General features: G+C 60.4%; 51 protein-coding genes, 1 tRNA gene and 4 pseudogenes (2 of these 56 only partly in view). 32 read left to right on the forward strand and 24 right to left on the reverse strand.

Annotated elements, in window-relative coordinates; all coding sequences use genetic code 11:
* Positions 1–565: the 3' portion of a YbaY family lipoprotein gene (locus O3W47_RS14120; protein WP_080815906.1), read on the forward strand. Its footprint begins 212 nt before the window's first position; only the last 565 of its 777 coding nucleotides appear in the window; its start codon lies beyond the left edge, outside the window; its stop codon occupies positions 563–565.
* A gap of 206 nt (positions 566–771) precedes the next feature.
* The gene (purU, locus tag O3W47_RS14125) at positions 772–1,656 is read left to right on the forward strand and encodes a formyltetrahydrofolate deformylase (RefSeq protein ID WP_035259300.1); all 885 of its coding nucleotides are present in this window, start codon (positions 772–774) and stop codon (positions 1,654–1,656) included.
* Here the strand turns inward: purU and O3W47_RS14130 are convergent.
* Positions 1,632–3,073: pseudogene (locus O3W47_RS14130) on the reverse strand (sensor histidine kinase). The gene purU and the pseudogene O3W47_RS14130 overlap by 25 nt on opposite strands.
* Entirely contained in the window at positions 3,070–3,750 is a 681-nt protein-coding gene (locus tag O3W47_RS14135) for a response regulator (protein WP_127757669.1), read from the reverse strand. The pseudogene O3W47_RS14130 and the gene O3W47_RS14135 overlap by 4 nt, the downstream one beginning before the upstream one ends.
* Positions 3,751–3,802: 52 nt before the next feature.
* Between O3W47_RS14135 and O3W47_RS14140 the strand changes: the two genes are divergently transcribed.
* A complete protein-coding gene (locus O3W47_RS14140; protein ID WP_400156337.1) occupies positions 3,803–4,900 on the forward strand; it encodes an ABC transporter substrate-binding protein in 1,098 nt (365 codons plus the stop codon).
* Positions 4,901–4,915: 15 nt separating this feature from the next.
* Here O3W47_RS14140 and O3W47_RS14145 read toward each other — a convergent pair whose 3' ends face one another.
* On the reverse strand, positions 4,916–5,746 hold the full coding sequence (locus O3W47_RS14145; protein ID WP_269313990.1) for a hypothetical protein: 831 nt from the start codon (positions 5,744–5,746) through the stop codon (positions 4,916–4,918).
* A gap of 366 nt (positions 5,747–6,112) precedes the next feature.
* Here O3W47_RS14145 and O3W47_RS14150 point away from each other — a divergent pair, with 366 nt between their 5' ends.
* The 9 genes and pseudogenes from O3W47_RS14150 to dps all read left to right on the forward strand — a co-directional run bounded on the left by O3W47_RS14150 (position 6,113) and on the right by dps (position 14,286).
* Positions 6,113–7,057: a Bug family tripartite tricarboxylate transporter substrate binding protein gene (locus O3W47_RS14150; protein WP_078051664.1), complete on the forward strand. Its 945-nt coding sequence runs from the start codon at positions 6,113–6,115 to the stop codon at positions 7,055–7,057.
* The gene (locus O3W47_RS14155) at positions 7,054–7,548 is read left to right on the forward strand and encodes a tripartite tricarboxylate transporter TctB family protein (RefSeq protein WP_137003957.1); all 495 of its coding nucleotides are present in this window, start codon (positions 7,054–7,056) and stop codon (positions 7,546–7,548) included. The genes O3W47_RS14150 and O3W47_RS14155 overlap by 4 nt, the downstream gene beginning before the upstream one ends.
* A gap of 107 nt (positions 7,549–7,655) precedes the next feature.
* Entirely contained in the window at positions 7,656–9,173 is a 1,518-nt protein-coding gene (locus O3W47_RS14160; protein WP_020809148.1) for a tripartite tricarboxylate transporter permease, read from the forward strand.
* A gap of 127 nt (positions 9,174–9,300) precedes the next feature.
* A complete protein-coding gene (locus O3W47_RS14165) occupies positions 9,301–9,558 on the forward strand; it encodes a hypothetical protein (protein ID WP_003522606.1) in 258 nt (85 codons plus the stop codon).
* 295 nt (positions 9,559–9,853) lie between these two features.
* Positions 9,854–10,792, forward strand: coding sequence for a siderophore ABC transporter substrate-binding protein (locus O3W47_RS14170; RefSeq protein ID WP_269313991.1), 939 nt, complete (start codon positions 9,854–9,856; stop codon positions 10,790–10,792).
* A gap of 202 nt (positions 10,793–10,994) precedes the next feature.
* Positions 10,995–11,959, forward strand: a pseudogene (locus O3W47_RS14175) (ABC transporter permease).
* Positions 11,952–12,920 (forward strand): iron chelate uptake ABC transporter family permease subunit, encoded by a 969-nt coding sequence (locus tag O3W47_RS14180; RefSeq protein WP_269313992.1) that lies wholly within the window; start codon positions 11,952–11,954, stop codon positions 12,918–12,920. Before O3W47_RS14175 ends, O3W47_RS14180 begins: the two are co-directional and overlap by 8 nt.
* The gene (locus O3W47_RS14185) at positions 12,917–13,675 is read left to right on the forward strand and encodes an iron ABC transporter ATP-binding protein (protein WP_269313993.1); all 759 of its coding nucleotides are present in this window, start codon (positions 12,917–12,919) and stop codon (positions 13,673–13,675) included. Before O3W47_RS14180 ends, O3W47_RS14185 begins: the two co-directional genes overlap by 4 nt.
* Before the next feature lie 122 nt (positions 13,676–13,797).
* The gene (dps, locus tag O3W47_RS14190) at positions 13,798–14,286 is read left to right on the forward strand and encodes a DNA starvation/stationary phase protection protein Dps (protein WP_003522611.1); all 489 of its coding nucleotides are present in this window, start codon (positions 13,798–13,800) and stop codon (positions 14,284–14,286) included.
* 78 nt (positions 14,287–14,364) lie between these two features.
* Here the strand turns inward: dps and O3W47_RS14195 are convergent, their stop codons facing one another.
* On the reverse strand, positions 14,365–14,586 hold the full coding sequence (locus tag O3W47_RS14195) for a hypothetical protein (RefSeq protein WP_003522612.1): 222 nt from the start codon (positions 14,584–14,586) through the stop codon (positions 14,365–14,367).
* Positions 14,587–14,970: 384 nt separating this feature from the next.
* Between O3W47_RS14195 and O3W47_RS14200 the strand changes: the two genes are divergently transcribed.
* Positions 14,971–15,045 (forward strand) — tRNA-Gly (locus O3W47_RS14200).
* A gap of 140 nt (positions 15,046–15,185) precedes the next feature.
* Here O3W47_RS14200 and O3W47_RS14205 read toward each other — a convergent pair.
* Both O3W47_RS14205 and O3W47_RS14210 read right to left on the reverse strand, forming a co-directional pair.
* Positions 15,186–16,019, reverse strand: coding sequence for an aldo/keto reductase (locus O3W47_RS14205; RefSeq protein ID WP_269313994.1), 834 nt, complete (start codon positions 16,017–16,019; stop codon positions 15,186–15,188).
* Positions 16,020–16,080: 61 nt separating this feature from the next.
* Complete coding sequence (locus O3W47_RS14210) at positions 16,081–17,262, reverse strand: MFS transporter (RefSeq protein WP_269313995.1); 1,182 nt, start codon at positions 17,260–17,262, stop codon at positions 16,081–16,083.
* Between the two features lie 161 nt (positions 17,263–17,423).
* Here O3W47_RS14210 and O3W47_RS14215 point away from each other — a divergent pair, with 161 nt between their 5' ends.
* The gene (locus O3W47_RS14215) at positions 17,424–18,323 is read left to right on the forward strand and encodes a LysR family transcriptional regulator (protein ID WP_127757675.1); all 900 of its coding nucleotides are present in this window, start codon (positions 17,424–17,426) and stop codon (positions 18,321–18,323) included.
* Between the two features lie 9 nt (positions 18,324–18,332).
* On the opposite strand, the gene O3W47_RS14220 is transcribed toward O3W47_RS14215, so the two are convergent.
* On the reverse strand, positions 18,333–19,232 hold the full coding sequence (locus O3W47_RS14220) for a LysR family transcriptional regulator (RefSeq protein ID WP_003522616.1): 900 nt from the start codon (positions 19,230–19,232) through the stop codon (positions 18,333–18,335).
* Between the two features lie 247 nt (positions 19,233–19,479).
* Here O3W47_RS14220 and O3W47_RS14225 point away from each other — a divergent pair, with 247 nt between their 5' ends.
* The 4 genes from O3W47_RS14225 to O3W47_RS14240 all read left to right on the forward strand — a co-directional run bounded on the left by O3W47_RS14225 (position 19,480) and on the right by O3W47_RS14240 (position 25,343).
* Complete coding sequence (locus tag O3W47_RS14225; protein ID WP_080815883.1) at positions 19,480–20,286, forward strand: alpha/beta hydrolase fold domain-containing protein; 807 nt, start codon at positions 19,480–19,482, stop codon at positions 20,284–20,286.
* 56 nt (positions 20,287–20,342) lie between these two features.
* Positions 20,343–21,533, forward strand: a complete 1,191-nt coding sequence (locus O3W47_RS14230; RefSeq protein ID WP_080850934.1) for an efflux RND transporter periplasmic adaptor subunit — start codon at positions 20,343–20,345, stop codon at positions 21,531–21,533.
* A 130-nt stretch (positions 21,534–21,663) separates the two neighbouring features.
* On the forward strand, positions 21,664–24,858 hold the full coding sequence (locus O3W47_RS14235) for an efflux RND transporter permease subunit (protein WP_269313996.1): 3,195 nt from the start codon (positions 21,664–21,666) through the stop codon (positions 24,856–24,858).
* A gap of 290 nt (positions 24,859–25,148) precedes the next feature.
* Entirely contained in the window at positions 25,149–25,343 is a 195-nt protein-coding gene (locus tag O3W47_RS14240; RefSeq protein ID WP_269313997.1) for a hypothetical protein, read from the forward strand.
* Between the two features lie 58 nt (positions 25,344–25,401).
* Here the strand turns inward: O3W47_RS14240 and O3W47_RS14245 are convergent, their stop codons facing one another.
* Complete coding sequence (locus O3W47_RS14245) at positions 25,402–26,247, reverse strand: endonuclease/exonuclease/phosphatase family protein (RefSeq protein ID WP_080815877.1); 846 nt, start codon at positions 26,245–26,247, stop codon at positions 25,402–25,404.
* Between the two features lie 49 nt (positions 26,248–26,296).
* Positions 26,297–27,757 carry a phospholipase D-like domain-containing protein gene (locus O3W47_RS14250; RefSeq protein WP_127757747.1) on the reverse strand — a complete coding sequence of 487 codons (1,461 nt, stop codon included), beginning with the start codon at positions 27,755–27,757 and terminating at the stop codon, positions 26,297–26,299.
* 225 nt (positions 27,758–27,982) lie between these two features.
* Here O3W47_RS14250 and pdxY point away from each other — a divergent pair, with 225 nt between their 5' ends.
* Entirely contained in the window at positions 27,983–28,858 is an 876-nt protein-coding gene (gene pdxY, locus O3W47_RS14255; RefSeq protein WP_080815873.1) for a pyridoxal kinase PdxY, read from the forward strand.
* 175 nt (positions 28,859–29,033) lie between these two features.
* A complete protein-coding gene (locus tag O3W47_RS14260) occupies positions 29,034–29,675 on the forward strand; it encodes a carbonic anhydrase (protein WP_006312112.1) in 642 nt (213 codons plus the stop codon).
* A gap of 157 nt (positions 29,676–29,832) precedes the next feature.
* On the opposite strand, the gene O3W47_RS14265 is transcribed toward O3W47_RS14260, so the two are convergent.
* Both O3W47_RS14265 and O3W47_RS14270 read right to left on the reverse strand, forming a co-directional pair.
* Positions 29,833–30,648 (reverse strand): lytic murein transglycosylase, encoded by an 816-nt coding sequence (locus O3W47_RS14265; protein ID WP_080815871.1) that lies wholly within the window; start codon positions 30,646–30,648, stop codon positions 29,833–29,835.
* Positions 30,649–30,863: 215 nt separating this feature from the next.
* Entirely contained in the window at positions 30,864–31,898 is a 1,035-nt protein-coding gene (locus O3W47_RS14270) for an aspartate-semialdehyde dehydrogenase (RefSeq protein WP_003522626.1), read from the reverse strand.
* A gap of 508 nt (positions 31,899–32,406) precedes the next feature.
* Between O3W47_RS14270 and O3W47_RS14275 the strand changes: the two genes are divergently transcribed.
* The 3 genes from O3W47_RS14275 to O3W47_RS14285 all read left to right on the forward strand — a co-directional run bounded on the left by O3W47_RS14275 (position 32,407) and on the right by O3W47_RS14285 (position 37,527).
* Positions 32,407–34,290 carry an MFS transporter gene (locus O3W47_RS14275; RefSeq protein ID WP_269313998.1) on the forward strand — a complete coding sequence of 628 codons (1,884 nt, stop codon included), beginning with the start codon at positions 32,407–32,409 and terminating at the stop codon, positions 34,288–34,290.
* A 197-nt stretch (positions 34,291–34,487) separates the two neighbouring features.
* On the forward strand, positions 34,488–36,062 hold the full coding sequence (locus tag O3W47_RS14280) for a Re/Si-specific NAD(P)(+) transhydrogenase subunit alpha (protein WP_080821154.1): 1,575 nt from the start codon (positions 34,488–34,490) through the stop codon (positions 36,060–36,062).
* Between the two features lie 19 nt (positions 36,063–36,081).
* Positions 36,082–37,527, forward strand: coding sequence for an NAD(P)(+) transhydrogenase (Re/Si-specific) subunit beta (locus O3W47_RS14285; RefSeq protein ID WP_003522629.1), 1,446 nt, complete (start codon positions 36,082–36,084; stop codon positions 37,525–37,527).
* A 168-nt stretch (positions 37,528–37,695) separates the two neighbouring features.
* On the opposite strand, the gene rutF is transcribed toward O3W47_RS14285, so the two are convergent.
* The 7 genes from rutF to O3W47_RS14320 form a co-directional block, all read right to left on the reverse strand.
* Complete coding sequence (gene rutF / locus O3W47_RS14290; RefSeq protein ID WP_269313999.1) at positions 37,696–38,220, reverse strand: NADH-dependent FMN reductase RutF; 525 nt, start codon at positions 38,218–38,220, stop codon at positions 37,696–37,698.
* Positions 38,221–38,246: 26 nt separating this feature from the next.
* Positions 38,247–38,837 (reverse strand): malonic semialdehyde reductase, encoded by a 591-nt coding sequence (locus tag O3W47_RS14295; protein ID WP_020810327.1) that lies wholly within the window; start codon positions 38,835–38,837, stop codon positions 38,247–38,249.
* 25 nt (positions 38,838–38,862) lie between these two features.
* Complete coding sequence (rutD, locus tag O3W47_RS14300) at positions 38,863–39,645, reverse strand: pyrimidine utilization protein D (protein ID WP_170985824.1); 783 nt, start codon at positions 39,643–39,645, stop codon at positions 38,863–38,865.
* Positions 39,646–39,658: 13 nt separating this feature from the next.
* Positions 39,659–40,045 (reverse strand): pyrimidine utilization protein C, encoded by a 387-nt coding sequence (gene rutC / locus O3W47_RS14305; protein ID WP_003492069.1) that lies wholly within the window; start codon positions 40,043–40,045, stop codon positions 39,659–39,661.
* Between the two features lie 25 nt (positions 40,046–40,070).
* A complete protein-coding gene (gene rutB, locus O3W47_RS14310) occupies positions 40,071–40,811 on the reverse strand; it encodes a pyrimidine utilization protein B (protein WP_269314000.1) in 741 nt (246 codons plus the stop codon).
* Complete coding sequence (rutA, locus tag O3W47_RS14315) at positions 40,808–41,899, reverse strand: pyrimidine utilization protein A (protein WP_137452721.1); 1,092 nt, start codon at positions 41,897–41,899, stop codon at positions 40,808–40,810. The genes rutB and rutA overlap by 4 nt, the downstream gene beginning before the upstream one ends.
* 461 nt (positions 41,900–42,360) lie before the next feature.
* Positions 42,361–42,972 carry a biliverdin-producing heme oxygenase gene (locus O3W47_RS14320; protein ID WP_080815865.1) on the reverse strand — a complete coding sequence of 204 codons (612 nt, stop codon included), beginning with the start codon at positions 42,970–42,972 and terminating at the stop codon, positions 42,361–42,363.
* A gap of 307 nt (positions 42,973–43,279) precedes the next feature.
* Here O3W47_RS14320 and O3W47_RS14325 point away from each other — a divergent pair, with 307 nt between their 5' ends.
* From O3W47_RS14325 to O3W47_RS14365, 9 genes and pseudogenes are all read left to right on the forward strand, one after another.
* Positions 43,280–44,164 carry a dihydrodipicolinate synthase family protein gene (locus tag O3W47_RS14325; RefSeq protein ID WP_080815864.1) on the forward strand — a complete coding sequence of 295 codons (885 nt, stop codon included), beginning with the start codon at positions 43,280–43,282 and terminating at the stop codon, positions 44,162–44,164.
* A 21-nt stretch (positions 44,165–44,185) separates the two neighbouring features.
* Positions 44,186–44,842 (forward strand): GntR family transcriptional regulator, encoded by a 657-nt coding sequence (locus tag O3W47_RS14330; RefSeq protein WP_137452718.1) that lies wholly within the window; start codon positions 44,186–44,188, stop codon positions 44,840–44,842.
* Positions 44,843–44,946: 104 nt separating this feature from the next.
* Complete coding sequence (locus O3W47_RS14335) at positions 44,947–46,278, forward strand: ABC transporter substrate-binding protein (protein ID WP_269314001.1); 1,332 nt, start codon at positions 44,947–44,949, stop codon at positions 46,276–46,278.
* A pseudogene (locus O3W47_RS14340) lies at positions 46,278–47,217 on the forward strand (carbohydrate ABC transporter permease). The gene O3W47_RS14335 and the pseudogene O3W47_RS14340 overlap by 1 nt, the downstream one beginning before the upstream one ends.
* Positions 47,218–47,231: 14 nt before the next feature.
* Entirely contained in the window at positions 47,232–48,053 is an 822-nt protein-coding gene (locus O3W47_RS14345) for a carbohydrate ABC transporter permease (protein ID WP_170985890.1), read from the forward strand.
* 101 nt (positions 48,054–48,154) lie between these two features.
* A complete protein-coding gene (locus O3W47_RS14350) occupies positions 48,155–49,213 on the forward strand; it encodes an ABC transporter ATP-binding protein (RefSeq protein WP_269314002.1) in 1,059 nt (352 codons plus the stop codon).
* A gap of 20 nt (positions 49,214–49,233) precedes the next feature.
* Positions 49,234–50,192 (forward strand): annotated as a pseudogene (locus O3W47_RS14355) (sugar kinase).
* A 143-nt stretch (positions 50,193–50,335) separates the two neighbouring features.
* Positions 50,336–51,394 carry a P1 family peptidase gene (locus O3W47_RS14360; RefSeq protein WP_269314003.1) on the forward strand — a complete coding sequence of 353 codons (1,059 nt, stop codon included), beginning with the start codon at positions 50,336–50,338 and terminating at the stop codon, positions 51,392–51,394.
* 20 nt (positions 51,395–51,414) lie between these two features.
* Positions 51,415–52,281, forward strand: coding sequence for a D-amino-acid transaminase (locus tag O3W47_RS14365; protein ID WP_269314004.1), 867 nt, complete (start codon positions 51,415–51,417; stop codon positions 52,279–52,281).
* A 65-nt stretch (positions 52,282–52,346) separates the two neighbouring features.
* Here O3W47_RS14365 and O3W47_RS14370 read toward each other — a convergent pair whose 3' ends face one another.
* From O3W47_RS14370 to O3W47_RS14395, 6 genes are all read right to left on the reverse strand, one after another.
* Positions 52,347–53,243 carry a LysR substrate-binding domain-containing protein gene (locus O3W47_RS14370; RefSeq protein WP_269314005.1) on the reverse strand — a complete coding sequence of 299 codons (897 nt, stop codon included), beginning with the start codon at positions 53,241–53,243 and terminating at the stop codon, positions 52,347–52,349.
* A gap of 87 nt (positions 53,244–53,330) precedes the next feature.
* Positions 53,331–54,842 (reverse strand): serine hydrolase domain-containing protein, encoded by a 1,512-nt coding sequence (locus tag O3W47_RS14375; RefSeq protein ID WP_269314006.1) that lies wholly within the window; start codon positions 54,840–54,842, stop codon positions 53,331–53,333.
* 240 nt (positions 54,843–55,082) lie between these two features.
* Positions 55,083–55,823: an ABC transporter ATP-binding protein gene (locus tag O3W47_RS14380; protein WP_269314007.1), complete on the reverse strand. Its 741-nt coding sequence runs from the start codon at positions 55,821–55,823 to the stop codon at positions 55,083–55,085.
* Positions 55,820–56,650 carry an ABC transporter ATP-binding protein gene (locus tag O3W47_RS14385; protein WP_004433197.1) on the reverse strand — a complete coding sequence of 277 codons (831 nt, stop codon included), beginning with the start codon at positions 56,648–56,650 and terminating at the stop codon, positions 55,820–55,822. Before O3W47_RS14385 ends, O3W47_RS14380 begins: the two co-directional genes overlap by 4 nt.
* Before the next feature lie 3 nt (positions 56,651–56,653).
* The gene (gene nikC, locus O3W47_RS14390) at positions 56,654–57,556 is read right to left on the reverse strand and encodes a nickel transporter permease (protein WP_004433196.1); all 903 of its coding nucleotides are present in this window, start codon (positions 57,554–57,556) and stop codon (positions 56,654–56,656) included.
* Positions 57,553–57,671, reverse strand: partial view of an ABC transporter permease gene (locus O3W47_RS14395; RefSeq protein ID WP_065114132.1) — the 3' end only. The gene runs 895 nt beyond the window's last position; the window shows 119 of its 1,014 coding nt (coding positions 896–1,014); its start codon lies off the right edge, out of view — the gene reads right to left on this strand; the stop codon is at positions 57,553–57,555. Before O3W47_RS14395 ends, nikC begins: the two co-directional genes overlap by 4 nt.

Genomic DNA, 57,671 nt, shown 5'->3' on the forward strand with positions numbered 1-57,671 from the left:
CGAAACCACCATCCGCCCGCGTGGCCAGGTGCCCGTGCCCTTCGTGCTGCGTTATGATGACCGCGACATCCGTGGCCGCCGCTCCTATGCGCTGAGCGCCGAAATACGCGACCGCGACCGGCTGCTTTTCACCACCACCCGCCGTTATTCGGTGCTGACCGGCGGTCGCGACGATACCGACCTCGTGCTTGAGCGCGTCGGCGCGGGTCCGGGCCGGCCGGAGCCGGAAGCCGGCATCGACGGGCGCTGGCTGGTGCAGGACATCCGTGGCGAGCGGGTTCGCGGCCGCCGACAGGCGACGCTGGAAATTACCCGCGAGGGCCGCGTTTCGGGCAATGCCGGCTGCAACGGCATCGGCGGCGAGGTGAAGATCAACCGCAACCGCGTCGATTTCGGCCGGATGATTTCCACCCAGATGGCCTGCGCGCCTGACATCATGCGCCAGGAACGGCAGTTCATCGAAGCGCTGGAAGGCGCCCGCTCCTTCAGGCTTGAGCCGCGCCGCGGCACGCTGGAACTGCTCGACGGCCGCGGCCGCACGGCGATGCGCCTGCGCCGCGCCTGAGGCCGGCAACGGCACTGCTGAAACAGCCGACGCCGCTGTGCTGGCCATGGAACATTCCATGTCGCTTCCGGCACGGCGCGTGCCCGTTTCCCGCCCTATGACTTTGGCTACATCGCCTTGGCGCTTTGCTCCGCTGCCAAGCTGCGCTATGGAACGCGCCGAACTGCGCCGGCTGATGCTGGCGCGACGTCTTTGAGGGAAAACGAATGACATCCTATGTTCTGACCGTAGCCTGCAAATCGACCCGTGGCATTGTGGCCGCGATTTCCGGTTATCTGGCGGAAAAAGGCTGCAACATCGTCGACAGTTCGCAGTTCGACGACCTCGAGACCGGCAAGTTCTTCATGCGCGTCTCCTTCATCTCCGAAGAAGGCGCCACCCTTGAGGCCATCACCGACGGCTTCAAGCCGGTGGCGGAAAAATTCGGCATGGAGGCGGATATCTATCCGGACGGCCAGCGCATGAAGACGCTTTTGATGGTCTCCCGTTTCGGCCATTGCCTCAACGACCTGCTCTATCGCTGGAAGATCGGCGCATTGCCGATCGACATCGTCGGTGTCGTCTCCAACCATTTCGATTACCAGAAGGTCGTCGTCAACCACGACATTCCCTTCCACCACATCAGGGTGACGAAGGAGAATAAACCCAAAGCCGAAGCCCAGCTGATGGACCTGATCGAGACCAGCGGCACGGAGCTCGTGGTACTGGCGCGCTACATGCAGGTTCTGTCCGACGACATGTGCCGGAAGATGTCTGGCAAAATCATCAATATCCACCATTCCTTCCTGCCCTCCTTCAAGGGCGCCAACCCTTACAAGCAGGCCTATGAGCGCGGTGTGAAGCTGATTGGCGCAACGGCCCATTACGTCACCGCCGACCTCGACGAAGGCCCGATCATCGAGCAGGACACGGTGCGCATCACCCACGCCCAGAGCGCCGACGATTATGTCTCGCTTGGCCGCGATGTGGAAAGCCAGGTGCTGGCCCGCGCCATCCACGCCCATATCCACCACCGCACCTTCATCAACGGCAACCGCACCGTCGTCTTCCCGCCAAGCCCGGGAAGTTATGCTTCCGAGCGGATGGGGTAAGCACCGGCAGTCTGGGCGACATTATCCTTAAGCGTCCCCCGCCCACCAAACACCACCCGCGCCCTCAGCCCACGCCCTTCCACGCCATCCTCCAGCGTCAGCCGCCCGCCGAACAGCCCGGCTATCTCTTCGATGATGGCAAGGCCGAGGCCGGCGCCGGGGGCGGCGTTGGCTTCGCCGCGGGCAAAGCGCTGGCGCACCATGGCACGTTTTTCCGGGGAATGCCGGGGCCGTTATCCTCCACTTCCAGCCAGACATCGCCCGCCTGCCTGCCGACACGGACGGTGACTTCCGCGCCGCGACCGGCATAATTGATGGCATTGGAAACGAGATTGCCTATCAGTTCGCCGATCAGGAGCGGCTCGGCGGCAATGGCAACCTCGCCCTCGCCTTCGAAACCGAGATCGATGCCCGCCTCCGCCGCCCGCGGCACGAAATCGGCCGTCACATTCTGCGCAACGGCCACAAGATCGATCGCGGAAAAATCATGTTTTTCGCTGGAGCCGGCGGCATCGATATTGGCCATGCGCAGCAGCTGGGCGAGGATATGTTCGGCATGGGCCACGGACGCCCCACCCTTCAGCGCCGCCGCCTGCGCTTCCTCAAGGCTCGCGGCGCGGGCGGAAAGCGCAAGCTGGGTGCTGATGATGGCGAGCGGCGTGCGCAGCTGGTGGCTGGCATTGCCGGTGAAATGCCGGAGCGCGTCGAGCGCCGATTGCAGCCGTACCATGAAGGAATTGACCGTCTCCACCAGGTTCTCCACCTCCACCGGCACGGATTGGCGGATGGGGTGCAGATCGTTCGGGCTGCGCTCGGCAATGGCTTCGCTGAGCCGGTAAAGCGGTCTGAGCGAAATCGTCACCGCGATCCAGACGATGATCGCCGCCCCCACGATCATCAACAGCAGGCGCAGCGCAGAGCGCAGGATGATCGCCTGCGCCAGCTGGCTGCGGGCAATGGTGGTTTCGGCGACCGTTACGGAAAAGGGCACGGAATTGATGCCGGTGGAAGCGAAACGGCGGATGGCGGCGATGCGGATCGGTTCATCGCGGAACACGGCATCGCGATAGGCGGGAGTGTCGCCCTTCGGGTTCTCCACCGTCGGCAGGTTCTGGTAACCGGTGAGGAATTGCCCGTTCGGCCCGTCGACACGGTAAAACACCCGGTCCTGTGCGGCCGATGTCAGCATTTCCAGCGCCACATAGGGAATGTCGACTTCCAGCGAGCCGTCCTCGGCCACCACCACCCGCTCGGCAATGGCGAGCGCGGAACCTGATAGTACCCGGTCCGAAACGACATTGGCGGTATTGACCGCCTCGCGCCATGTGTCGGTCAGCGCAACGCAGCCGATAATGGCGGTGGAGATGAGAAGCCAGCCTAAAAGTCGCCGCCTGAGCGAATAGGCGGCCTGTCTCATTCAGCCATCTCCGGCAGCTTTTCGAGATAATAACCGATGCCGCGCGCAGTCTTCACCGTCAGCCCGTGGGGCGCGAGCCGCTTGCGCAGGCGGCTGACATATTGCTCGATGGCATTGGCGGAAATATCGTCGTCGAAGCCGGTCAGCGACTGCACGATGGCTTCCTTGGCAACGACCTTGCCGGCACGCATGAACAGCACTTCCAGCAGCGCCACCTCGCGCGCCGGAATATCGAGCGGACGCCCATCCGCCGAAAAGGTGCGGGAATTGAGATCGAACAGCACCTTGCCGAAACTCAGCGCCGAGGAGCGCAGCCCGGCATTGCGGCGCAGCAGCACCCTCACCCTCGCCTCGAATTCGGTGATGTCGAAAGGCTTGATCATGTAGTCGTCGGCGCCGAGATCGAGCCCCTTGACCTTTTCCTCCGGCGTGCCGCGCGCCGTCAGGATGAGCACCGCCGCCTTGTCCTGGCGCGATCGCATGGAGCGCAACACCTCGATGCCGTCCATTTCCGGCAGGTTGAGATCGAGAATGACCAGATCGAAACTTTCCGCCGCAATCGCCGCATCGGCGGAAGCGCCATCGGACACCACATCCACCGCATAACCGGTGCCGCGCAGCAGCGCCGACAATCCCTCCGACAGCACCTGATTGTCCTCGACCAGCAAAATACGCAAATCGTCCCTCCCACAGCATTGCCGAGTTTAACCAGACCCTTACCGCTTGTGAATGGCCCGCGCCTGCTGCATGATCTTTTCCATGCGTATCTGCCTTCTTCTCTGTCTCTGTCTTTGCATGGCCTCGCCGGCGCTTGCGCAAGTCGCCATCTTTCCGGCCCCCTCCGGCAAGGCGGATGCCGAAACACTGGTGGTCTATTCCTCGCTGGATGAACCGCTGGCGACGCCGATGATCGAGGGTTTCCAGAAGGCCAACCCCGATATCGCCGTCCATTATGAGGATATGCTGACCGGCGAAATCTACGACCGTATCGTGAAGGAAACCGACGCCGGCAAAAAAACCGCCGATTTCGCCTTTTCCTCTGCCATGGATCTGCAGGTGAAGCTGAGCAATGACGGTTATGCCCAGCGCTCGGATCTCGCCATGAGCGCCCGCTGGCCCGCCTGGGCCAACTGGCGCAACACCGCTTACGCGTTGACCTTCGAGCCGGCGGTTTTCGTTTATCACAAGCCGAGCTTCACCACCGAAGAACCGCCAGCCAGCCGCGCCGAATTCGTCGATTATCTCGAACGCCACGCCAGGCAAGTGCATGGCCGCATCGCAACTTACGACATCGAACGCTCCGGCGTCGGCTTCCTGTTCATGTCGCGCGATCAGGAGCAGTTCGGCGATATATGGAACGTCATCAAGGCGATGGGCGCGGCGGGCGTGAAGGTCTACTCCACCTCCTCGGCCATTCTGGAGCGCGTTTCCGACGGACGTTTCGTGCTCGGTTACAATATTCTCGGCTCCTATGCGGCCGACTGGGCCTCGCGCCACCCCGATGTCGGCATCGTGCTGCCGAAAGACTATACCGTCGTCATGTCGCGTATCGGACTAGTGCCGGAAGCCGCCGCCAACCCGGCGCTCGGCCGCCGTTATCTGGAATTCTTCATGTCGAAGGAGGGCCAGACGATTATGGCCCGGCAGTTGCAGATACCCGCCGTCAGCCCGGAAGTGGCGGGCGAAAACACCGCCAACACCATGCAGGCAATCCACGGCGCGCAATTGCGCCCCGTGCCCGTCAGCCCCGGCCTGATGGTCTATCTGGATCAGGTGAAACGCAGCCGCCTGATCGAGCGCTGGAATGAGGCGTTGCGCTCGCAGTAGGTTCCCCGATAGTCTTCAGCCCATCGCAGTTGGGTTGAGTTCGACGATCCTCCTCTGCACACGTTGTGCAATATCGGAAAAAACCTGCAAGAGCCTAGATATGTGAGGCAGCGGATCCTCAATTGGCTGCCCTTCTTGAGTTAACCCATTTCGGTGCACACAGTCGTGACGGGCACCCAACATTTGAAAAAGGAAATCTTTATCGCTTCGATCAGTTGGCAAGATGTCTATCCCCATAGCGTGAAAGAAAAGTGATTTAACACGGCCAAAATTATGAAAAGACAGGGATTTAAAGTATTCCTGCAAAGTTTCCAAAACGAGATGCGGAGACTTCTCTATTTGAGAAAGCGAAAATTTCTTTTCTTTTAGTGCATCTATATTCTCGACCAGCGCCAGTCTCGCAGGAGGGTAGCGGGTCACAAAATCGTCTAGGCTGTCATACAAAAAAGCTTCAAAATTTGAGAATGCCTGCATCAAGAACATTCGATGCAATATAGGAATAGAGACATGGGAAAGCGACTTTATCACCTCCTCAAGACTTTCCAGCGCATGGTAGTATGATTCCAAGCCGCGATTAGCGGGATTGAAGCCGCTGAGGTACTTCACATCGTGTGGAACCGGTTGAAGCGTACCATTCGGGAGTATTCGCATTTGAAAACCACCGATGCTGCCAGTAATTTCAATGTCTGTTATGCTTCCACAATTTCCGCATTTCTCATGTAGCGTTGCAGTTGCCTCAATCTCGTTGACATATTGCGAGCCAGGAGTTTTCGGAGCCGGGCGTTCAAAACGAACGATCCCACGGCAATCCGGACAATTGATTGTTCCAATAACTACAGTCTCCATTTGTCCCACTCCATAAGTTTATGACGCTGACCAGCAAACCCGATCCGCCTCTCCCCGTAACAAGCACAGGAAAGAGAGCGGCCCTACGCGGTAAATCACCACACACGCCACAGTAGACGTTCGATACAAATTAATAGAGAGTAAATGCGCAAGGACTTGCGTAGCGTCAGTTAGATGACAGCTTTTTGTGATGCTCTGCAATCCTTCTTCATTCCGTGGAGGCGGAAGAAGATGCGGGAGGAAATCTTGAGGATTGCCAAGGCCCCACGCTGAGTTCTCAGCGTCGGCACAGATGCGCCCTGAAGCCCCCTTCCGCATAAACGAAAAACGACGCCCAAAAAGGGCATCCTGAGGAGGGTTTTCCAAGTGAAGCATTTTCTTATCGGCACATTCCTGGCAGGCGTGATCGCGCTTCCGGCGGTTGCAGCGGATTACACCATCATCGCCCCGGCCAATCCCGGCGGCGGCTGGGACCAGACCGCGCGTTCCCTGCAGACCGTGCTGCAGGAAGAAGGCATTTCCAAGAGCGTTCAGGTGCAGAACGTACCGGGCGCCGGCGGCACCATCGGTCTTGCGCAGTTCGCCAGCCAGCAGAAGGGCAACCCGAACGCCCTCATCGTCGGCGGTTACGTCATGGTCGGCGCGATCCTCACCAACAACGCGCCCGTCACGCTCAAGGAAGTAACGCCGATCGCCCGTCTGACCGGCGAATATGAAGCCATCGTCGTTCCCGCATCTTCGCCGCTGAAGACCATTGGCGACCTCATCGACCAGCTCAAGAAGGATCCGGGCAGCGTTTCCTGGGGCGGCGGCTCCGCCGGCGGCACCGACCATATCGCCGTTGGCCTGATCGCCAAGGCGGCCGGCGTCGATCCGACCAAGATCAACTACATCGCTTACTCCGGCGGCGGCGAAGCGCTTGCCTCGATCCTCGGTTCGCAGGTAACCGCCGGTATTTCGAGCTACGGCGAATTCGAAAGCCAGGTAAAGGCCGGCACGCTGCGCCTGCTCGCGGTTTCCAGCGAAGAGAAGCTGGAAGGCGTCGATGCGCCGACGCTGAAAGAAAGCGGCCTTGATGTCGTCGTCCAGAACTGGCGCATGGTCGCCGCTCCTCCCGGCCTGACGCCGGAACAGGAAAAGGCCGTCAATGCCGACATCGAAAAGCTGGTGAAGTCCGCCAAGTGGCAGGAAACCCTGAAGACCAAGAGCTGGATGGACACCTATCTCGCCGGTGACGAATTCAAGGCGCAGCTCGCCAAGGATACCGACGCCACCGCCGCCATCCTCAAAGACATCGGACTGGTAAAATGAGCCAGGGTTCCAACCCTTCGCAGCATCAAAAGCGCCGCCCTGACTGGGCGGCGCTGGCGATCGCCATCTTCCTCGTCATCATCGCCTGCGTGATCTTCTGGGACAGCGCTCGTCTCGCCAGCGTCACCGGTTATTCGCCGGTCGGCCCGGCAACCGTGCCTTACGCCATCGGCTTCTGTCTTGTCGGCCTGGCGCTGTGGACGGCCGTTGAGGCCTGGCGCGGGGATTTTCCCGACCGCGACAAACAGGAAATCGCCCCGGTTATCTGGGTCGTCGCCGGCCTTGCCGCGCAGATGCTGTTGCTCAACGTCGCGGGTTTTTCCATTGCCACCGGCCTGCTTTTCGCCTTTACGGCGCGTGCCTTCGGCAAACGCAAGCTCTGGTATTCGATCCCCATCGGCATCGCCCTGAGCTTCTTCATCTGGTTCATCTTCGCGCGGCTGCTGCAGCTTTCGCTGCCCGCCGGGCCTCTGGAACGGCTGTTGTTCTAACAGCCATTCCGACCAAAATTTGAGATCACAGGAAACCGCAGGCGCGCAATGACGCATATGCCAGCCGTTCCGCCCGCCCATCGGGTCCACTTGGGGGACATCTGTCCATGAGTACCTTTGAATTCCTGCTGCACGGTCTTGAGGTTGCCGCCCAACCCATGAACCTGCTCTATGCGCTGATCGGCGTCACGCTCGGCACCGCCGTCGGCGTTCTGCCCGGCATCGGGCCGGCGCTGACCGTGGCGCTGCTTCTGCCCGTCACCTACAGGCTCGATCCCGCCGGTTCGCTCATCATGTTCGCCGGCATCTATTATGGCGGCATGTATGGCGGCTCGACCACCTCGATCCTGCTCAACACGCCGGGCGAAAGCGCCTCGATCGTGACCGCGCTCGAAGGCAACAAGATGGCCCGCAAGGGCAGAGGCGGCCCGGCGCTGGCCACCGCCGCCATCGGCTCCTTCGTCGCAGGCCTCATCGCCACCATCGCGCTCGCCTTCATCGCGCCCTATATCGTCAAGCTGGCGCTGGTTTTCGGCCCGCGTGAATATTTCGCGCTGATGGTGCTCGCCTTCGTCACCGTCTCCTCCGCTTTCGGGGATTCGGCACTGCGCGGCCTCACCTCGCTATTCATCGGCTTTGCGCTTGCCATCGTCGGCATCGACCAGCTGACCGGCCAGACCCGCATGAGCTTCGGCATTCCCGACCTGCTCGACGGTGTGGAAGTGACCACGCTTGCGGTCGCCATGTTCGCCATCGGCGAAACGCTGTTCATCGTCGCTCAGGGCAGCACCGGCCCCGACAAGGTCGAAGCCGTCAAGGGCTCCGTCTGGATGAGCGCGCAGGACTGGGCACGCTCCTGGAAAGCCTGGCTGCGCGGCACGCTGATCGGCTTCCCCATCGGCGCCATGCCGGCGGGTGGTGCTGAAATCGGCACCTTCCTGTCCTACGCCACCGAAAAGAAGCTGACCAAATATCCGGAAGAATTCGGCCACGGCGCCATCGAAGGCGTGGCCGGTCCGGAAGCCGCCAACAATGCGTCCGCCGCCGGCACGCTGGTTCCGCTGCTCACACTCGGCCTGCCGACGACGGCGACCGCCGCCATCATGCTCGCCGGCTTCCAGCAATATGGCCTTCAGCCCGGCCCGCTGCTGTTCGCCACCAATCCGCAGCTCGTCTGGGGCCTGATTGCCAGCCTGTTCATCGCCAACCTGATGCTGCTGGTGCTCAACCTGCCGCTCGTCGGCCTGTGGGTGAAACTGCTGACCATTCCGAAGCCCTGGCTTTATGCCGGCATCCTGCTGTTTGCGACGCTCGGCACCATCGGCGCCAACCCGTCGGTCTTCGAACTCGGCATGCTGCTCGCCTTCGGTATCCTCGGCTATATCATGCGCATCTTCGGTTATCCGATTGCGCCTGCGGTCGTCGGCCTCATCCTCGGCCCGCTCGCCGAGCAGCAGCTGCGCCGCGCGCTCGCCATCGGTCAGGGCGATCCGACGGTGCTGTTCACCTCGCCGATTGCCGTTGGCCTCTTCATCGTGGCAGCCGCCGCCTTCATCATCCCGCTCATCATGCGTATCCGCGGCCGTGGCGAAGTGCTGACGCAGCTTGCCGCCAACGAGGACTGAGAAACAAAGAACCTCCCAAGGCAACTGGCCCCGTATCTCCGGATGCGGGGCCTTTTTTATTCACGCCAACGGGATGTGTGATGCACGCACGCCCATGATAGAATTGCGCCAACCGCAGGAGAAAGACATGCGCACGATTGCGATCATGATGGTTCTGGCGCTTGCCGGCTGCACCACCGCCCCCGATGTCGAGCCCATTCCCGGCAGCATCACCTATGGCGGACAGCCTCGCACCAAACTCACCAAATCCCCCATCGGCAGCACGCTCAGCAATGAATTCGTGATGGGCGACGGGCGGCTGGCGATCGAGACCTACCGCGTGCAACCGGACCGGTCGCTGAAACTGGAGAGACGCGAAATCGTCGGCGACTGGCCGCCGGATTGATGGAAGATATGGGCCTTGATGTGGTTCCCGCTTCTACTACGACTGACCAATCTTGCCGTCATGCCGGACTTGATCCGGCATGACGGATGTCGTGGCTAGGCTGCGTCCTGGGTCCGGCGATCACAACGAGTCTTGCTATGCGCGGCTCCCCCTTTCCCGCTCACGGCAATTCAGAACCGTTCTAAAACATAATTTTGATTTCCGCCGACCTTGCCAATAAAGCTGATCGCCAACATCAAGTTAACCCGGTGGGATCGTTTCCACCGGCCCGGAACATAGTGCAAGGGACATATAAGTGGCCATCAACTTCACCTTCCCCCTTCGGCTGCTGGCGGCAGCGGCCTTCAGCCTTGGCGCAATGACGGCAAGTGCCGAAGAAATGACGATCAAGCATGCGCAGGGCGAGACCGTGCTGAAGGCGGCGCCGAAGAAGGTTCTGGTTCTCGATATTCCCTCGCTCGACAATCTCGATGCGCTCGGCGTCGAGCCCGCCGGTGTCGTCGGCTCCAACCTGCCCACCTATCTGCAGAAATATGCCGACGGCAAATATCTGAAGGTCGGCACGCTGTTTGAGCCCGATTATGAGGCTATCAATGCGGCCGAGGCCGATCTCGTCATCGTCGGCGGCCGTTCGCGGGCGAAATATCCGGACGTTGCGAAGATCACGCCCGCCATCGACATGTCGGTGGATTCCAAGGAATTCATCGGCAGCGTCAAAGCCAATATCACCAAGCTCGGCGATATCTTCGGCAAGCAGGAAGAAGCCAGGAAGCTCGATGCCGCCATTGATGAAAAAGTGGCCAAGCTGAAGGAAATCGCACCCAACTCCGGCACGGCGATGATCCTCGTCACCAATGCCGGCAAGGTCGGCGTTTATGGCCCAAGCTCGCGCACCGGCTGGCTGCACACCGAAATCGGCTTCAAGCCGGTCGCAGCCGACATCGACGACCGCTTCGACCGCGGCGATGTCGTCTCCTTCGAATATCTGGCCGAGGTCAACCCCGAATGGCTGTTCGTGATCGACCGCGACGCCGGCATCGGCCGCGCCACCGATCCCGGCAAGGCGGCAGCCCAGGTGCTGGACAACGAGCTGGTGCACCAGACCAATGCCTGGAAGAAAAAGCAGATCGTCTATCTCGACCCGCAGGCGGCCTATATCGTCAGCAGCGGCTATACGGCGCTCTCCACCCTGCTCGATCAGGTCTACAAGGCCGTCTCCGAGAAGAAATCGTAAAAGCCTCTAGGCATCCGCTTCTGAAGGTTGCTCCATACTCGACGTCATCCTCGGGCTTGACCCGAGGATCTACCAAGGTATCGTAAAATCAATAGGTTCCAGATCCTCGGGACAAGCCCGAGGATGACGGAGAGAAGCTTGTAGCCTCTCCGTAACCTGCTGGGTCGCCGGGAGCTTTCATCATTTTCGAAAAATCGCCGAAGTGAAATCTCTGTCCCTCATCCTTGCCCTTCTTCTGGCTCTGGTGCTCGCCATCACCAGCCTGTTCGTCGGCGTCAGCAATGTCTCGCTCGCCACGCTCTTTTCGCCTGATACCAGCGCGGACGCGCTGCGCGTGCTGCTCGTCAGCCGCATTCCGCGCACGCTGGCGCTGATATTGGCCGGAAGCTCGATGGCGATTGCCGGGCTCATCATGCAGATGCTGGTGCGTAATCGCTTCGTGGAACCTTCGACGGCGGGCACCACCGAATCCGCCGGCCTTGGCCTGCTCACCATCACCCTGCTGGCGCCGGATACGCCGATCTTCGGCAAGATGCTGGTGGCCGCCGTTTTCGCGCTCGCCGGCACCGCGCTGTTCCTGCGTATCCTGAGGCAGGTGCCGTTGCGCGACGTGCTGCTGGTGCCGCTGATCGGCATCATGCTGGGCGGCGTCATCTCCGCCGTCACCACCTTCTTCGCTTATCGTTTCGACCTTCTACAATCGCTCGGCGCATGGATGACGGGAGATTTTTCCGGGTGCTGCGCGGCCGTTATGAATTGCTGTGGGTCGGCTTCCTTTTCGCCATCGCCGCCTATCTCGCCGCAGACCGCTTCACCGTGGCGGGCATGGGCCGCGACTTCACCACCAATCTCGGTCTGAACTATCGCCGGGTCATGGCGCTCGGCCTCACCATCGTTTCGCTGGTGAGCGCGGTCGTCGTCGTCACCGTCGGCATGATCCCCTTTCTCGGGCTGATCGTGCCGAATGTCGTCAGCCTGATGATCGGCGACAATATGCGCCGCTCGGTACCATGGGTGGCGACGCTCGGCGCGGTCTTCGTGCTTTCCTGCGACATCATCGGCCGGACCGTGCGTGCGCCTTACGAAATACCCATCGGAACCGTGGTCGGCGTCATTGGCAGCGCGCTGTTCCTCTATCTTCTGCTGCGGAAACGCCACCATGCGTGAGAGACATCCCGACCGGCGTGCAAAAACCGTTCTGCTCGTGCTTGCGGCATTCGCACTCATCTCCATGGCCGCCTTCATGACGCTCGGCGCAAAGGGGAGCTGGAGCTTCGTACTGCCGTTTCGCGGCATCAAGCTTCTGTCGCTGCTGCTGGTGGCCTATGCCATCGCGGTCTCCACCGTGCTGTTCCAGACGGTCACCAACAACCGCATCCTCACCCCTTCGGTGATGGGTTTCGATTCGCTTTACGTGTTGATGCAGACCGGGCTGATCTTCGTCTTCGGCTCGGCAACCGTCGTCCTGATCGATCCGCAGCTGAAATTTCTCACGGAGACCGCGCTGCTCGTCGCCTTTTCCGCCCTGCTCTATCGCTGGCTTTTCGTCGGAGCGGAACGCAGCCTGCATCTTCTGGTGCTGGTGGGCATCGTCTTCGGCGTCTTCTTCCGCAGCCTCTCGGGCTTCATGCAGCGCGTGCTCGACCCCAATGAATATACGGTGCTGCAGGATGTGCTGTTCGCCAGCTTCAATTCCATCGATCCGACGCTTCTTGCCGTCTCCGCCGCCATCATCGGCGTGGTGACCATCATCGGGCTCAGGCTCATGCACACGCTCGACGTCCTCTCGCTCGGCCGCGCAACGGCCATCAGCCTCGGGGTCGAGTATAAGCGCACGGTCACCATCATCCTCGTGCTGGTCTCCGTGCTGGTCGCCGTCTCCACCGCACTCGTCGGCCCGGTCATGTTCTTCGGGCTGCTGGTCGCAGCCCTTGCCCATTATCTCACCGGCAACGGCAAACACGCCTATGTGTTGCCGGCGGCGATCCTCATCGCCGTGATCTGCCTCGTCGGCGGTCAGGTGGTGCTGGAGCGGGTCTTCGCCTTCGATACGGCGCTCTCGATCATCATCGAATTTCTGGGCGGTATCGTCTTTATCGGTCTTATTCTGAAGCGGGGTGCGCGATGATCATCGCCAGTCAGATCAGCAAATCCTATGGCGACAGCCTCGTCGTTGACGGCGTCTCCGTCTCCATTCCGGCAGGCGGCGTCACCTCCATCATCGGGCCGAACGGTGCTGGAAAATCGACGCTGCTTTCCATCGTCGCAAGGCTGATGTCGATGGATGCCGGAACCGTGACGGTGGGCGGTCTGGATGTCACGAAAACCCCTTCCGACACGCTGGCCAAGCGGCTCTCCATATTGCGGCAGGACAACCACATCTCCTCGCGCCTGACGGTGCGCGATCTCGTCGGTTTCGGCCGTTACCCCTATTCCAAGGGCCGCCCCACCATCGAGGACAAGGTCCATATCGACCGGGCGCTGGAATATCTCAATCTCGAAACCCTTGCCGGCCGGTTTCTGGACGAGCTTTCCGGCGGCCAGCGCCAGCGCGCCTTCGTGGCCATGGTGCTGTGCCAGGATACCGATTACGTGCTGCTCGACGAGCCGCTCAACAATCTCGACATGAAACACGCTTCCAGCATGATGAAGATCATGCGCAAGGCAGCTGACGAGCTGAAGAAGACCGTGGTTCTGGTGCTGCACGACATCAACTTCGCCTCCTGGTATTCCGACACCATCATCGCCATGCGCGAGGGCCGCATCTGCCATCAGGGGCCGGCGGAAGAGATCATCCGGCCGGACGTCCTCAAGGACATCTATGACATGCCGATCCGCGTCAATGAGATAGACGGCCGGCGCATCTGCCTGTTTTACGAATGACATGATGATTGTGCAGGATTTTCGCTGTCATGTTGCCTAACATGGAACAGGGCCTCAGGCCCGGACGTTAAACGACGGACTTTTCCAAAGCGGCATTCCGTCCGCAACTTCAGGAGACATCGATGAAGACGCACAAGACGAAGAACGACCTGCCTTCCAACGCCAAGTCGACCGTAATCGGCATTCTCAACGAATCGCTGGCCTCGGTGATCGACCTTGCGCTCATCACCAAGCAGGCGCACTGGAACCTCAAGGGCCCGCAATTCATCGCCGTGCACGAACTTCTCGACACTTTCCGCACCCAGCTCGACAATCACGGCGACACGATTGCCGAACGTGTGGTCCAGCTTGGCGGCACGGCGCTCGGCAGCCTGCAATCGGTCTCTTCGACGACGAAGCTCAAGGCCTATCCGACCGATATCTACAAGATCCACGACCATCTCGACGAACTGATCGAGCGTTATGGCGAGGTCGCGAACATGATCCGCAAGGCGATCGACGATTCCGACGAGGCGGGCGATCCGACGACGGCCGATATCTTCACCGCCGCCTCGCGCGATCTCGACAAGTCGCTCTGGTTCCTTGAAGCGCATGTGCAGGAAAAGAGCTGAGCCGGAAGCGGCTCCTGCTACAACACACGCGAAAGCGCCCGAGATGCTCGGGCGCTTTTTTATTGTCATATGGCGCAATCAGTGCCGACGTAAAACCGCAAGACCGATATCGCGCAACATCTCATGGTCGAGAATGCCGCGCTGGGCGCTACGGATCAAAACCGCTGCGCACTCATTGGCAACATGGCTGCTGCGGTCTTGAAAGCATTCGAAACATACGCCATCGAAAATAGTCTGCAAATCGGTGATCTGCTCCGGCGACAATTGTGCGCCAACCCGTTCAAAAGCTGCGTACGACAAGGCTCATCCTCCCGATGATGATATGCCAAGTATCGTTCCCAATATCGTTTCGATTTTTCTTGTGGACAGGGAATTTGTACACCCGAACGAATCACTTGTCGAATCAGATTTTAACCAAATGTAAATAGGTTATTTTCTGGCCTTCCCGCCGGCCGCCACCCCAGGACAGGGAGATAAAAACCAGTTGAAACAATATCTTCAGCGGAAATTCCCTGCGCTTCAGCCCGCGATGGCCGTCAGATTTCGGATAAATCCACACACAGGCGGATTTCCACCGAAACCGCAAAAGAAACTGTTGCATTCCAAAAACGATTGAGCGATATAGCACCCGTCGCCGCTTGGTGGCCCACGGTTCAGCGAACTACCCCGGACCGGTGGATTTGAGCGGGTGTAGCTCAGGGGTAGAGCACAACCTTGCCAAGGTTGGGGTCGAGGGTTCAAATCCCTTCGCCCGCTCCAAATTTCCAGAACAGGCAGATAAATCTTCACTGCACCCGATGTGAGACGCGTCGTTTCCATGGGCTGTGCCGCGCGAAATGCGCGAGGATTTCCCACGCATGGGGAAACCGGGAAGAGCGTTCCCTTCCCGGTCCTCATTCTCAGGCGGCCTGATCCCAGACGGGTGCAAGCCCTTCGGGTGAAACGATGCGGCCATCCGGCCTGGCAAGCGCGCGGATCGCCGCCATTTCATCGGCGGAAAGCTCGAAATCGAAGATGGCGAGATTTTCATCGACGCGCGCTTCGCTGACCGTCTTCGACAGTGCGATGACACCCTGCTGCTGCACGAGCCAGCGCAGCACCACCTGCGCCACCGACTTGCCACGGCCTGCGGCGATTTCCTTCAGCACCGGATCGGTGAAGACCTTGCCATCGGCCATGCCGTAATACCCCGTCACAGACATGCCGGCGGCCTTTGCCGCGGCGATAACCACGTCCTGATCGATATAGGGGTGGTATTCGATCTGGTTGGTCACGACCGGGGCCCTGGACAGCTTCACCGCCTCGGCCATCAGCGCCGTGCTGAAATTGGAAACGCCGATATGGCGCACCTTGCCGGCTTGCCTAACCGCGTTCAGCGCGCCGATCTGTTCGGCAAGCGAAACCGCCTCATTCGGCCAATGCAGCAGCAGCAGGTCGACATAATCGGTCTTCAGCTTTTTCAGGCTCTCATCCACGGAGGCGAGGAAGGCATCGTGCCTGTAGTTCTCGACCCAGACCTTGGTGGTGAGAAACACGTCGCCGCGCGCCATACCGGAGGCAGCAATAGCTTCGCCGACTTCCGCTTCGTTGCCGTAGATCTGGGCGGTATCGATATGGCGGAAGCCGGCTTTCAGCGCATGGGGAACGATGCGCAGCACATCCGCACCGGGAATACGAAACGTGCCGAAGCCCAGTGCCGGGATCGAACCGCCATTTGCGGTGACATCAAACATATATTTTCTCCTTTGAAGCGGCCCGGCCGACTTGGGAGCGGCCGGGAATTTTACGGAAAGTTCAGGCGGTTTTCAGGGTCAGCGCGGCGCGGCGGTCGAGCGCGCTGCTCCAGAGGGTCAAGAGCAGGGCCACGGCGACGAGAATGGCGCCGACCCACGGGGTTGCGGCAAGACCCATCGGCGATTCCACCACCAGACCGCCAAGCCATGCGCCAATGGCGATGCCGAGGTTGAAGGCGGCGATGTTGAGCGCCGAGGCGACATCGACGGCGCCGGGGCGATGTTCCTTGGCAAGCTGCACCACATAAAGCTGCAGGCCGGGAACATTGGCGAAGGACAGGAAACCGAGCGCGGCAAGCGTGATGAGCGTCAGGACCGGCGAGAAGGCGGTGAAGGAAAAGACGAGCAGCACGATGGCCTGCGCCAGGAAGAGGCCGATCAGCGCCCTGGCCGGATTATGGTTGGCGATCCTGCCGCCGCCGATATTGCCGGCCGCAATGGCGATGCCATAAAGCACGAGGATCAGGCTGACGCTTTTTTCCGAAAAGCCGGTGACATCCTGCAGGATCGGCGCAAGGAAGGTGAAGGCGACAAAGGTGCCGCCGTAACCGAGCGCGGTCATGGCGAAAACGATGAGCAGGCGACCGGAGCCGAGAACACGGACCTGATCGAAGAGGCTCGCCGGCGGCGCCTTCTTGAGCGTGTTCGGCAGAAGCGTGGCAATGCCGAAGAAGGCGATGACGCCAAGTCCGGCAACGGCCCAGAAGGTGGCGCGCCAGCCGAAGACCTGCCCGATATAGGTGCCGAGCGGAACGCCGGTGACGATGGCGACCGTCAGCCCCATGAACATCATGGCGATGGCCGAGGCGCGGCGATTTTCCGGCACGAGATCGGCGGCAATCGTGGAGCCGACCGAGAAGAAGACGCCATGGGCGAAGGCGGCGATGACGCGGGCGACAAGCAGCATCTCATAGCTGGGCGACAGGGCGGCCGCGCTGTTGCCGATGATGAACAGGGCCATCAGGCCGAGCAGCAGCGGCTTTCTTTCGATCCTGCCGGTCAGCGCCGTCAGGATCGGCGCACCGAAGGTGACGCCCAGCGCATAAACGCTGACGATGAGGCCGGCAAGCGGCAGGGTAATGTGAAGATCGTTGGCAACCGTCGGCAGAAGGCCGACAATCACGAACTCCGTGGTGCCGATCGCATAGGCCGCGATCGTCAGGGCAAATATGGCCAATGGCATGACGAATACCTCTTCGCCCGGAGCGGGATCGCGGGCGTTCTGGACAGCGACGCCGTCCGGTTGGATCAAATCTATGGACGCAATATGGGCGAAGGGGACTTGCATGATAATCGGTAAGGTCGGATAAATACCTTTGAATTGATTTCACAGGTGGTGCGGCGATGGACAATCGGGCCGGAGAAATGGAAGTCTTCGTGGCGGCGGCTGAACTCGGCAGTTTTTCCGCCGCCGGGCGCAGGCTGAAGCTTTCACCCTCGGCGGTGAGCAAGCTTGTCACCCGTATCGAAGACCGCCTCGGCACCCGGCTGCTTGCCCGCTCCACCCGGCTTGTCACGCTTACACCGGAGGGCGAAGTCTATCTTGCGCGGGCAAGGCGCATTCTCGCCGACATAGCCGAGACCGAGCAGATCGTGGCGAGCGGCGGCAAGGTGGTGCCGCGCGGCCTTTTGCGCGTCAACGCTACGCTGGGCTTCGGCGAACGTTATCTCCTGCCGCTTGCGCCGGAATTTTTGTCGCTTTATCCGGAAATCGAGCTGGATATCTCGCTGACCGACGGCGTCATCAGCCTGATAGAGGAACGTACCGATATCGCCATCCGCTCGGGCGCGATGGGAGATTCATCCCTGAAGGCGAGAAAGCTTAAAGAGGTGCGCCGGGTCATCGTCGCCTCCCCCGCCTATATCGAACGACACGGCATGCCGGAAAAACCGCAGGACCTGGCGCGGCACAATTGCTTCAGCTTCAATTTCAGCCGCAGCCTCAACGAATGGCCGTTTCGCAACCCCGGCTCTGCGGAAGTCTACCGACTGCCCGTAACGGGCAACGTCTCGGTCAACAGTGGCATGGCCATGCGAAGGCTCTGCCTGACGGGCCTGGGGCTGGGAAGGGTCGGCGAATTTCATATCGAGCCGGATATCGAGGCGGGCCTGCTCGTGCCGGTGCTGGAAGACTATAATGCCGAGGAGATGGAAGTGATCCACGCGGTTTATGCCGGTCACGAACATCTGGCCGCCCGCGTGCGCGCCTTCATCGATTTTGTCGCAGCAAGGGTCGGGCGGTGACTGGCCGCCTCACACCAGGCCGTGCACCAGCTTGGCCAGCCAGTCGACAAAAACGCGGACCTTGTTGGTTACATGACGGGTCTGGGGATAGACCACATAGATCGGCATGGCCTCGCGCCGCCATTCGGAAAGCACCGGCACCAGCTCGCCCCGCGAAAGCGCATCCTTCACCATGAAGACGGGAAGCTGCACGATGCCCATGCCGGCCAGCGCCGCATTGAGATAGGTGCGGCTGTCATTGACCGAGACAACGTAATTCGGGGTCAACTCGACGCTGCGCACGCCATTGTCGAAGGAGGCCGGCATGATCTGGCCGGTGGTGGCATTGAGGTAGCCCACCGAATAATGCTCCTTCTCCAGATCCTCCGGTTCTTGCGGCATGCCGAAATTTTCGATGTAGGATGGCGAGGCGAATGTCTCGAACCGGAGTTCGCCCACTTTACGGGCAATCAGCGACTGATCGCGCAGCACGCCGACCCGCAGCGCACAGTCGACATTCTCCGCAATATAATCGACCAGACGGTCGCCGACACCGAGATCGAGACGGATTTGCGGATAACGCTGGTAAAATTCGCAAAGATGTGGGATAACCACCAGGTCCGCGAAGACACCGGCCATTTCCACCCGCAACCGGCCGGAGGGCTGCACCTGCGCGCTGGACATGCTGCCGTCAAGTTCTTCGATTTCCGATAAAATCTGTGAGGCCCGCTCATAATAGAGAGCGCCGTCCGTTGTCAGCATCACCCGGCGCGTGGTGCGGTTAAGAAGTGTGGTGTGCAAATGCGCCTCCAGCGCCTGCACCATATTGGTAACCGTGGTTTTCGGCATGTTCAGCGCGGTGGCGGCGCGGCTGAAATTGCCGGTTTCCACGACACGCGTAAAAACCCGCATGGCGGAGAGCTGATCCATTCACTGCCTCGGAGATATGATTATCCGTGATTTCGGAATAGTGTTTTCAAATTTGCATGCTTGATCGTTTCGATCCGAACAATAATATGGATTTCAGATTTTGCAATATGATCCGTCTCGAGCATGTCGCGCAAAAATGCGCGGCGGTTTTGCGGTGACGACATGCGGCAAGGTAAAGACTTAAAGCGCAGGTGCTATCCAGAAGATCGCAACACTCTTTAAGTGGTGGCGCAAAGGATCTGGGTTCATGAACGCGCATTGGGAAAATATGGGTAGCGAGACGTCCGCGTCGAAGCTCTCCGTGCGCCGTTATGAAGGTTCCTGCCTCTGCAGCCATCCGCCTGTGGTGCTTTATCTGCGCGGCGGATCGTTTCTGGAACCCGGTCTCGAGCCGGGCGGCAATTGCCCCGAGCTTCCGGTGGCCCGCGCGCTTGCGGAAAGCGGCGCAGTGGTCGTGGAGGCCGACTATAGCAAGCCGTCCGGCAACGAGTTTCCGATGGTCATCGACTGCGCCTATGAGGCGCTCGATCATCTGAGCCGGGATCGCAAGCATTATGGCGGCGCGAAATCGCTGCTGTTCGTGGCCGGCGAAGAGGCTGGCGGCAATGTGGCGGCGGGGCTTGCCTTGAAGGCCCGTGACCGCATGCCGGGTAAACTCGCAGGCCAGATTCTTCTGTCGCCCATGATCGACCCGATGATGACGACGGAATCCTTCCGCGACGCGGACAGGATCGGCATGCGTCAGCGCTGGGCCGATGGCTGGAGCCATTACCTTGCCAAGGCGTGCGGGTTTTTCCACCCCTATGCCGCGCCCTGCCAGTGCACGCGGCTGAACCGGGTGGCGCCGGCGCTGATCTTTACCGCCGAGGACGACCCTCTGCGCGACGAAACGGTCGGTTATGCCGACAGGCTCATCGCCTCAGGCGTCTGCGTCCGGCAGCATGTTTTCCCCGCCGGTGTCGGCTGGACGGGGCTTTATCAAGGAGAGGGCGGAGGATGGGTCTCATCCGTCTGTTCGGAGTTCAAGACCTTCGTTGACCAGTTAAAACACTGAAAATTCGCATTTATTTATGAACGACCTGCTCCCGATCGGGGGCGAAGGAGACACCTATGACGCTGAACACAAAGCGCCGGGCCCTGACGGGCGCCGGTATCGGGCTTGCTATGTCCGTTGCAGCCGCAGCACTGTTTTTCGACCTCCCCACCAGCCGCAACGCCACGGCTGCCTCCACGCCTGCCGAAACGCCGGCAATCCCGGTCACCGTCGCCAAGGTGGAAAGCCGCGACGTCATGCGCTGGGAAGAGTTTTCCGGCCGTCTCGAAGCCGTTGACCGGGTGCAGATCCGCTCCCGCGTCGCCGGCCAGATCAAGGCCGTGCATTTCCGCGAAGGCGCGCTGGTGAAGGAAGGCGATCCTCTCTTCACCATCGATCCCGCCCCCTATCAGGCCGCCGTTGCCGGCGCTGAGGGCCAGGTCGCTTCGGCTGAAGCCAAGGTCAGCCTTGCGAAAACGGAACTCGACCGTGGCCGCAGGCTTTCCGACAATCGCACCATCTCCCAGAGCGATCTCGACCAGCGTCAAAGCTCGTTTGCGGATGCCGAAGCCCAGCTTCGCGCCGCCCGCGCCGCACTGACCACGGCGCAGCTCGATCTTGGTTACACCGAAATCCTCGCCCCGGTTTCCGGCCGCGTCGGCCGCATCGAAATCACCGCCGGTAACCTCGTCGCCGCCGGCTCGACCTCGCCGGCGCTGACGACACTGGTATCGGTCAACCCGATCTATGCCAGCTTCAACGCCAGCGAAGGCGTGGTGGCCAAGGCGCTTGCCGAACTGCCGCAGACGGACGGCGCGCTGCCCGCCCTCGAGCAGATCCCCGTGGAAATCGGTACGCTTTCGGATGAAGGCACGCCGATCAAGGGCACGCTGCACCTGATCGACAACCAGGTGGATTCGGCAAGCGGCACCATCGGTGTCCGCGCCGTCTTCGAAAATCCGGACGGCAGGCTCATCCCCGGCCAGTTCGTGCGGGTGCGCATGGGTGAACCGAAGCCGGAAAACCGCATCGTCATCAGCGACCGCGCCATCGGCACGGATCAGGACAAGCGCTTCGTCTTCGTGGTCGATGCCGAAAACAAGGTGAGCTACCGCCAGATCAAGCCCGGCGCACCGGCTGATGGCCAGCGCATCATCGAAAGCGGCCTTGCCGCCGGTGATACGATCGTCGTCAACGGCCTGCAGCGCATTCGCCCCGGTGCCACCATCGCACCGCAGGCGGAAGACAAGGTTGCTGCCTCGCAGTAACCCGCCTCTTTGATCAGTAAGCGTCCCGCGTTCCGCGAGACGCCCCTTCAGACAGAACCGGCCTTCACCGGCGGCAGGATTGCCGCCGGAACGGCCTTCGCATTCCCAAAGACCCGGAGAGGGACTGGATATGAATATTTCCAGATTTTTTGTCGACCGGCCGGTATTCGCCGGCGTGTTGTCGATCCTGATTGTGGTGGCAGGCCTTCTCGGCATGCGCGCCCTGCCGATTTCGGAATATCCCGAAGTCGTTCCGCCATCCGTCGTCGTGCGCGCCACTTATCCCGGTGCGAACCCGACTGTTATCGCTGAAACCGTCGCGACACCGCTGGAAGAACAGATCAACGGCGTCGAGGACATGCTCTACATGGGCAGCCAGGCAACCTCCGACGGCGTGCTGACGCTGACCGTCACCTTCAAGCTCGGCACCGATCCCGATAAGGCGCAGCAGCTGGTGCAGAACCGCGTGTCGCAGGCCGAACCGCGCCTGCCGGCGGAAGTCCGCGCGCTCGGCATCACGACGGTCAAGAGCTCGCCCGACTTCATCATGGTCGTCAACCTCGTCTCGAAGACCGACGCCTATGACATCACCTATCTGCGCAACTATGCGACGCTGAACGTCAAGGATCGCCTTGCCCGCATCGAAGGTGTTGGCCAGGTGCAGGTCTTCGGCGCAGGCGACTATTCCATGCGCGTCTGGCTCGATCCGCAGAAGGTGGCAGAGCATGATCTCGCCGCCAGCGACGTTTCCGACGCCATCCGCCAGCAGAACGTGCAGGCCGCAGCCGGCGTCATCGGCGCTTCGCCAAGCCCGAATGGCGTCGACCTGCAGCTCAACGTCAATGCGCAGGGCCGTCTGACGACGCCGGAAGAATTCGGCAACATCATCGTCAAGAGCGGCGCCAATGGCGAAATCACCCGCCTGCGTGACGTCGCCCGCATCGAACTCGGTGCGGCCGATTACACGCTGCGCTCGCTGCTCGACGGCGAACCCGCCGTGGCTGTCGCCGTGCTTCAGGCCCCCGGCTCCAACGCCATCGAAATCGCCGACAATGTCCGCGCCACGATGGACAATCTGCAGCTGGCAATGCCTGACGGTGTGAAATACGAGATCGTCTACGATACGACGAAATTCGTGCGCTCCTCCATCGAGAAGGTCGTTGACACACTCCTCGAGGCCGTTGGCCTCGTGGTACTTGTCGTCATCCTGTTCCTGCAGACCTGGCGCGCTTCGATCATTCCGCTGATCGCCGTTCCGGTCTCGATCATCGGCACCTTCGCCGTCATGTATGCCTTCGGATTCTCCATAAATGCCTTGACCCTGTTCGGCCTTGTGCTGGCCATCGGCATCGTGGTGGATGACGCGATCGTGGTCGTCGAAAACGTCGAGCGAAACATTGAAAACGGGCTCTCGCCGCGTGACGCCACCTACAAGGCCATGCGCGAAGTGTCCGGCCCGATCATCGCGATTGCGCTGGTTCTGGTCGCCGTCTTTGTGCCGCTCGCCTTCATCTCCGGCCTGTCCGGGCAGTTCTACCGGCAGTTCGCGCTGACGATCGCCATCTCCACCGTCATTTCGGCGATCAACTCGCTGACGCTGTCGCCCGCCCTTGCGGCCCTGCTGCTCAAGGAACACGGCGCGCCGAAAGACTGGCTGACCCGCTTCATGGACAAAATCCTCGGCTGGTTCTTCCGCGGCTTCAACCGTGCCTTCGGCGCCGCATCGAACGGCTACGGCAAGACCGTCGGCGGGCTGGTGACGCGCAAGAGCCTTGTCATGATCGTCTATATGGCGCTGGTGGCCGCCACCTACGGCATGTTCACGACAGTGCCGAGCGGCTTCGTGCCGGCGCAGGACAAGCAGTACCTGATCGGTTTTGCCCAGCTCCCGGATGGCGCAACGCTTGACCGCACGGAAAACGTCATCAAGCGCATGAGCGACATCGCCCTGGAAACACCCGGCGTCAGCCACGCCATCGCCTTCCCCGGCCTGTCGATCAACGGCTTCACCATTGGCTCCAATTCCGGCATCGTCTTTGCGGTTCTCGATGATTTCGAAAAACGTAAGACACCGGAACTGTCCGGCGGCGCCATCGCCATGCAGCTGAACCAGAAATATGCGGGCATTCAGGATGCCTTCATCGCCATGTTCCCGCCGCCGCCGGTCAACGGCCTCGGCCAGACGGGCGGCTTCAAGCTGCAGATCGAAGACCGCGCCGGCTACGGCTATCAGACGCTGGATGAAGCGGCGAAGGCAGTGATCGGCAAGGCCTATCAGACGCCGGAGCTGGCGGGCATCTTCTCCAGCTATCAGATCAACGTGCCGCAGCTCTTCGCCGATCTCGACCGCGCCAAGGCCGAGCAGCTGGGTGTCTCCGTCAGCGACGTCTTCCAGACGCTGCAGATTTATCTCGGCTCGCTCTATGTCAACGACTTCAATGCTTTCGGACGGACATACAGCGTGCGGGTCCAGGCGGATTCCCAGTTCCGCGCCCATGCCGAAGATATCGGTCGCCTGAAGGTTCGCTCCGCATCGGGTCAAATGATCCCGCTGTCGACGCTCTTAAAGGTAAATGCGACGACGGGGCCGGAGCGCACCAACCGTTATAACGGCTTCCTTGCGGCCGATATCAACGGCGGTCCGGCACCGGGCTTCTCTTCTGGACAGGCGCAGGCGGCAATTGAAAAAATCCTTGCCGAAACCCTGCCCGCCGGTGTCGACTATGAATGGACGGACCTCACCTACCAGCAGATTCTGGCAGGCAATTCCAGCATCGTGGTCTTCCCCTTGGCGCTGCTGCTCGTCTATCTCGTGCTGGCTGCGCAATATGAAAGCCTCACTTTGCCGATCGCGATCATCCTGATCGTCCCGCTCGGTGTACTTGCGGCCCTCACCGGCGTCTGGCTGACAGGAGGGGACAACAACATCTTTACGCAGATCGGCCTTGTCGTCCTTGTGGGTCTTTCAGCGAAGAACGCGATCCTGATCGTGGAATTCGCCCGGGAGCTGGAATTTGAAGGACGAACGCCGCTTCAGGCGGCCATCGAGGCAAGCCGGCTTCGCCTTCGCCCGATCCTGATGACCTCGCTCGCCTTCATCATGGGCGTGGTGCCGCTGGTCATCTCCACCGGTGCGGGTGCTGAAATGCGCGCCGCCATGGGTGTCGCGGTGTTCTCCGGCATGATCGGCGTGACGTTCTTCGGCATCTTCATGACACCGGTTTTCTATGTGCTGGTGCGCAAGCTGGCGGGCAACCGCCCGCTCATCCAGCACAAGCAGGAAGAACCGGCCAATTCGGACTACAAGCTCGAAAAGGCCGGCTGAAACCTAACTCCCATCCACCGCCACCTTCGAAGCAAGCCCGCCGCGCATCATCAGATGCGCGGCGTTTTTATGGCTGGAAATGTCTATGCGGCTCTACTGAAATAGAATCAGTTTCAAATGCTTAAGCGGGAAAATCGCCTATATTGTTCCGCATTGAACCTGTCAAAGATCAATATATCCGCACCAACTCGACGGAGCTGCAAGAAACGATGCTATTTTATGCTTTGTATTTTGTGGTAAATTCTCAAGAACAGGGTGATTCGGACTAAATGATTTAGTTCAGGGGCTGCATGATGGAGCAGGAATACGAAAACTGGGCAACGACCGTTGCCTATTCGATTGTGATGCATGAAGGTCTGGATCTGGCGCTTTCCGCGCAGAACCTGGACAGAAGCAAGACCAGAAACAACCGTGAGCGGCTGATGGAAGCCATTCGCACATCGTTGCTGGAAGCCCGTTCGCGCAGCCATCTGACGGCAGTGTAACGGCCTACCCCTTGCCTGGGTCCGCTCTCATGCTTGCGGCATCTCATCCGCAGCGGGATCAGGCCGGAAGCAGGTCGGTCCGCACCGCGGCCTTCAGCGGCAGATGATCCGAGGCGATGCGCGCCAGCGCGCTGTCATGCGCCTCCACCTGCTCGATCAGCCCTTCACGATTGGCGATGATCCTGTCGAGCGCCAGCACCGGCAGGTTGGACGGAAAACTCGGCACCGCCGGCGGCAAAGCGCCAAAAGCATCCCGGAAGGTATTGAGCGACGACCCGTTGCCGAGACGCCATTCGTTCAGGTCTCCCATCAGGATGGTCGCGCATTCGTTGCGTGCTTCCAGAAGGCCGATCAGTGCTTTCGCCTGCTGGGCGCGGGAATGTCTGAGAAGCCCGAAATGGGCGGCGATGACCCGCAGCGTGCCGCCACTTTTCAGATCCAGCTCCACGACGAGCGCGCCGCGCGGCTCCAGCCCCGGCAATTTCAGCGTATGAACGTCCCTCACCGCCCCTTCCTTGAACAGCACGACATTGCCGTGCCAGCCATGCGCCTTCACCCCTGCCTGCACCGGCACGGGAATGAGGCCGCTTTCCCGCTCCAGCCGGGCAAGATCGAGCAGGCCGGTACGCTCTCCGAAACGGCTGTCCGCTTCCTGAAGGGCGATGATATCAGCGCCGATTTCCTGAATGACGCGGCTGGTGCGATCGGGATCGAACTTGCGGTCGCGGCCGACGCATTTGTGCACATTGTAGGAGGCGATGACGGGGAAGGAATGGTCTTTCGTCGCTGGCGCCGCATTCTGGCGCTGGCGGCGGTCGCGCAGCGACTGCATGACGAAGGCGGACAGGCTGGTGTTTTTCGTCAAGGCCGTTTTTTCATCATCCAGCAAACCGTTCTTTTTCACGCGTCGATGCCTCCGGTTTCGCGCAGCGCCCTGCCGGACGCACCGCACTCTAAAGATAAGGCGAAGCGAGCCACAGGACACGCTCCACAAAACGGACAACGAATGGCCGCGCATTCAGTTCGCTGAGCCGCACGGGCAAGGCGGTTGCCCGTGCATCCCGGATGCGCTCGCCGATTGTCGCGGCGAATTCCTCATCCATAACTTCGAGATCGATCTCAAAGTTCAACCGCAGCGAACGCGGATCGAGATTGGAAGAGCCAATGTAGCTCCAGCGCCCGTCGATCACCAGAAGCTTGGAATGATTGAAAGCCCCCGTCGCCCGCCAGATGCGGCAGTAATTCTTCAGCATCTGGTCGAACTGCGCCGTCATCGCCCTGTCCACAAGCACCAGATTGTTGCTTTTCGGCACGATGATATCCACCACGACTCCCCGCCTTGCTGCGGTTATGAGCGCCGAAATAAGCTCCCGATCGGGGAGAAAATAGGGCGACATGATGAGAATGGAGGAACGCGCGACGGAAAACGCGCCCATCAGCATCTTGTGACTGGTCTCGATGCTCTTGTCCGGCCCGGAGGAGCAGACGCGGGCGACGATCTGCGAACCCGGCACGGCATCGGGAACGGCGATATCCCAGACCGGCGCATCCAGAAGCTCGCCCGTCGTGAACCGCCAGTCCTCCGCCGCAATGGAGAAAAAATCCGAAACCACCGGCCCGGTGGTCTTGAAATGCGTGTCGTGCGACTGGCTTTCGCCGCCGAACTCAAGGGTGAACCCCTCGCGGATATTCATGCCGCCGCTGAACGCGATGCGCCCGTCCACCACGAGGATCTTGCGGTGGGTACGCAGATTGGCATAGGGCAGCCGCAGCCCCATGATGACGTTGCCATTGAAGACATCGCAGACGATGCCCTTTTCCCTAAGCGTCGGCAGGATGCTCGGCACGGAATAACGCGCACCCACCGCATCCACCAGCACCCGCACCTCCACGCCGCGAAACTTCGCCCTTTCGAGTGCGGCGACAAAGCGGGCGCCGATCCGGTCATTGTCGAAAATATATGTTTCGAGAATGATCGACCGCTTCGCCTCGTCGATAGCCTCCAGCATGGCGGCATAGGCGGCATCCCCCGTAACCAGCGGCTCGATGCCGTTGCCGGTCGTCAGCGCATGGCGCGTCACCCGGTCGCCCAGCGTCTTCATCGCCTCGAAACGCCGTCCGAACCGCGTGGCGATCAATTCGCCGCTGGCATCCAGACGCGCCACGCGATCCATGATCTCGTCCTGCATGAAGGACCGCTGCTGCGTGATGTTGGACCGGCGAATGCGGTTGATGCCGGCAATGGCATAGATGACCGCGCCGACGATGGGCGACAGCACGATGACGCCGACCCAACCGAGCGCGGAGCGAACCTCCTCCTTCGTCATCGTGGCATGCACGGCCGCCACGGTTCCCATCAAAATCGAGAGAACGGCAAGAATATGCGGCCAATAGGCAATGACGAGATCGAGCATGGTACAACTATAAAGTACTTCGGCAATCTCGCAATGACAGGCGGGCAGCGCTGGCAGAGACAAAGAACCTGACCGCGCCATGCTTTTGCGGGACAGACCCTTGCGGGATTAACGGTGGAAACCGGCCTTGCGATATGTCATGAGAGCGCATCTTGATCTTTGGGCAGTGGCAAGGCGGGGTGCACTTGCGGGCTTTCTGCCTCGTTTGAAAGCAAGAAGGCCGTGATGCAGGAAAATACACAGGGCGCCGTCATCGTCATTTCCAGCCATGTCATGCGTGGTTCCGTCGGCAATCGCGCCGCAGTCTTTGCGCTGGAGACACTCGGTTATCCCGTCTGGGCGGTGCCCACCATCGTTTTGCCCTGGCATCCCGGCCACGGCCCTTCCACCCGGATGCGCTTTCAGGACGACGATTTCGACAAGGCCATGACCGACCTCGAAAACGCCAAATGGATCGGCGAGGTCAAGGCTGTTCTGACCGGTTATTTCGGCAGTGCGGCGCAGGTGCGCTCCGTCGCAAGGCTGATCCGCAATCTGAAGGAAAAGAACCCGGCGCTGATCTACGCCTGCGACCCGGTCATGGGCGATCTGGGCGGGCTTTACATTCCGCTCGAGACCGCAGAAGCCATCCGCGATCACCTCATTCCGCTTGCCACCGTCGCCACGCCGAACCGTTATGAACTGGCCTGGATGAGCGGCGCGGAGCTCGAGACCAACAATGCCATCATGGATGCCGCACTTGCGCTGGGCCCGCCGAAAATGCTGGTTACCTCGGCCGTGCCGATGATGACGGGCGGCACCGGCAATCTTTATCTCAGCGGCCGCCACGCGCTGCTTGCCGAACATCGCGCCATTGAGAATGCGCCGAACGGGCTTGGCGATCTGATGTCGGCGCTGTTCCTCGCCCGCCTGCTGGAAGGCATGGATGACGAAAAGGCGCTGCAGCTCGCAACCGCCAGCGTGTTCGAAATTCTGGCCCGCACCAAAAAACGCGAGATGAACGAACTGACGCTGGAGACGGACTCTTCGAGCCTCTCCACACCCATGGCCATGGTGCAGATGCGTCATCTCTTGCATCCTTCGCGCAGCAAGCGCAAATAGCGGCTAGAGCATTTCCAGGAAAAGTGGCCCTCGGTTTTCCGTCCGGAAATGCGGCAAACAAGGAGTTGGAGCGATTTCGCGGTTCGAAGAAAAGCGAAAATGCTCCAAAGGATTGGTCTTCAACGCACCGGGTTCTTCTCTTGATCTCGGTCCAACCACAACGGTACTGCGATAGATGAAAGATTTTCCGGAAACCCTTCTCAACGGCTACAAGAACTTCATGAGCGGCCGCTATGTCGACGAGCGCGAAAGATACCGCGTTCTGGCCGACACCGGACAGAAGCCGCAGACCCTTTTCATTGCCTGTTGTGACTCCCGCTCCGCGCCGGAAACCATTTTCGACTGCGGACCGGGAGAGCTTTTCGTCGTCCGCAACGTCGCCAACATGGTGCCGCCCTTCGAGCCGGACGGGCAGTACCACGCCACCTCGGCGGCCATCGAATATGCCGTTCAGGTTCTGAAGGTGAAGGATATCGTCGTCATGGGCCACGGCCGCTGCGGCGGCATTCAGGCAGCACTCGATCCCAATCTCGAGCCGCTGTCGCCGGGCGATTTCATCGGCAAATGGATGAACATGGTCAAGTCGGCCGCCGAGCAGATCCAGAGCAACGATGTCATGACCGCCTCCGAGCGCCAGACCGCGCTGGAACGCGTTTCCATCCGCAACTCCATCGCCAATCTGCGCGGCTTCCCCTTCGTCAAGGCGCAGGAAACCGCCGGCAAGGTGAAGCTGCACGGTGCATGGTTCGATATTTCGACCGGCGAGTTGTGGGTGATGGATAGCAAGACGGGCGATTTCCGTCGTCCGGATCTGTGATTTTCAAAGCCTCGTCACCCCGGACTTGATCCGGGGTCCAGCGCGATCAAGTCCTTGATCGCAGAAAGACTTTCTCCACGGCGCAGACGCGCCGTGGCTGGATGCCGGATCAAGTCCGGCATGACGGAAGCGAAATTTTAGCCCGTGAAAAGCGACCTTATTGGCCGTCAATCGCCTTGCCGATGAAGGCGATGGCCTGCTGGTAGACGCTTGCGGCGTTCCAGCCCTGGATGGCGGCGTAGTTCGCCTGTCCCTGCTGATAACCGGCGCCGCGCTGCCAGCCATGGCCGACAAGGAAGTTCGCGGTGGAAGCCAGCGCATCGGCGCGCGAACCGACGAGATCGATACGGCCGTCGCGGTCGAAATCAACGCCGTAACGCACGACGTTCAGCGGCAGGAACTGCGTCTGGCCGATTTCACCATGGGCAGCACCCTTGGCGTTGACGTTCAGCGAACCGCTGCCGACGAGCTTGAGGGCCGCATAAAGCTGCTCGGTGAAATAATCCGAACGACGGCAATCGAAGGAGAGCGTCGCGACGGCGGAAAGCGTGTGCTGGTTGCCCATGAAGCCGCCAAAGCCGGTTTCCATGCCCCAGATGGCGAGCAGCGGACCGGCCGGCACGCCATAGGCGCGCTCGATGGAAGCAAAGAGAGAAGCGTTGTTCTTCTTCATGGTCTTGCCGCGCGAAATGATCGTCTGACCGCCGCGCTTCTGCATGAACTGTTCGAAGGAGAGCTTGAAGCTGTGCTGGCCGCGGTCTGCGCGGATCGTCGCCTGGTTGTAGGAGACGCCGGAGAAAGCACGGTCGAGCACCGAGGCGCTGACGCCGCGGCCCGCCGCTTCCTGCTTGAAGGCGCCGACCCAGGCATCGAAGCCCGCCGAAGTGTTGCCGCATTGCGCGGCCATAACCGGCGTCGCTGCCAGAACCGAAACCATGGCCGCACCAGCCAGAATTACCTTCATTGCCCGCATCAAAATCTGCCTTCGATATCCTTTGGGGAATTTTTCCCGAGAACCAAACCGTCAATACTGTATGATTCAGGTGCCAAAATTGCTTTTTGGCGGCCTAAATTGCCTTTCGGCAGCAAGGCCTGCAAATAAACTGGCCGTGATCGTCGCCAATTATGAAACCCGCCTGCCCCACACAGAACAGACGGGTTATACTTAACGAACCTTAAAAAATGGTATCAGGCAGCCGCCTTGCGGGGCTTGATGAAACCACGATTGATCAAGAGTTCGGCGATCTGGACGGCGTTGAGAGCCGCACCCTTGCGCAGATTGTCGGAAACAACCCACAGGTTGAGGCCGTTTTCGACCGTCGCATCTTCGCGGATGCGCGAGATATAGGTCGCGTCCTCACCGGCGGATTCAACCGGGGTGATGTAGCCGCCGTTTTCGCGCTTGTCGATGACGAGGCAACCCGGCGCTTCGCGCAGGATATCGCGCGCCTGATCGGCGGTGATCTCGTTTTCGAACTCGATATTGACCGATTCCGAATGACCGATGAAGACAGGAACGCGCACGGCCGTGCAGGTTACCTTGATCTTCGGATCGAGCATCTTCTTGGTTTCGGCCAGAACCTTCCACTCTTCCTTGGTGTAGCCGTCTTCCATGAAGACGTCGATATGCGGAATGACGTTGAAGGCGATGCGCTTGGTGAACTTCTTGGCTTCGACCGGATCGGCCACGAAGACGGCGCGGGTCTGCTGGAACAGCTCGTCCATGCCTTCCTTGCCGGCGCCGGAAACCGACTGGTAGGTGGAGACGACGACGCGCTTGATCTTGGCGAAGTCATGCAGCGGCTTCAGCGCGACGACGAGCTGCGCCGTGGAGCAATTGGGATTGGCGATGATGTTCTTCTTGGTGAAGCCCGCAACCGCATCGGCATTGACTTCCGGAACGATCAGCGGAACGTCCTGGTCGTAGCGCCATGCGGAAGAGTTGTCGATGACGACGCAGCCCTGCTGGCCGATCTTCGGCGACCACTTCTTGGAAACATCGCCGCCGGCCGACATCAGGCAAATATCCGTGTCGGAAAAATCGTAGTTCTCGAGGTTCGAGACCTTCAGCGTGCGGTCGCCATAGGAGACTTCCGTGCCCTGCGAGCGGGCGGAAGCGAGCGGCACGACTTCATCGGCGGGGAAACCGCGTTCGGCCAGGATATTGAGCATTTCGCGACCGACGTTGCCGGTGGCGCCTGCAATTGCAACTTTGAAACCCATGATCAAGCTCTCTTTCTGTCTCTCCTCTTTTTGGTGAGGTGGGAACCCGCATCGCATTGCGGCTTCCTCGATCCCCAGCCAAACCGGGGAGAGAGCGGTGGCCAGAGACGTTAGACGGTTTTAATCGTCGTTTTGGCCGTAATTCGGGTAGAATGAGAAAGGCGCGGATCATCGCCGGCCAATTGTGCCGGTCCTTCCATGACGAACATGTCTGCAACATGCATGCGCAATGTGATGCTCCTTCTTCGCGAGAAGCTATTAGAAGGTTTCTCGGTTGTGTCAAGAAAAAAGGCGCGTTTGGAGACGCCTCGCGCAAGACGCCAAATCGGCCTCGCGACATTTTCGGGACGTCTTGCATTAGACTAAAGTCATAATCCGAAAGCATCGCTCTTATTGCAGTTAATTTTCTGTCACTCTGACACTCCGCGCATTGCACCCTTATGGGGAGTCCGGAGGAGAGAGATGGGCTCCGCAATGCGCCGAATGGGACATCTGTGGAGGACAGACAATGGCAAATGTTGCAGCCGTGAGCGGCGCCGCCCGTCCAATGACGGGTGAAGAGAAGAAGGTGATCTTCGCCTCTTCTCTCGGAACAGTCTTCGAATGGTACGATTTTTATCTATACGGCTCGCTCGCGATCTATATCGGCGCGAACTTCTTCAGCCAATATCCGGAAACGACACGCAACATCTTTGCGCTGCTGGCCTTCGCCGCCGGCTTCCTCGTGCGCCCCTTCGGCGCGCTGGTATTCGGCCGTCTGGGCGACATTGTCGGCCGCAAATATACCTTCCTCATCACCATCCTCATCATGGGCGTTTCGACCTTCCTCGTCGGCGTCCTGCCCGGCGCATCGCAGATCGGCATCGCCGCTCCGATCATCCTGATCGTTCTGCGCATGCTGCAGGGCCTGGCGCTCGGCGGTGAATATGGCGGTGCGGCAACTTACGTGGCCGAACATGCGCCGAACGGCCGCAGGGGCTATTACACCTCGTGGATCCAGACGACGGCGACGCTCGGCCTGTTCCTGTCGCTGGTGGTCATTCTCGGCGTGCAGTTCGCACTCGGCAAGGAAGCCTTCGCCGCCTGGGGCTGGCGCATTCCCTTCCTCGTCTCCGTTCTGCTGCTCGGCGTATCGGTCTGGATTCGTCTGAAAATGAATGAATCCCCCGCCTTCAAGAAGATGAAGGAAGAAGGTAAAACTTCCAAGGCGCCGCTCAGCGAAGCCTTCGGCCAGTGGAAAAACGCCAAGATCGCGCTCATCGCGCTTGTCGGCGCCGTCATCGGTCAGGCCGTCGTCTGGTATACGGGCCAGTTCTACGCGCTGTTCTTCCTGCAGAGCATTCTGAAGGTCGACGGCCAGTCCGCCAACATCATGGTGGCGGCGGCCCTCATCCTCGGCACCAGCTTCTTCGTCATCTTCGGCTGGCTTTCCGACAAGATCGGCCGCAAGCCGATCATCATGGCCGGCCTCATCCTTGCCATGCTGACCTACTTCCCGCTGTTCAAGGCACTGACATGGGCCGGCAACCCGGCGCTTGCGCAAGCCCAGTCCAGCGTTCGCGCCACCGTGACCGCTGCCCCCGGCGACTGCAAGTTCCAGTTCAACCCGACCGGCACGGCGAAGTTCACCACATCCTGCGATATCGCCACCTCGTTCCTGACGCGCAACTCCGTTCCCTATGACGTGGTTGCAGGAGCAGCCGGCCAGCCGGCCAGCATCAAGATCGGCGATGCGACCATCGCCAGCTACGACGCGGCCGCCGCCGGCGCGGATGCGGCAGCCAAGGACAAGGCCTTCCAGAAGCAGGTCAACATGGCGCTTCACGATGGCGGCTACCCGCTGGTGCGCGGCGCGGCACAGGTGCCGGACGCGAAACTGGATGCCTTCATTGCCGCAAACCCGGAGCTTAACCTCAATGCGGAGGCCGTTCGCGCTGCCGACAAGAAGATGGTCGCGACCGACAAGCTGGTGGCGGACAAGCTGCTGACACCGGCAGAAGCCGCAGGTGCCGCGGAAATGGCCGTCTACACCGTAGCCGGCGGCGGTGCCTTCTCCATGGTGGCCGATCCGGCCGCCGTGAACTGGGTCGTCATCATCGCGGTCCTGACCGTCCTCGTCATCTACGTGACGATGGTCTACGGCCCGATCGCGGCCCTGCTGGTCGAACTGTTCCCGACCCGCATCCGCTACTCCGGCATGTCGCTGCCATACCACATCGGCAACGGCTGGTTCGGCGGCCTTCTGCCCGCCACCGCCTTTGCGATGAGCGCGGCGAAGGGCGACATCTATTACGGCCTCTGGTACCCGATCATCTTCGCGGGCATCACGCTGGTCGTCGGCCTGCTGTTCCTGCCGGAAACCAAGGATCGCGATATCCACGCCATGGATTGAGCCATACCCTGTTTGACATTTTCGGAACCCGGCGCTGAAGCGCCGGGTTCTTTTATTGCGCAGTACGTCCGCATATCGAACAAGACTGTCGCAGCGGGCTGTCATTCCGTCGCAGGCAAGACAAAATCAATATGGAGACAAAGCCCCCCTGAATAGGTTATGACCCCCCTATATTATCAGGCAGAGGGAGAGCCATTTTGAGAATCGGGACACCTAAGGAATTATATGAGGGCGAGGCGCGCGTCGGCATGACGCCCGACAGCGCCCAGGCATTGCAGAAACTCGGATATGATTGCATTCTTGAAACCGGTGCAGGCAAGGCCGCGGGTTTTTCCGACGACGCCTATCGCGCAGCCGGTGTAACGATCGTCGATAGCGCCGATGCGCTTTACGCCGGTTCCGACATCATCGCCAAGGTTCGTCCGCCGGAAACGTCGGAGATTGATCGCCTGTCTTCGGACAAGACGCTGATCTCGTTCTTCTATCCCGCCCAGAACAAGGACCTTCTGGAACAGGCGAAGGAAAAGGGCGCAAATGTCATCGCCATGGACATGGTGCCGCGCATTTCCCGCGCCCAGAAGATGGACGCGCTGTCCTCCATGGCCAATATCGCCGGTTATCGCGCGGTGATCGAGGCAGGCAATAATTTCGGCCGCTTCTTCACCGGTCAGGTCACCGCCGCCGGCAAGGTGCCGCCCGCCAAGGTGCTCGTCATCGGCGCAGGTGTTGCCGGTCTCGCCGCCATCGGCACGGCCACCTCGCTCGGCGCCATTACCTATGCCTTCGACGTTCGCCCGGAAGTGGCCGAGCAGATCGAATCCATGGGCGCGGAATTCGTCTATCTCGATTTCGCCGATCAGCAGCAGGACGGCGCCGCCACCGGCGGTTATGCCGCTCCCTCCTCGCCGGAATTCCGCGAGAAGCAGCTCGAAAAATTCCGCGAACTCGCTCCGCAGATCGATATCGTCATCACCACGGCGCTCATTCCGGGCCGCGACGCCCCGAAACTGTGGCTCGCCGACATGGTGGCGATGATGAAGCCGGGTTCGGTCATCATCGACCTCGCCGCCGAGCGCGGCGGCAATTGCGACCTCACGGTTCCCGACCAGCGTGTCGTTTCCGACAATGGCGTCATCGTCATCGGCTATACGGATTTCCCGAGCCGCATGGCCACGCAGGCCTCGACGCTCTATTCCACCAACATCCGCCACATGATGACCGATCTGACGCCCGCCAAGGACGGCAAGCCGGTTCACAACATGGAAGACGACGTCATCCGCGGTGCGACGGTCACCTATCAGGGTGAAATCACTTATCCCCCGCCGCCGCCGAAAATTCAGGCGATTGCCGCGCAGAAGCCGAAGGAAAGAGCAAAAGAACTTACGCCTGAGGAAAAGCACGCCAAGGAACATGCCGACTTCAAGGCGCAGACGAAAAGCCAGGTCGGTCTGCTCGCAATCGGCACGGCGATCCTGCTTCTGGTGGGCGCTTTCGCGCCGGCAAGCTTCATGAGCCACTTCATCGTCTTCGTGCTGGCCTGCTTCGTCGGTTTCCAGGTCATCTGGAATGTCAGCCACTCGCTGCACACACCGCTGATGGCGGTGACGAACGCGATTTCCGGCATCGTCATCATCGGCGCATTGCTGCAGATCGGTTCCGGCAACTGGCTGGTGGTGATCCTCGCCTCGCTTTCCGTCCTGATCGCGACGATCAACATCGTCGGCGGTTTCCTCGTGACACGGCGCATGCTCGCCATGTTCCAGAAGTCCTGAGCCGTGTAGGGGACATTCAATGACCATTGGTATCGTTTCCGCGGCCTATGTTGCCGCAGCCGTTCTTTTCATCCTTTCTCTCGGCGGCCTTTCCGGACAGGAAAGCGCCAAACGCGCCGTCTGGTACGGCATTGTCGGCATGGGTCTCGCCATCGTCGCCACCGTCTTCGGCCCTGAGATCAGCAAGGGCGTCGGGCAGTGGCTCGTGGTGCTGCTGATGCTGGCGGGCGGCTCCGTTCTCGGCTATTTCGTCGCAAGCCGCGTGCAGATGACCGAAATGCCGCAGCTTGTTGCAGCCCTTCACTCCTTCGTTGGCCTCGCCGCCGTCTTCATCGGCTTCAACGCCCATATCGAGGAAGCGCATGTCGCCTCGCTCGATGAGACCGCGCGTTCGTTGCTGACGGGCTTTTCCGCCATTCTCGCCCACAAGACGCCGGTTGAACTGGCGATCATGAAGGTCGAGGTCTTCCTTGGCGTCTTCATCGGTGCGGTCACCTTCACCGGCTCGGTCGTCGCCTTCGGCAAGCTTGCCGGCAAGGTGGACGGCAAGGCGAAGAAACTGCCGGGCGGGCATCTGCTCAATGCCGGCGCTGCGATCCTGTCGCTCGTGCTGCTCATCATGTATTGCAACGGCGCCGGCGCTTGGACGCTGGTGCTGATGACGCTTGCCGCCTTCTTCATCGGTTATCACCTGATCATGGGCATCGGCGGCGCCGACATGCCTGTCGTCGTTTCGATGCTGAACAGCTATTCCGGCTGGGCGGCGGCGGCAATCGGCTTCACGCTCGGCAACGATCTTCTGATCGTCACCGGTGCGCTGGTCGGCTCCTCGGGTGCGATCCTCTCCTACATCATGTGCAAGGCCATGAACCGCTCCTTCATCTCGGTCATCCTCGGCGGCTTCGGCGGCACGACGGGTCCGGCGATGGAAATCGAGGGCGAGCAGGTGGCGATCGACGCCGAAGGCGTGGCCGCAGCGCTGAATGACGCCGACAGCGTCATCATCGTTCCCGGCTACGGCATGGCGGTGGCGCAGGCGCAGGCCGCGGTCTCCGAACTGACCCGCAAGCTGCGCGCCGACGGCAAAACCGTGCGCTTCGCCATCCACCCGGTCGCAGGCCGCCTTCCCGGCCACATGAACGTGCTGCTGGCCGAGGCCAAGGTGCCCTACGACATCGTGCTGGAAATGGACGAGATCAACGACGACTTCCCCAATACCGACGTCGTCATCGTCATCGGCTCCAACGACATCGTCAATCCGGCCGCCCAGGACGATCCGAACTCGCCGATTGCCGGCATGCCGGTTCTGGAAGTGTGGAAGTCCAAACTGGTCATCGTCTCCAAGCGCGGCCAGGGAACGGGTTACTCCGGTATCGAGAACCCGCTGTTCTACAAGGACAATACCCGCATGTTCTACGGCGACGCCAAGAAGTCGATCAACGATCTTCTGCCGCTGATCAAGTAAATGAAAGGGCGTTTCCGGGAAACCGGAAACGCCCTTTTTGGTTTCTTCTCGACGTCATCCTCGGGCTTGACCCGAGGATCCATCGCGCGTCGGATCGTGGATCCTCGGGTCAAGCCCGAGGATGACGACGGTGAGGTTCGAGCTGGTGCTCGGCCAAAACGGCCGCGCTCAAAGCACCCGGTAACGCCGGTTGAAATACATCAGCGCCTCATCGCCTTCATTGATCTTCATATCCACAACCTCGCAGATCAGAATATCATGCGTGCCGCCGTCATGCGCCTCGCGGATGCGGCAGTCGAAAGAGACAAGCGCGTCCTCCAGAACCGGAGCGCCGGTTTCAAGCACACCCCAGCTCCCGGCGGCGAAACGCTCTTCCGCCGGCGTCTTGCCGCCGAAAAGCGTGCTCAGCACCTCGTGATGGGCGGCGAGCGTGTTGACGCAGACGACACCATTGGCCTTCACCACACTGTAAGCGGAAGAATTGCGGTTGAGGCAGATAAGAAGCGTGGGCGGATTGTCGGAAACGCTGCAAACCGCTGTCGCTGCAAAGCCTGCACGGCCTGCCGCCCCGTCCGTGGTGACGATATTGACCGCCGCACCGAGCCGCGCCATGGCGTTTCTATAATCTAGGCTGCGCTGCTGTGCAGTCTTCGTCTCCATTTCCGCTTCCTTTTCAAGAGACATCATCTGCATCTAACCCATCCTTCCTTAACAGGCCATCAAGCCAGCACACAGGCGTCTTCGAAGCCAAGGCGGGGCAACCGTCCGAAAAGCTTCGACGGATCGCCATAGCCGAGATTGATCAGGAAATTGGACTTCCACGTCGTGCCTGCGAAAAATGCCGTATCCACCTTGCCTTTGTCGAAACCGGACATCGCTCCGGTATCCAGTCCCAACGAGCGGGCTGCAAGGATGAGATAACCCGCCTGCAGCGTGGCATTGCGGAAGGCCGTTTCCTCGGCCACGGCCGGGCTGGAGGTGAACCACGAACGGGCATCGGCATGCGGAAACAGCATCGGCAGTTTCTCGTAGAATTCGCGGTCGATGGCGGCGATCACGGTGACAGGTGCTGCCATGGTCTTTTCGAGGTTGCCCGAAGAAAGCGCCGGCCGCAGTTTTTCTTTCGCTTCCTGGCTGCGCACGAACACGAAACGCCCCGGCGAGCAATTGGCCGAGGTCGGACCCATCTTCGTCAGATCGTAAAGCTCTCTCAGAGTCTCGTCGCCGACCGGCTTGTCAGCCCAGCCATTATGGGTGCGTGCCGCGGTGAAAAGTGCTGCAAGTGCCTTGTCGTCAAGTGCTGTCGTCATTGTCCTAGAAATCCCGTCAGAATGTTCATGTTGCCGGTAGCAGAAACTGCAAAAGCCGTGCGTTGAAAAGGTCAGCTTCGGTAATATTGACCGCATGCGCCCCGAAATCGAGAAGGCAGAGTTCGCCCTGCGGCAAACCCTCAGCGAGACGCAGGGAGCGGGTGTAGGGCACCAGAAGATCGTCTTTCGTGCCCACCACCAGAACCGGATTGCCGATCTCGCCGAGGCGGGCGTCCACATCGAAGGCCCTCAGCGCCGCGATGCGCCGAAGCACATTCCCCTTGCCCTGAAAATGCGCGACGCCATGGGCATCGTCCCGCGCCAGCCGCTCCTGATGTTCCGACATCCACGCGGCCGGATAGAGAAACAGCGGCTGGGCTTTCACGAAAGCCTCGACACCGGATTTCTCCAGAAGCTCGATCCGCACATCGAAGCAGCGCCCGGAATGCGGATCGGCCTTGCTCCAGGCATTGATCAGAACGAGCCTGTCGATAAGACCGGGCTGGCGCAGCGCGATATCGAGGCCGATCAGACCGCCAAGCGCATGGCCCATGAAGTGGAATTTTTCGAGGTTCAGGGCCGAGACAATCTCCAGCACGTCATCCGCCATCGCCGATATGCCGCCCTCCAGCGGCACCTCGCCGCCGGTCCTGCCGGTTCCGCGATGGTCGTAGGTGACGATCCGGAAATGATCGGAGAGGGCTTCGATCTGCGGCGTCCAATAGGCGCCCGATCCGCCCAGCCCTGATGACAGCAGGATTGTAGGCGCCTCAGGATCAGTCCGGCCATGAACCTCGAAATGCATCATCTGCCGTTTCGCCCTATTTGCCGATATGGGCGACGGTGGCGATTTCCACCAGCGCGTCAGGCTTTACGAGGCCGCACTGGATGCAATAACGCGCCGGCTTGTCGCCGGGGAAATATTCGGCATAGACCGTGTTTACGGCCTGATAATTCGCCCAGTCGGTGATGAAGATATGGTTCATCGTCACGTCCTCCATCGTGCCGCCGGCGGTTTCGATGACGGACTTGATGGTTTCCAGAACATGACGGGTCTGCGCGCTGGCATCGCCCACATGCACGACATTGTTGTCCTTGTCGAAGGGCAGCGTGCCGGAAACGTAAACCACGCCATCGGCAAGGGTTCCCGGCGAGAAGGGAGCGATGGGTTTGCTGGTGCCGGCGGGCACGACGATCTTCTTCGGCATTTCGTTCTCCTCTTGTGGTTGGATATCAAGCGCTGACGGGTGCGGCCTGCGAGATGGCGCCGCAGAAATCATTGACGGTGGCGACCCAGCCGAAAAATTTCTCGACATTATAGACCGTCGCCTGCTGGATATAGTCCGGGCCCAGATGATGCGTGGCATCCTCCAGCATCACCCCGAAATATTCGAGATGGAAGGCATCGCGCAGCGAGCTTTCCACGCAGACATTGGTGGCGATGCCGACAAAGACCAGATTGCGGATACCGCGGGCGCGCAGTACGCTGTCCATATTGGTATTGAAGAAACCGCTATAACGCGTCTTCGGCACCAGAATATCGCCGGGCTGCGGTTGCAGCTCATCGACAATGGCGTAGTCCCACGTGCCCTTGGCCAAGAGCTGGCCCTGCAGCTCCGGCCTTTTGCGCATGGTCTTCAGCGCGTTGGACTTGTGCCAGTTGGGCGAGCCCGGCCCGCCGGCCTCGACATAATCCTTGTCCCAGCCATTCTGGAAATAAATGACCTGAACGCCCGCCGCCCGCGCGGCATCCAGCGTCTTCTTGATGTTGGCGATGGTGCCCTTGGCCCCGGAAATATCGAACCCAGCCAGATCGACATAACCGCCCTCGGTCGAATAGGCGTTCTGCATGTCGACCACGACAACGGCGGTTTCGCTGGGTTTGAGGGTGATCGGTTCCGGCCGGGCGGGAAGCGTCACGCTTTCCGAACGGCTTTCCGGGCCCTTGTAACCCGCCACAACGGCTTCACTCATTCCGCAGCCTCCAGTCCGGCCTGAACATGCGCGCGGCTCTTCATCAGCGGTTGCACATATTTGCCGAATTTTTCGACGCCTTCGAGGAAGTCGTCGAAGGTCAGCATCACGCCGCCCGTTCCCGGTACTTCGCTCATCTCGTCCAGCATGGCCGCCACTTCCTCATAGGAACCGATCAGCGTTCCCATGTTGATGTTGACCGCCGAGACGGGATTGGACATGTGCCGCACATTGGTGTCGGAGCCGGATTTGGTATCGACAGCGCTTTGCAGGCCGAGCCACTTGATGGCATCCTCATCCGCACCCGCCTTGTAGTGCTCCCACTTCGCCCAGGCATCCTCGGATTTTTCCTCGGCAAGGATCATCGTCAGCACGACGGATTTCACCTCGCGGCCGGTCTTTTCCGTTGCTGCCAGCAGCCGCTCATTGGTGGGCGCGAAAGCCTTCGGCGTATTGACACCGACACCGAAGCAGAAGCTGTAATCGGCGAACTTGGCTGAAAACGCCATGCCGGAATTGGAGGAGCCGGCGCAGATGAGTTTGACGTCGCCCTGCGGCACCGGCTTCATGCGGCAATCCTCCATCTGGAAGAACTTGCCCTTGTAGTCCGACTGGCCCTCGGTCAGCAGCTCTTTCAAGATGGACGTATATTCGCCGAGATATTCATAACGGTCGCCGAAATAATCGTCGCCCGGCCAAAGCCCCATCTGGCTGTATTCCGGCCGCTGCCAGCCGGTAATCAGATTGATGCCGAAACGTCCGCCGGAAATGGAATCGATGGTCGTCGCCATGCGGGCAACGATGGCCGGCGGCATGACCAGCGTTGCGGCCGTGCCAAAGAGCTTGATCTTGGAGGTGACGGCGGCAAGGCCCGCCATCAGCGTGAAGGATTCCAGATTATAGTCCCAGAATTCGGTCTTGCCGCCAAAGCCGCGCAGCTTGATCATCGACAGCGCGAAGTCGAAACCATATTGCTCCGCCTTCAACGTGATGGCCTTGTTCAGGTCGAAGCTCGGTTTGTATTGCGGCGCGTTTTCTGACAGCAGCCAACCATTGTTCCCGATCGGGATAAAAACACCAACTTCCATCTTGCTGTTCCCTTTTTTGCATCAGGTGTCTCCTGACTTGGCAAAAGAGTAGCAGGTTCTGTGCCAGACCAAATAAAATAATTTTATCAAATGGATAAAATTTTGGAGGCAAATTATTTTTACCAAAAGATAAAAATTTTATCATTCGATAAAATTATTTGCCTGTTTATTCGGCAAATATCGAACGCAACCTGTGGGGAATGGGTGGCTCTTACATCGGTCTTGGAGCACTGAACGGCATTCGAAGACCTCTCTTCCGTCATGCCGGCCTCGAGCCGGCATCCAGCCACGGCGCGTCCGCTCCGTGAGAGGAGCCTTTCGCGATCAAGGACTTGATCGCACTGGACCCCGGATCAAGTCCGGGGTGACGGCGCAGGGATTTTACGACTCAATCGAACACACACGTGCAACGGGGCACGTCTGCGCGATGAGAACAACAATCGCAAAGCTATGCTGAAATCTCAGACGAGGCGCTGCTGCGCATAGGCATGCACAGCCCGGAAAGCGGCTTCCGCACCGGCGATGACCCGCTCTTCCTCTTCGACCGTCAGCGAAATTTCATCGAGCGCGGCGGTAAAGGTGCGCCAGTGCAGGCCGCGTCCTTCCGGAGCACCGGCCAGATGGCGTGCGCCGAATTCTTCATTCAGACCAAGCTTGGCAGCATCTTTCAGCAGGAAAGCAGCGCCGAGATTGGAGCCTTCGACCACATAAAGCCAACCCATGGCCTCCGGCAGATCGAACGGCGTTTCACCGGTAAAGCGCGGCTCGGCCGTTTCGGGAATGGAAAGGCCGAGATCGGCAAGGTCCTGCTCGATCATGGAGAGACGGCGGCGTCCCTTGAGATCGGGAAGCAGGCCATCGAGCGTCGCATTGGAAAAGAAGACATCGAGGTCACGATGGAAAAGATACTGCGTTTCCACGAATTTGCCGAAGTTCTCCCGGCTCTCGAACGGCTTCGACGCCATGATGAAGGCATCGAGATCGCCATGCGCGCCGCGCGTCGCAGCTTTCAGGCGCTTGACGCGGCTCTGCTCAATGTCTGCTACAGGCGCTGACTGCTCCGCAATGGTCATGATGATGGTCCCTTTATCCCTAATATTCAGATTGCTGATAAAAATCTTTACTCCAACAGTCAAATTTTATTTTCGCATTTATCCGCTCGCCCTGCAAAGAGCATAAGCCCGCTGTCGCCATGGTAAAGCAGCCTCCCCTGCCCCTGTACAACCCTTCCATCCCAACGCCTCGCAGCATTGCCGCTCAACACACGACGAAGCGAATTCCCCGATTCCCGTCTTCCGAACAGTCAAGATGCAATTACCTCTTTACAACTAACATGTCAGAGCGTTATCAATGTGCAATCACCTTCGAGGAGCATCTTACTTGACCCAGAAATTTGGCCTTTCGGCAGCCCTGACCACCCCTTTCAAAAAGGACGGAACGGTCGATATCGACGTCATGATCGCCCATGCCCGACGCTGCCTCGCAAATGGCTGCGACAGCGTGACACTCTTCGGCACCACGGGCGAAGGATGCTCAGTCGGCAGCCGTGAACGGCAGGTCATTCTTTCCCGCTTCATCGAGGCGGGCGTTGCGCCTTCCCGTCTGGTCACCGGAGTTCTGGTGGATTCCATCGAGGACGCGGCCGACCAGTCGGCCGAGGCCCTGAAGGCCGGCGCCCGCAACATTCTGCTTGCTCCGCCCTCCTATTTCAAGAATGTCGGCGATGACGGCCTGTTTGCCTGGTTCTCGGCGGTGTTCGAAAAGATCGGCAAGGGCGCTCGCGATATTCTCGTCTACAACATTCCTTCCGTGACCATGGTGACATTGTCGGTCGAGCTGGTTGGACGGCTGAAAAAGGCATTCCCCGGCATCGTCACCGGCGTCAAGGATTCCTCCGGCAACTGGAGCCATACCGAGCGTCTGCTGAAAGAACATGGCGACCTCGCCATCCTGATCGGCGATGAGCGCGATCTGGCGAAGGGTGTTCGCCTCGGCGGCCAGGGCGCGATCTCCGGCGTCGCCAATTTCCTGACACAGGAAGTCCGTGCAATGGCCGTCGATGGCAAGGATGACAAGCGCGTCGAAGATCTTGTTGTGGAACTTCTGAAATTCCCGGTTACGCCAGCGGTCAAGGTGCTGGTATCACACACGACAGGGGAAAATATCTGGCCGGACGTGCGCGCACCGCTCGTCGCCATTTCGCCAGAGGACCGGCGGCAGATCGAAGGCGCATTCGATGCGCTGTTTCGCAAACAGGCCGCTTGAACAGACCTTGAAAGGTTGAGCATGGAAGAGACCGGCGAACAGACATTGCGAGAACGGGCGTATGAGAGCTTTACGCATCACCTTCTCTCGCGCGACGTTCGCCCGGGGCAGTTCATCTCGCAACGCCGCCTCGTGGAATTGACGGGTCTGCCGCTGGGGGCGATCCGGGAGGCCATTCCACGGCTGGAGGCGGAAGGTCTCATCAAGACTGTGCCGCAGCGGGGGTTGCAGGTCGCCCATATCGACCTCAACCTCATCCGCGAGGCGTTCCAGTTCCGCATCTTTCTCGAAAAGGAGGCTGTCGCGCTCTTTACCCGCTCGGCCTCGGACGAGGCCATCGCGAAGCTCCTGAAACAGCATCGCGATATTGCCGAAGCGGCTGAAAATGGCGGGGAATCCCCGGAACTGGACGAGCATGCGCAACAGGTGGACTGGGGCATGCACGATGCCTTCATCGATGCGCTCGGCAATTCGATCATCTCGAACGCCTACCGGGTCAATTCCATCAAGATGCGCCTTATCAATCAGGAGCGCTTCCGCATCGCCGGTCACGTGAAATCGGTGATGAAGGAACATCTCGCCATTCTCGAAGCCATCGAGAGGCGATCTGTCGAAGACGCCGTGGAACGGCTGACCGCCCATATCCGCAACGCAAGGGACAGGGCGCTGGCGGTGTAAGGCAGTTCCGGCAGGGTCGAAAACGGTCCTGCGCCGGGATTGCAGGAAAATAAGCAACAAGCCGGGGTGAGGAGAATTTCCGGCTAATCTGGAGGAGAACTGACATGACGCATTCATTGCTCAACCCCACGCGTCGCGCCTTTCTGGCAGGCACGGCCGCGATTGGCGGCGGCGCGATGCTCGGCATTCGCCCGGCATCGGCGGCGGTGAACTGGAAAAAACACGCCGGTACCACGCTTGAGGTCAATCTCGTCAAAAGCCCGCGCAGCGAAACGCTGATCAAATATCTCGGCGAATTCGAAGAACTGACCGGCATCAAGGTCAATGCCGAAGCCACACCGGAACAGCAGCAGCGCCAGAAAGTCGTCATCGAGCTTTCCTCCGGCAAGCCGAGCTTCGACGTCGTGCATCTGAGCTATCACGTGCAGAAGCGCCAGTTCGAAAAGGGCAAGTGGCTGGCCGATATCAGCGGCTTCCTCAAGGACCCGTCGCTCACCGATCCGTCGCTCGTCGAAAAGGATTTCGCCGAAGCCGGCATGTTGTTTGCCAAGGATAGCGACGGCGTGCTGCGCTCGCTGCCCTTCTCGGTGGATTACTGGATCGTCTACTGGAACAAGGAACTCTTCGAGGCCAAGGGCCTGAAATACCCTGAAACCTTCGAGGAACTGGTGACGGCGGCGGAAAAGATCACCGATCCCGCCACCAACACCTATGGTTTCGTCGCCCGCGGCCTGAAGAACGCCAATACCCCGGTCTGGACCTCGCTGATGCTGGGTTATGGCGCAAGGCCGATCAGCGCGAACGGAAAGATCGATACCGAATCCAAGGAAGCGGTCGAAGCGGCAGCGCTTTACCAGCGCCTGATGACCAAGGCCGCCCCTCCCGGCGTCTCCGGCTTCAACTGGGCGGAAGCGCAATCGGCCTTCCTGCAGGGCAAGATCGGCATGTGGTTCGATGGCGTCGGTTTTGCGCCGCCGATCGAGAACCCGGAAAAATCCCGTGTCGTCGGCAAGGTCGGTTATGGCGTCATGCCGAAAGGCCCGGCAGTTCAGGCCGCCGGCACGTTTGGCGACGGTCTCGGCGTCGTCGAAGCCAGCAGCAAGAAGGAAGCCGCTTATCTCTTCTGCCAATGGGCGATCTCGCATGAAATGGGCGCGCGCCTGTTGCAGGCCGGTGCCGGCGTTCCATTCCGCCAATCCATCCTCGAAGACCAGAAGGTCCGCGAAGGCGTGAAGATGCCGGCCGCCTGGCTGGATGCCGTTGTCGGTTCGGGCAAGGTCTCGCAGCTTGCGCTTCCCGTCATCATTCCGGTGACGGAGTTCCGCGACATCTACGGCGTCGGCCTCACCAACATGATCGGCGGCGCAGACCCGGCGGCCGAGCTGAAAAAGGCGACGGAACAGTTCGCACCCGTTCTGGCACGTAGCGAGGGATAATGGCCTCCGTGAGCATCGAAAACACCAAGACAGGCGTCAGTCGTAGAGAAGGGAGCAGGCCGGCAAGGCTTGCTCCCAACTACTGGCCCTTCGTCATACCGGCACTTATCGTCATTTCGGCGGTTATCGTTTTTCCATGGGTCTTTACCCTGTGGATGAGCGCGCATCGCTGGACGCTCGGACAGGAGCAGAGCTTTATCGGTTTCGAGAACTACATCCGGCTCGCCCGGCGATATCAGGTTCTGGGAATCGCTCTGGCACACGCTGATCTATACCGTGCTGTCGGTCGTCGCCCCTTTGTTCCTCGGAACATTGGCGGCGCTGGTTTTCGATGCGCAATTTCCGCTGCGCGGTTTTCTGCGTGGCGTCTTCGTCATGCCGATGATGGCGACCCCGGTCGCCATCGCGCTCGTCTGGACCATGATGTTCCACCCCCAGCTCGGCGTTCTGAACTATCTCCTGTCGCTCATCGGCATCGGACCGCTGGAATGGATATACAACCAGTCGACCGTCATTCCCTCGCTGGTGCTGGTGGAAACCTGGCAGTGGACGCCGCTCGTCATGCTGATCGTGCTCGGCGGGCTGGCCGCAGTGCCGCGCGAACCCTATGAGAGCGCTGAAATCGACGGCGCCAACGCCTGGCAGAAATTCCGTTACCTGACCATGCCGATGATTGCGCCGTTTCTGATGATCGCCGTCATCATCCGCTCCATCGATGCCGTCAAAAGCTTCGACATCATCTATGCGATGACTCAAGGCGGGCCCGGCACGGCGTCTGAAACCATCAACATCTATCTCTATAATACGGCGTTTTCCTATTACGACATCGGTTACGGCTCGGCCATGGCCGTCGTCTTTTTCATCATCATCGTGGCGCTGTCCTTCGTGCTTTTGATGGTGCGCCAGCGCTCGCAGTGGAACGAGATGGAGGATCGCTGATGTCTGGAAAAATCCTGAAACGCAAAAATCTCGACCGCATCGGCCTTTTCTTCGTGGCACTGGTGATGATCTCGCCGGTCATCCTGTTCTTCATCTGGATGATCTCACTCTCGCTGAAATATGAGATCGACAACGGCGCCTATCCGCCGATCCTCATTCCCGAACGTTTCGCCTGGTCGAACTATGTGAAGGTGTTCGAGGAAAACAATTTCTTCCTCTATTTCTGGAACTCGGTGCTCGTCACCGGTGCGGCCACCATTCTGGCGCTCGTCATCGGCGTACCCGCAGGTTACGGCATCGCCCGGCTGAAGGCGGAAAAATCCGCCGTCGTCATCATGATCGCCCGCATGACGCCGGGCCTCTCATTCCTCATTCCGCTGTTCCTGCTGTTCCAATGGCTGAACCTCTTGGGCACGCTCTGGCCGCAGATCATCATCCATCTTGTGGTGACGGTTCCGATCGTCGTCTGGATCATGATCGGTTATTTCGAGACCACACCGAAGGAACTGGAAGAGGCGGCAAGCATCGATGGCGCATCCTCCTGGCAGGTGTTCCGGCTGGTGGCGCTGCCGATTGCCAAGCCCGGCATCGTCGTCTCCTTCATCCTCGCGGTCATCTTCTCGTGGAACAACTTCGTCTTCGGCATCGTGCTGGCCAGCCGTGAAACGCGCACCCTGCCGGTCGCGGTCTACAACATGCTGTCCTTCGAACAGGTCAGCTGGGGACCGCTGGCCGCAGCCGCGCTCATCGTCACGCTGCCGGTGCTGCTGCTCACCATGTTCGCACAGAAACAGATCGTGGCGGGTCTCACCGCCGGCGCCGTCAAGGGCGGCTGAACCAACAAAGGGCATTCCATGCCCTTGCTTTTTAAACGCAATTCCGGACGCAAAACCGCGACACACTTTTGCTGGAATTGCTCATAACGGGAACCAAAAACATGGCACCGGTCAATATTCAAAATGTCCAGAAGCGCTTCGGCTCGGTCAACGTCATCCACGGTATCGATATCGACATCAAGGATGGAGAATTCGTCGTCCTCGTCGGCCCTTCCGGCTGCGGTAAGTCCACCCTGCTGCGCATGATCGCGGGGCTGGAGGAACTGAGCGACGGCGAAATCCACATTGGCGCGCGCGAGGTCAGCCATCTGCCTGCCCGTGACCGCGATATCGCCATGGTCTTCCAGAACTACGCGCTTTATCCGCATATGACGGTCAAGGATAATATGGGCTTCGCGCTGAAGCTGAAGAAGGTGAGCGCCGAGGAAACCAGGGCCAAGGTCGACAGGGCCGCCGCCATTCTGGGACTGGAAAAGCTGCTGGACCGTTATCCGCGCCAGCTTTCCGGCGGCCAGCGCCAGCGTGTCGCCATGGGCCGCGCGCTGGTGCGCGATCCGCAGGTCTTCCTGTTCGACGAGCCGCTTTCCAACCTCGATGCCAAGCTGCGCGTGCAGATGCGCGGCGAGATCAAGGCCATGCACCAGCGCATCGGCACCACCACCATCTATGTCACCCACGACCAGGTGGAAGCCATGACCATGGCCGACAAGATCGTGGTGCTGCATGATGGCGTGATCGAGCAGATCGGCGCACCGCTCGAGCTTTACGACAATCCCGCCAATCTCTTCGTCGCCGGTTTCATCGGTTCGCCGGCCATGAACTTCATTCGTGGTCGGGTGGAGGAAGGTGTGTTCCGCACCGCAAAGGGCCTCAGCCTGCCGCTGTCCGCCAATGCCGATATCGGTAAGCTGGGCGGCCGTGACCTCGTCTACGGCGTGCGGCCGGAACATATCCGCGCCGCCGAGAGTGGCATTGAAGGCCGGGTCGAACTGGTCGAAGGCACCGGCTCGGAAATCTACGCCAAGCTGAACTGCAAGGGTGACGAGATCGCCTGCCTGTTCCGCGAACGCCTCAATGTCCGCTTCGGCGATACGATCCACATTGCCATCGATCCGGCAACGGTGCATCTGTTCGACAAGGACAGCGGCAAGCGCATCTGAACACGGCAGGAGCGAAGAGAATGGTAAAGGAAGCGGGCGGCAAGCATGTGCTCTGCGTGGGTGCCGCCGTGCTGGACACCCTGTTCCGTGTGCATGACATGCCGAAGGGCGAAGGCAAGGTCCTGCCCTATGAGATGCTGCAGATCGCCGAAGGCATGGCGTCGAGCGCCGCCTATGCCGTGCATCGCATGGGCGGCCGCGCCAGCCTCTGGGGCGCGGTGGGCGACGACGAAACCGGCACCCGCATCCTGCGCGATCTCGCCGAAAGCGGCATCGATGTTACCGGCATGACCATCGCCGCCGGCGCGCGCTCGGCCCTGTCGACGATCATCATCGATGACCGGGGAGAACGGCTGATCGTGCCTTTTACGATCATCGTCTGCATGAGAAAAAACGCTCCTGCACGCCGGCAGATATTGCCCCGTTCGATGCCGTTCTGGTGGATGTGCGCTGGCCGGAACTGGCACTCGATGTGCTCACCGTGGCGCGTGCGCTTGGCAAACCCGCCATTCTGGATGGCGATGTGGCGCCGGTGGAAACGCTGGAGAAGCTTGCGCCGGCCGCAACCCATATCGTCTTTTCCGAACCCGCCGCCGCCCGGCTGACCGGACTTGAAACGGTGAAGGACATGCTGCCGGTGCTGCATTCCCGCTACCCACAGACCTTCATCGCCGTCACCGCCGGTCCGCAAGGCTGCTGGTGGACGGAGGCCGGTGATCCCACGGTGCATTTCCAGACGACGATGCGGGTTCAGGCAGTGGATACGCTGGCGGCGGGCGATATCTTCCACGGCACATTTGCACTGGCGATGGCTGAAGGCATGCAAAGCCGCGCCGCCATCCGCCTCTCCTCCGTTGCCGCCGCGCTGAAATGCACCATCTTCGGCGGCCGCATCGGCGCACCAACGCGTGAGGAGACGGAAGACGCGATGCGGCAATGGCTGGAGTGTGAAGGCGAAGCCGCGCTGCGCGCCTCCTGAGCGCATCCATTGCCCGCATAAAACTATTCCATTTTTGCGATGCCGTTTCCCGGCGAAGTAGTCTAACGTCAAGTCAGAGCAAAGCTTTTCGCAAGCCGCGCCTTTTCCACCTTGAGCCTGCATTCCGCAAAAGTGATCGCCCGATGCATCAGACGACCCGCCCGAGACTGCGCGATATCGGTTTCCGGCCCGGCCATTTCGAGACCGGCCCGCTCAACGCCATCACCGATGTCGAAGGCGTGACCATCGGCCATTCGACCGTCATCGAAGGCAAGACGATCCGCACCGGCGCAACCGCGATCCTTCCGCATGGCGGCAATCTGTTTCAGGACAAGGTGCCCGCCGCCTTCGCCGTCTATAACGGCTTCGGCAAATTTGCCGGCTCCACCCAGATCGAGGAACTAGGCGAACTCGAAACACCTGTTATCCTCACCAATACGCTGGCGACAGGCCGGGCCATCGAGGCGATTAACCACCATACGCTGGCACAGCCGGGCAATGAGAAAGTCGTCTCGATCAATGCCATCGTCGGCGAAACCAACGATTCCCGCCTGAACGACATCCGTGCCGGCCGCCCGACGGTCGATGAGATATCAGCCGCGCTCAAAAACGCTGCCACAGGCCCCGTGGCCGAGGGCGGCGTTGGTGCCGGAACCGGTACGGTCGCTTTCGGCATGAAAGGCGGCATCGGTACCGCATCCCGCGTCGTCACCATCGCCGGAACGACCTATACGCTCGGTATTCTCGTCCAGTCCAACTACGGCGGCCATCTGCTGGTCTGCGGCACGCCTTATGTCAGCCCTGACCATAAGGACAAGGACGGCTCGATCGTCATCATTATCGCCACCGACGCGCCACTCTCCTCTCGCAATCTGAAGCGTTTGGCGGCTAGAAGCTTCGGCGGGCTGGCGCGCACGGGTGCAGCACTCAGCAATGGCTCCGGCGATTACGCTCTGGCCTTTTCCACCGATGAGCGGCTGCGCCGCACGCCCGCGCGCCGCAAGGCCGTCGCAGACTATCCAGAACTTTCCAACGATGCGATTTCGCCGCTCTTCGAAGCAGCGATCGAGGCGACGGAGGAGGCGATCCTCAATTCGCTCTGTGCGGCAACAACGACGACGGGCTTCAATGCCGGCACCGGCAAGGTGTCCACGCTCGAGGCCATTTCCATCGACGCCCTTAAAACCCTTCTTTCAGCCTGACTTTTCCAGACGGAGTTTTCATGACTAGCCCAGCCGGTCGCATCGTTTACGTCAACGGCGAATTCCTGCCCGAAGCGGACGCCCGCCTCTCCATCTTCGACCGCGGTTTCCTGTTTGGCGACGGCATTTATGAAGTTACCTCCGTTCTGGAAGGCAAGCTGATCGACAGCGACCTGCACATGGCCCGGCTGGAGCGCAGCGCCCGCGAAATCGACGTGCCGCTGCCGGTCACCACGAAAGAGATCGTCGAGGCGGAGCGCCGGCTGATTGCCGACAACAATCTCGTCGAAGGCATGATCTACCTGCAGCTGACGCGTGGTGCCGAAGACCGCAACTTCCTGTTCTCCGCTGATCTGAAGCCGACGCTTGTCATGTTCACCCAGGCCAAGAAGCTGATCGGCACCCCGGTCGAAGAAGCCGGCATCGCCGTCAAATCGGTTCCCGACCAGCGTTGGGAACGCCGCGATATCAAGACCGTCTGCCTTTTGCCGCAGGTCATGGCCAAACGCATCGCCAAGGCCGAAGGCTGCGACGAGGCGTGGATGATCGAGGACGGTTTCGTCACCGAAGGCGCGTCCTCGACCGCCTATATCGTCACCGCCGACAAGAAGATCATCACCCGCGGCAACAGCAACAAGACCCTGCCCGGCTGCACCCGTCTTGCCGCCCTGCAACTGGCCAAGGAGGCCGGCTTCACGCTGGAAGAACGCCCCTTCACGCTGGAAGAGGCGCTTGACGCCGACGAGGCCTGCCTGACCAGCGCCTCCAACTTCGTGGTTTCGGTCACGAAGATCGACGGCAAGCCGGTGGGTAACGGCAAGCCCGGCCCGATGGTGAGCCGCCTGCGCGCGCTCTACCTCGAAAACGCCCGCCGCACGGCCATCTGATCAAAAGCGTTTTGTTTGTCGCATTTCCGGATGGAAAACCGGGGGCCACTTTTCCCGGAAATGCTCTAACCTTCGAGAACCGCCCAGATGCGTTCAACCACGGGCCGGCGGTTCTCCTTGGAACGATAAAGCCTGATATCGACGGCAATATCGAAACTTGAATCAGCGGCGCGCACCAGAGCGCCGCTATCCAGCTCGTGCCGCATCAGGCTCTCCGGCACCCAGGCGACACCCCAGCCGGCCATCGCCATGGCTTTCAGCCCCACCGACATGCTGCCCTCATGCACCCGCTCGAATTGCGGCAGCCGCGCGCTCAGGAGATCGCGCAGCAACGGCCCGAAGAACGAGGCCTTTTCATAGTCGAGATAGGCGAAGGGTTTTTTCGCATTTTCCACCAGCGCATGCAGCGGTGAACCATCTTTCGCCGGCGCGGAAACGGGAATGATGTTTTCGGCACCCAGCACACGGAACTCGAAGGTCTGCGCATCAAGCAGCATCGGCACTTCGGGATGAGCATAGGTCAGCAGAAAATCGCTCTGCCCATCCACCAGCGAATTGAGGTTTTCCTCCATGCTGCCGGAATCCGGCCGCAAAACCGAAAACAGCGGCCCGGCCGTCTCGTTCACCCGTTTCAGCCAGTCAGGAAAGAAGGTGAAGGACAGGGTATGCAGCGCCGTCAGCCGAACGGTTCTGGTATCGGCCCCCTCTTCCTGCAGCAGGGTGCGCCGTGCATGATAGAGCTGTTTCAGCGTCTCCTGCGCCACCGGCACGAATTTCACCCCGGCCTCGGTCAGCCGCGACGGATAGGAAGCGCGGTCGACCAGCGTCGCCCCCACCCAGGCTTCCAGCTGCTTGATACGCCGGCTGAAGGCGGATTGCGTCACATGCCGCTCATCCGCCGCCTTCGAGAAATTGAGCGTTCCGGCCAGCGCCAGGAAATCCTCGAGCCATTTGACTTCCAAGGGCCTGTTCTCCCACAAAGATGTTGTCCCAGCCTGCCGGGAACACGGGTCTTTATTAGGAGCATTCAGGCGTCTTTGAAATCCCCTTTACCGCGCGCGGGAATATTCGATCATCCGCGCCCGGCTGGACACCAACTCGATCCGGTCGTCACCCAGCCGGTTGAGGCAGACGCGCTTCGTCCACGGCCCATCGATGAGCGTGAAAAGGAAACGGCCATTGCCGAGCGCCTTCAAGGGCATGCTGCGACGTGTAGGGCCGATGCCCATCGTCAGCGATGACCCGCCGATCAAAAATTCCGCGCCCTCATCCGAGCGCCACAAGCCCGAAAGATCGTCCGGCACGACATGCTGGCCGACCGGCAGGAAGCGGCGGGCGGCGTGACCGGCCTCGCCGACAATGGCGGCACCATCCAGCCTGAGACGCATCGGAGAGGATGCAGAACGGGAGGAGACCCAGCCATCGACATCTTCATAAAGCGTGTCGTCACCATCGATGAAGGTGGATGTGCTGCCCTTGATCTCCAGCCACCACGGCCCGCTTTCGGTGACATAGAGGCCTTCCGGCAGGCTGGCGGCGGGTTTGGGCAAAGGCAGTCCGGTCAGGGCCGCCATGCTTTCCAGCGCGATCTTGAAGCCGTTGGTATCTTCGCGGTTCGACACCACGACGAAGCCAGTGGCGTTTTCCGGATCAAGCAGAAAGTAAGTCTTGTAACCCGGATGCGAACCGCCGTGACCGACGAAGCGCCTGTCACCGAGATGCGACCAGCGCAGGCCGAGACCATATTCGCTCATCCGTCCATCGGCGAGCGGCCGCTCAGCCGAAAGCGCATCCAGAACACCCGCGAAGCTTCCCTCGCCGCGCATCAGACCCTGCAACCAACGGGTAAGTGCTTCGGCGCTGCCCGCAAGGCTACCCGAAGCGGAGATATGCAGGCCGGCGGCCGAAAGCTGCCAGTTGTCTTCGGCTTTCCAGTAACCCGGCACCAGCCCGTCGACTGGATCGTTCCAGACATCCGGCGCCTTCAGAAACACGCCGAACGGGCCGGCAATCTGTTCCTGCACGAAACCATCGAAACGGAAACCGCGACGCTCCAACGCCGCCTCCACCAGCCGGTAACCCGTATTGGAATAGGACACCTCGCTGCCGGCAGGGAAATTCAGCCGGTTGAGCCGCGACAGATATTCGAGAAGCGGTCCGGCCTTCGTTTCGGTATAGACCGAAAGGCCAAGCAGCGAGAGGCATTCACGTGTATCCGGCAGGCCACCGCTCATATCCAGCGCCTGCCCCACCGTGACGTCGCGGAGCGGCGGCTGCAACTCCGGCAGATGTTTGCCGAGTGGATCGTCAAGGCCGATCAGATCGGAATGCGCAAGCACCATGGCACAGAAGGCATGTTTGGTGACCGAGGCATACCGCACCACGCTCTGTGGTGTGAAGGGCGCGAAGGTCGAGAGGCTCTCGACACCGCCAGCATGGGCGAAACGGATGCCATCGAGATCAAAACCGATGACCGCCCCGCCAGGCTCATTGTCCGCCCATTGCGAGACGAAGCTTTGCGAAAGGGTTGAAGCGGCGTTCCAGTCGAGTTGCTGTGACATTGTTCGATCTCGTGTCTCTATTGCAGCGTGTGAGGACAACAGTTTTGTCACCGGCATCGCCGCTTGTTTCTTCTCCCCGAGAGGGAGAAGGTGGACCGAAGGGTCGGATGAGGGGGCAACGCCAGCGATAGACCACATCCTTGCCCCCTCATCCCGCTGCCGCGGACTTCTCCCCGGCGGGGAGAAGAAGCGGGTGGCACCCGCTCGATCCATCTGTAACGTAGGCCGGGTGACCAGCCCTCAGGCCGGTTCTTCCAGCCGGATACTCAGGCTACGCAGCTCTTCCGTATGCGGATGTTTGGTCCGGCCCTCGCGCAGATCGCCGGCACTCAACTGCTCCACCATGTCGCCATTCAGCATCACGCCAACCTGCGGGCACAGATGCGCAATGACCGCAAGATTGTGGCTGACGAGAATATAGGTGAGGTTGCGCGCCGCGCGCAGGTCCTGCAACAGGTTGAGGATTTCCGCCTGCACCGACACATCGAGCGCCGAAGTCGGTTCATCGAGCAGCAGCACCTGCGGATCGGCGATCAGAGCGCGGGCAATCGCCACGCGCTGGCGCTGGCCGCCGGAGAGCTGGTGCGGAAAACGGAAACGCACCGCCTGCGGCAGCGCCACGTCGGACAAGGCCTGCTGGATGCGTTTTTCGATATTGTCCATGCCGTGCACCAGCGGCAATTCGCTGAGAATGCGGTCGATGGTCTGGCGCGGATGCAGCGAGCCATAGGGGTCCTGAAACACCATCTGCACCTGCCGAAAGAACTCCGGCGTCCGCTTCAGCGGTGCATCCTTGCCGGCAAAGGCAATGCGCCCTTCCCAGCTTTCGTTGAGGCCGGCCATGGCGCGCAGGATGGTGGACTTGCCCGAGCCGCTTTCGCCGACGATGCCGAAGCTGCCGCCCTTCTCTACTGAAAAGGAGACGCCCTTCACCACTTCGCGGTCGCCGAACTTGATACGGAGGTTTTCGACGTCGATCATTGGCTGGACCACGCTGCATCACGGTTGAGAACGGGAAGACGCTCGCGCGGATGCGTCAGCGAGGGAATGCAGTTCAGAAGTCCCTTTGTATAGGGATGTTCGGCTTTCAGGAGTTCGGACGCCTTCAGCTCCTCCATCACCCGGCCGGAATACATGACGGCGACGCGGTCGCAGAAATGCGAAACGAGCGGCAGATCGTGGCTGATGAGGATGAGGCCCATGCCGCGTTCCGACACCAGCTCCTCGATCAGCCGCAGGATTTCCGCCTGCACCGTCGCATCGAGCGCGCTGGTCGGCTCGTCGGCGATCAGGAGTTCGGGATCGGGCGCCAGCATCATGGCGATCATCACACGCTGGCCCATGCCGCCGGAAACCTCATGCGCATAGGACGAGGCGACCTGACGCGGATTGCGGATCTTCACCTGATCGAGCAGGCCGATTGCCGCTTCCATGGCGGCACGCTTGCTGCCGCCCTTATGGGCGCGCCACGCTTCGGCGATTTGCGCACCCATGGTCTTCACCGGGTTCAGCGAATATTTCGGATCCTGCAGAATGAAACCCGCCCGCTTGCCGCGGATCTGGCGCATCTGCCTTTCGCTTGCGGACAGCACGTCGATGCCGTCGAAGGCGAGCTTGTCGGCGCGGATATCCGCATTGGAGGGCAGAAGCTTCATCAGCGCCCGCGCCGTCAGGCTCTTGCCCGAACCGGATTCGCCGACAATGCCGAGCTTTTCAGTGCCGAGCTTCATGGAGACACCACGCACCGCCTCGAAACGGCTGGTGCGGGTCTGGAAAGCGATCTTCAGATTTTCGATTTCGACCAGCATGGCTCAATGTCCCTTCGGGTCGAGAACGTCGCGCAAACCATCGCCAAGGAAGTTGAAGGCGAGCGAAACGAGGAAGATGGCGATGCCGGGAATGGTGGCGACCCACCATTGTTCGAAGATGAAGCGCTTGGCCGTCGCAATCATCGCACCCCATTCCGGCGAAGGCGGCTGCGCACCCATGCCGAGGAAGCCGAGGCTTGCGGCGGTGATGATGATCGAGCTCATGTCGAGCGTGATGCGCACGATAAGGCTCGGCACGCAGAGCGGCGCAATGTGACGCGCAATGATGCGCCAGGCGGAAGCGCCGGTCAGGCGATAGGCCGCGACGAAGTCGCTGCCACGCACCGTCATGGTTTCGGCGCGCGCAAGACGCGCATAGGGCGGCCATGCGGTGAGCGCGATGGCGAGAATGGCGCTTTCAACGCCGGGCTTCAGTGCCGCCACGAAGGCAAGCGCGAGGATGAGGCGCGGAAAGGCCAGGAACACATCCGTTACCCGCATCAGCACCGTATCGACGATGCCGCCGAAATAACCGGCGATGCAGCCGATGGCGAGGCCGATGGGTGCCACGAGAACGACGACGGCAATGACCATGCCGAGCGTGACGCGGCCGCCGTAAAGAATGCGCGAGAGAATGTCGCGGCCCAGCTCATCCGTGCCGAACCAGTGTTCGGCGCTGGGGAATGCCAGGCGGTTGCCGAGATTCTGCGTTGCCGGATCATAGGGCGCGAGCAGCGGCGCCAGAAGCGACAGGGCGATGAACAGGACGATGATGGTCAGACCGATCACCGCCAGCGGATTGGACTTGAGGTTGAGCCAGATGCGATACCGGTTTCCCCAGGCAGCCTGTGTGCGGGAATGCGGCGTCTCATCCAGAGCCCAGTTTCTGAAATTAGCTAACATCATCGAACGCGAGGATCCATAACTCTGTAAAGCACGTCTGCAAGCAGGTTGAGGGCGACATAGATGAAGCCGATCAACAGGGTTGCTCCGACGACCGGGTTCATGTCCGCGTTCATGA

The organism is Agrobacterium sp. LMR679, from assembly GCF_027157905.1.
In the GTDB taxonomy this organism is placed as follows: domain Bacteria; phylum Pseudomonadota; class Alphaproteobacteria; order Rhizobiales; family Rhizobiaceae; genus Agrobacterium; species Agrobacterium leguminum.

Coding starts and splice junctions, on each gene's coding strand:
- O3W47_RS14265 (WP_080815871.1), bottom strand. CDS start 30,648: ATGCGGGCAATGAAGGTAATTCTGGCTGGTGCGGCCATGGTTTCGGTT.
- O3W47_RS14360 (WP_269314003.1), top strand. CDS start 50,336: ATGCATCAGACGACCCGCCCGAGACTGCGCGATATCGGTTTCCGGCCC.
- rutD (WP_170985824.1), bottom strand. CDS start 39,645: ATGATGCATTTCGAGGTTCATGGCCGGACTGATCCTGAGGCGCCTACA.
- O3W47_RS14155 (WP_137003957.1), top strand. CDS start 7,054: ATGAGCCAGGGTTCCAACCCTTCGCAGCATCAAAAGCGCCGCCCTGAC.
- O3W47_RS14140 (WP_400156337.1), top strand. CDS start 3,803: ATGGCCCGCGCCTGCTGCATGATCTTTTCCATGCGTATCTGCCTTCTT.
- O3W47_RS14275 (WP_269313998.1), top strand. CDS start 32,407: ATGGCAAATGTTGCAGCCGTGAGCGGCGCCGCCCGTCCAATGACGGGT.
- O3W47_RS14210 (WP_269313995.1), bottom strand. CDS start 17,262: ATGCCATTGGCCATATTTGCCCTGACGATCGCGGCCTATGCGATCGGC.
- O3W47_RS14260 (WP_006312112.1), top strand. CDS start 29,034: ATGAAAGATTTTCCGGAAACCCTTCTCAACGGCTACAAGAACTTCATG.
- O3W47_RS14160 (WP_020809148.1), top strand. CDS start 7,656: ATGAGTACCTTTGAATTCCTGCTGCACGGTCTTGAGGTTGCCGCCCAA.
- pdxY (WP_080815873.1), top strand. CDS start 27,983: ATGCAGGAAAATACACAGGGCGCCGTCATCGTCATTTCCAGCCATGTC.
- O3W47_RS14205 (WP_269313994.1), bottom strand. CDS start 16,019: ATGTTTGATGTCACCGCAAATGGCGGTTCGATCCCGGCACTGGGCTTC.
- O3W47_RS14225 (WP_080815883.1), top strand. CDS start 19,480: ATGAACGCGCATTGGGAAAATATGGGTAGCGAGACGTCCGCGTCGAAG.
- O3W47_RS14215 (WP_127757675.1), top strand. CDS start 17,424: ATGGACAATCGGGCCGGAGAAATGGAAGTCTTCGTGGCGGCGGCTGAA.
- O3W47_RS14320 (WP_080815865.1), bottom strand. CDS start 42,972: ATGACCATTGCGGAGCAGTCAGCGCCTGTAGCAGACATTGAGCAGAGC.
- purU (WP_035259300.1), top strand. CDS start 772: ATGACATCCTATGTTCTGACCGTAGCCTGCAAATCGACCCGTGGCATT.
- O3W47_RS14270 (WP_003522626.1), bottom strand. CDS start 31,898: ATGGGTTTCAAAGTTGCAATTGCAGGCGCCACCGGCAACGTCGGTCGC.
- O3W47_RS14185 (WP_269313993.1), top strand. CDS start 12,917: ATGATCATCGCCAGTCAGATCAGCAAATCCTATGGCGACAGCCTCGTC.
- O3W47_RS14330 (WP_137452718.1), top strand. CDS start 44,186: ATGGAAGAGACCGGCGAACAGACATTGCGAGAACGGGCGTATGAGAGC.
- dps (WP_003522611.1), top strand. CDS start 13,798: ATGAAGACGCACAAGACGAAGAACGACCTGCCTTCCAACGCCAAGTCG.
- O3W47_RS14240 (WP_269313997.1), top strand. CDS start 25,149: ATGATGGAGCAGGAATACGAAAACTGGGCAACGACCGTTGCCTATTCG.
- O3W47_RS14335 (WP_269314001.1), top strand. CDS start 44,947: ATGACGCATTCATTGCTCAACCCCACGCGTCGCGCCTTTCTGGCAGGC.
- rutA (WP_137452721.1), bottom strand. CDS start 41,899: ATGGAAGTTGGTGTTTTTATCCCGATCGGGAACAATGGTTGGCTGCTG.
- O3W47_RS14250 (WP_127757747.1), bottom strand. CDS start 27,757: ATGCTCGATCTCGTCATTGCCTATTGGCCGCATATTCTTGCCGTTCTC.
- O3W47_RS14375 (WP_269314006.1), bottom strand. CDS start 54,842: ATGTCACAGCAACTCGACTGGAACGCCGCTTCAACCCTTTCGCAAAGC.
- O3W47_RS14220 (WP_003522616.1), bottom strand. CDS start 19,232: ATGGATCAGCTCTCCGCCATGCGGGTTTTTACGCGTGTCGTGGAAACC.
- O3W47_RS14285 (WP_003522629.1), top strand. CDS start 36,082: ATGACCATTGGTATCGTTTCCGCGGCCTATGTTGCCGCAGCCGTTCTT.
- O3W47_RS14165 (WP_003522606.1), top strand. CDS start 9,301: ATGCGCACGATTGCGATCATGATGGTTCTGGCGCTTGCCGGCTGCACC.
- O3W47_RS14365 (WP_269314004.1), top strand. CDS start 51,415: ATGACTAGCCCAGCCGGTCGCATCGTTTACGTCAACGGCGAATTCCTG.
- O3W47_RS14180 (WP_269313992.1), top strand. CDS start 11,952: ATGCGTGAGAGACATCCCGACCGGCGTGCAAAAACCGTTCTGCTCGTG.
- O3W47_RS14380 (WP_269314007.1), bottom strand. CDS start 55,823: ATGATCGACGTCGAAAACCTCCGTATCAAGTTCGGCGACCGCGAAGTG.
- rutF (WP_269313999.1), bottom strand. CDS start 38,220: ATGCAGATGATGTCTCTTGAAAAGGAAGCGGAAATGGAGACGAAGACT.
- O3W47_RS14235 (WP_269313996.1), top strand. CDS start 21,664: ATGAATATTTCCAGATTTTTTGTCGACCGGCCGGTATTCGCCGGCGTG.
- rutC (WP_003492069.1), bottom strand. CDS start 40,045: ATGCCGAAGAAGATCGTCGTGCCCGCCGGCACCAGCAAACCCATCGCT.
- O3W47_RS14145 (WP_269313990.1), bottom strand. CDS start 5,746: ATGGAGACTGTAGTTATTGGAACAATCAATTGTCCGGATTGCCGTGGG.
- nikC (WP_004433196.1), bottom strand. CDS start 57,556: ATGATGTTAGCTAATTTCAGAAACTGGGCTCTGGATGAGACGCCGCAT.
- O3W47_RS14230 (WP_080850934.1), top strand. CDS start 20,343: ATGACGCTGAACACAAAGCGCCGGGCCCTGACGGGCGCCGGTATCGGG.
- rutB (WP_269314000.1), bottom strand. CDS start 40,811: ATGAGTGAAGCCGTTGTGGCGGGTTACAAGGGCCCGGAAAGCCGTTCG.
- O3W47_RS14350 (WP_269314002.1), top strand. CDS start 48,155: ATGGCACCGGTCAATATTCAAAATGTCCAGAAGCGCTTCGGCTCGGTC.
- O3W47_RS14295 (WP_020810327.1), bottom strand. CDS start 38,837: ATGACGACAGCACTTGACGACAAGGCACTTGCAGCACTTTTCACCGCG.
- O3W47_RS14385 (WP_004433197.1), bottom strand. CDS start 56,650: ATGCTGGTCGAAATCGAAAATCTGAAGATCGCTTTCCAGACCCGCACC.